48 protein-coding genes are annotated in these 57,671 nt (G+C 64.0%); 24 read left to right on the plus strand and 24 right to left on the minus strand.

All coding sequences use genetic code 11. The features are described from left to right. Nucleotides 1–159: 159 nt before the first annotated feature. The gene (locus EN804_RS04895) at nucleotides 160–867 is read left to right on the plus strand and encodes an LssY C-terminal domain-containing protein (protein WP_135918779.1); all 708 of its coding nucleotides are present in this window, start codon (nucleotides 160–162) and stop codon (nucleotides 865–867) included. A 7-nt stretch (nucleotides 868–874) separates the two neighbouring features. Here the strand turns inward: EN804_RS04895 and EN804_RS04900 are convergent, their stop codons facing one another. Then, nucleotides 875–1,897, minus strand: coding sequence for an NAD(P)-dependent alcohol dehydrogenase (locus EN804_RS04900; RefSeq protein ID WP_135918780.1), 1,023 nt, complete (start codon nucleotides 1,895–1,897; stop codon nucleotides 875–877). Nucleotides 1,898–2,021: 124 nt separating this feature from the next. Between EN804_RS04900 and EN804_RS04905 the strand changes: the two genes are divergently transcribed. Beyond that, on the plus strand, nucleotides 2,022–2,936 hold the full coding sequence (locus EN804_RS04905; RefSeq protein ID WP_135867450.1) for a LysR family transcriptional regulator: 915 nt from the start codon (nucleotides 2,022–2,024) through the stop codon (nucleotides 2,934–2,936). A 79-nt stretch (nucleotides 2,937–3,015) separates the two neighbouring features. Then, nucleotides 3,016–4,326 carry a hemolysin family protein gene (locus EN804_RS04910; RefSeq protein WP_135918781.1) on the plus strand — a complete coding sequence of 437 codons (1,311 nt, stop codon included), beginning with the start codon at nucleotides 3,016–3,018 and terminating at the stop codon, nucleotides 4,324–4,326. A 42-nt stretch (nucleotides 4,327–4,368) separates the two neighbouring features. On the opposite strand, the gene EN804_RS04915 is transcribed toward EN804_RS04910, so the two are convergent. The 4 genes from EN804_RS04915 to EN804_RS04930 form a co-directional block, all read right to left on the minus strand. Further along, entirely contained in the window at nucleotides 4,369–5,688 is a 1,320-nt protein-coding gene (locus EN804_RS04915; protein ID WP_135918782.1) for an HlyD family type I secretion periplasmic adaptor subunit, read from the minus strand. Nucleotide 5,689: 1 nt separating this feature from the next. Next, entirely contained in the window at nucleotides 5,690–7,426 is a 1,737-nt protein-coding gene (locus EN804_RS04920; RefSeq protein ID WP_135918783.1) for a type I secretion system permease/ATPase, read from the minus strand. Nucleotides 7,427–7,461: 35 nt separating this feature from the next. Next, complete coding sequence (locus tag EN804_RS04925) at nucleotides 7,462–8,943, minus strand: family 16 glycosylhydrolase (protein WP_135918784.1); 1,482 nt, start codon at nucleotides 8,941–8,943, stop codon at nucleotides 7,462–7,464. A 392-nt stretch (nucleotides 8,944–9,335) separates the two neighbouring features. After that, complete coding sequence (locus EN804_RS04930) at nucleotides 9,336–9,626, minus strand: hypothetical protein (protein WP_127279450.1); 291 nt, start codon at nucleotides 9,624–9,626, stop codon at nucleotides 9,336–9,338. A gap of 374 nt (nucleotides 9,627–10,000) precedes the next feature. Between EN804_RS04930 and EN804_RS04935 the strand changes: the two genes are divergently transcribed. Further along, nucleotides 10,001–14,314, plus strand: coding sequence for an autotransporter outer membrane beta-barrel domain-containing protein (locus EN804_RS04935; RefSeq protein WP_135918785.1), 4,314 nt, complete (start codon nucleotides 10,001–10,003; stop codon nucleotides 14,312–14,314). A gap of 66 nt (nucleotides 14,315–14,380) precedes the next feature. On the opposite strand, the gene EN804_RS04940 is transcribed toward EN804_RS04935, so the two are convergent. Beyond that, nucleotides 14,381–15,307, minus strand: a complete 927-nt coding sequence (locus EN804_RS04940) for a DMT family transporter (RefSeq protein WP_135918786.1) — start codon at nucleotides 15,305–15,307, stop codon at nucleotides 14,381–14,383. A 176-nt stretch (nucleotides 15,308–15,483) separates the two neighbouring features. Here EN804_RS04940 and EN804_RS04945 point away from each other — a divergent pair, with 176 nt between their 5' ends. Continuing rightward, entirely contained in the window at nucleotides 15,484–15,888 is a 405-nt protein-coding gene (locus tag EN804_RS04945) for a YciI family protein (protein ID WP_135884164.1), read from the plus strand. After that, a complete protein-coding gene (locus tag EN804_RS04950) occupies nucleotides 15,885–17,156 on the plus strand; it encodes an RNA polymerase sigma factor (protein ID WP_135918787.1) in 1,272 nt (423 codons plus the stop codon). The genes EN804_RS04945 and EN804_RS04950 overlap by 4 nt, the downstream gene beginning before the upstream one ends. Here EN804_RS04950 and EN804_RS04955 read toward each other — a convergent pair. From EN804_RS04955 to EN804_RS04970, 4 genes are all read right to left on the minus strand, one after another. Continuing rightward, a complete protein-coding gene (locus tag EN804_RS04955) occupies nucleotides 17,122–18,684 on the minus strand; it encodes a DHA2 family efflux MFS transporter permease subunit (protein WP_135918788.1) in 1,563 nt (520 codons plus the stop codon). The genes EN804_RS04950 and EN804_RS04955 overlap by 35 nt on opposite strands. 7 nt (nucleotides 18,685–18,691) lie before the next feature. Next, nucleotides 18,692–19,795, minus strand: a complete 1,104-nt coding sequence (locus EN804_RS04960) for an HlyD family secretion protein (RefSeq protein WP_127873487.1) — start codon at nucleotides 19,793–19,795, stop codon at nucleotides 18,692–18,694. Continuing rightward, complete coding sequence (locus tag EN804_RS04965; protein ID WP_127873488.1) at nucleotides 19,792–20,346, minus strand: helix-turn-helix domain-containing protein; 555 nt, start codon at nucleotides 20,344–20,346, stop codon at nucleotides 19,792–19,794. Before EN804_RS04965 ends, EN804_RS04960 begins: the two co-directional genes overlap by 4 nt. Before the next feature lie 198 nt (nucleotides 20,347–20,544). Next, complete coding sequence (locus EN804_RS04970; RefSeq protein WP_127873489.1) at nucleotides 20,545–21,150, minus strand: NADPH-dependent FMN reductase; 606 nt, start codon at nucleotides 21,148–21,150, stop codon at nucleotides 20,545–20,547. Between the two features lie 90 nt (nucleotides 21,151–21,240). On the opposite strand from EN804_RS04970, the gene EN804_RS04975 reads away from it, so the two are divergent. Further along, the gene (locus EN804_RS04975) at nucleotides 21,241–21,609 is read left to right on the plus strand and encodes a helix-turn-helix domain-containing protein (protein ID WP_127281183.1); all 369 of its coding nucleotides are present in this window, start codon (nucleotides 21,241–21,243) and stop codon (nucleotides 21,607–21,609) included. Between the two features lie 504 nt (nucleotides 21,610–22,113). On the opposite strand, the gene EN804_RS04985 is transcribed toward EN804_RS04975, so the two are convergent. Both EN804_RS04985 and EN804_RS04990 read right to left on the minus strand, forming a co-directional pair. Further along, nucleotides 22,114–22,509, minus strand: coding sequence for an acyl-CoA thioesterase (locus EN804_RS04985; RefSeq protein WP_127279779.1), 396 nt, complete (start codon nucleotides 22,507–22,509; stop codon nucleotides 22,114–22,116). Between the two features lie 371 nt (nucleotides 22,510–22,880). After that, entirely contained in the window at nucleotides 22,881–23,822 is a 942-nt protein-coding gene (locus EN804_RS04990; protein ID WP_127279780.1) for a phosphoribosylaminoimidazolesuccinocarboxamide synthase, read from the minus strand. Between the two features lie 205 nt (nucleotides 23,823–24,027). Here EN804_RS04990 and EN804_RS04995 point away from each other — a divergent pair, with 205 nt between their 5' ends. From EN804_RS04995 to EN804_RS05005, 3 genes are read left to right on the plus strand one after another with little or no spacing between them, the layout of a single operon-like run. Next, nucleotides 24,028–25,644 (plus strand): GMC family oxidoreductase N-terminal domain-containing protein, encoded by a 1,617-nt coding sequence (locus tag EN804_RS04995; protein ID WP_135918789.1) that lies wholly within the window; start codon nucleotides 24,028–24,030, stop codon nucleotides 25,642–25,644. Continuing rightward, complete coding sequence (locus EN804_RS05000) at nucleotides 25,641–26,855, plus strand: mandelate racemase/muconate lactonizing enzyme family protein (RefSeq protein WP_127279782.1); 1,215 nt, start codon at nucleotides 25,641–25,643, stop codon at nucleotides 26,853–26,855. The genes EN804_RS04995 and EN804_RS05000 overlap by 4 nt, the downstream gene beginning before the upstream one ends. Continuing rightward, a complete protein-coding gene (locus tag EN804_RS05005; RefSeq protein WP_135918790.1) occupies nucleotides 26,852–27,769 on the plus strand; it encodes an NAD(P)-dependent oxidoreductase in 918 nt (305 codons plus the stop codon). The genes EN804_RS05000 and EN804_RS05005 overlap by 4 nt, the downstream gene beginning before the upstream one ends. Before the next feature lie 277 nt (nucleotides 27,770–28,046). Here the strand turns inward: EN804_RS05005 and EN804_RS05010 are convergent, their stop codons facing one another. After that, nucleotides 28,047–28,985 carry a diacylglycerol kinase family protein gene (locus EN804_RS05010; RefSeq protein ID WP_127873617.1) on the minus strand — a complete coding sequence of 313 codons (939 nt, stop codon included), beginning with the start codon at nucleotides 28,983–28,985 and terminating at the stop codon, nucleotides 28,047–28,049. 751 nt (nucleotides 28,986–29,736) lie between these two features. Between EN804_RS05010 and EN804_RS05015 the strand changes: the two genes are divergently transcribed. The 4 genes from EN804_RS05015 to EN804_RS05030 all read left to right on the plus strand — a co-directional run bounded on the left by EN804_RS05015 (nucleotide 29,737) and on the right by EN804_RS05030 (nucleotide 32,980). Next, nucleotides 29,737–30,171, plus strand: a complete 435-nt coding sequence (locus EN804_RS05015; RefSeq protein WP_127278524.1) for a DUF4383 domain-containing protein — start codon at nucleotides 29,737–29,739, stop codon at nucleotides 30,169–30,171. Between the two features lie 6 nt (nucleotides 30,172–30,177). Next, the gene (locus EN804_RS05020; protein WP_135918791.1) at nucleotides 30,178–31,308 is read left to right on the plus strand and encodes a hypothetical protein; all 1,131 of its coding nucleotides are present in this window, start codon (nucleotides 30,178–30,180) and stop codon (nucleotides 31,306–31,308) included. Between the two features lie 15 nt (nucleotides 31,309–31,323). Beyond that, nucleotides 31,324–32,322 carry an alpha/beta hydrolase gene (locus EN804_RS05025; RefSeq protein ID WP_135918792.1) on the plus strand — a complete coding sequence of 333 codons (999 nt, stop codon included), beginning with the start codon at nucleotides 31,324–31,326 and terminating at the stop codon, nucleotides 32,320–32,322. 136 nt (nucleotides 32,323–32,458) lie between these two features. After that, on the plus strand, nucleotides 32,459–32,980 hold the full coding sequence (locus EN804_RS05030) for a hypothetical protein (protein WP_127873621.1): 522 nt from the start codon (nucleotides 32,459–32,461) through the stop codon (nucleotides 32,978–32,980). A 7-nt stretch (nucleotides 32,981–32,987) separates the two neighbouring features. On the opposite strand, the gene EN804_RS05035 is transcribed toward EN804_RS05030, so the two are convergent. The 3 genes from EN804_RS05035 to EN804_RS05045 all read right to left on the minus strand — a co-directional run bounded on the left by EN804_RS05035 (nucleotide 32,988) and on the right by EN804_RS05045 (nucleotide 35,730). Beyond that, a complete protein-coding gene (locus EN804_RS05035; RefSeq protein ID WP_127873622.1) occupies nucleotides 32,988–33,611 on the minus strand; it encodes a hypothetical protein in 624 nt (207 codons plus the stop codon). Nucleotides 33,612–33,684: 73 nt separating this feature from the next. Further along, nucleotides 33,685–35,307: an FAD-binding oxidoreductase gene (locus EN804_RS05040; protein WP_135918793.1), complete on the minus strand. Its 1,623-nt coding sequence runs from the start codon at nucleotides 35,305–35,307 to the stop codon at nucleotides 33,685–33,687. Nucleotides 35,308–35,487: 180 nt separating this feature from the next. Next, a complete protein-coding gene (locus EN804_RS05045) occupies nucleotides 35,488–35,730 on the minus strand; it encodes a DUF1344 domain-containing protein (protein ID WP_015316128.1) in 243 nt (80 codons plus the stop codon). Between the two features lie 438 nt (nucleotides 35,731–36,168). Here EN804_RS05045 and EN804_RS05050 point away from each other — a divergent pair, with 438 nt between their 5' ends. After that, nucleotides 36,169–36,663 (plus strand): DUF2314 domain-containing protein, encoded by a 495-nt coding sequence (locus tag EN804_RS05050; RefSeq protein ID WP_135918794.1) that lies wholly within the window; start codon nucleotides 36,169–36,171, stop codon nucleotides 36,661–36,663. 15 nt (nucleotides 36,664–36,678) lie between these two features. Here the strand turns inward: EN804_RS05050 and EN804_RS05055 are convergent, their stop codons facing one another. Together EN804_RS05055 and EN804_RS05060 are read right to left on the minus strand one after the other, a co-directional pair. Then, nucleotides 36,679–37,677, minus strand: coding sequence for a hypothetical protein (locus EN804_RS05055; protein WP_246693368.1), 999 nt, complete (start codon nucleotides 37,675–37,677; stop codon nucleotides 36,679–36,681). Nucleotides 37,678–37,822: 145 nt separating this feature from the next. Continuing rightward, entirely contained in the window at nucleotides 37,823–38,899 is a 1,077-nt protein-coding gene (locus EN804_RS05060) for a CapA family protein (RefSeq protein ID WP_135918795.1), read from the minus strand. A gap of 144 nt (nucleotides 38,900–39,043) precedes the next feature. On the opposite strand from EN804_RS05060, the gene EN804_RS05065 reads away from it, so the two are divergent. Continuing rightward, on the plus strand, nucleotides 39,044–40,300 hold the full coding sequence (locus EN804_RS05065) for a hypothetical protein (protein ID WP_135918796.1): 1,257 nt from the start codon (nucleotides 39,044–39,046) through the stop codon (nucleotides 40,298–40,300). Nucleotides 40,301–40,329: 29 nt separating this feature from the next. Here the strand turns inward: EN804_RS05065 and EN804_RS05070 are convergent, their stop codons facing one another. From EN804_RS05070 to EN804_RS05085, 4 genes are all read right to left on the minus strand, one after another. Further along, nucleotides 40,330–40,608, minus strand: a complete 279-nt coding sequence (locus tag EN804_RS05070; RefSeq protein ID WP_135881188.1) for a hypothetical protein — start codon at nucleotides 40,606–40,608, stop codon at nucleotides 40,330–40,332. Nucleotides 40,609–40,703: 95 nt separating this feature from the next. Next, nucleotides 40,704–41,636, minus strand: coding sequence for a hypothetical protein (locus tag EN804_RS05075; RefSeq protein WP_135918797.1), 933 nt, complete (start codon nucleotides 41,634–41,636; stop codon nucleotides 40,704–40,706). Then, complete coding sequence (locus tag EN804_RS05080; protein WP_135918798.1) at nucleotides 41,636–44,314, minus strand: hypothetical protein; 2,679 nt, start codon at nucleotides 44,312–44,314, stop codon at nucleotides 41,636–41,638. The genes EN804_RS05075 and EN804_RS05080 overlap by 1 nt, the downstream gene beginning before the upstream one ends. A 50-nt stretch (nucleotides 44,315–44,364) precedes the next feature. Beyond that, entirely contained in the window at nucleotides 44,365–45,225 is an 861-nt protein-coding gene (locus EN804_RS05085) for a protein-L-isoaspartate O-methyltransferase (RefSeq protein WP_135918799.1), read from the minus strand. A gap of 527 nt (nucleotides 45,226–45,752) precedes the next feature. Here EN804_RS05085 and EN804_RS05090 point away from each other — a divergent pair. The 8 genes from EN804_RS05090 (at nucleotide 45,753) to EN804_RS05125 (ending at nucleotide 55,105) form a co-directional block, all read left to right on the plus strand. Continuing rightward, on the plus strand, nucleotides 45,753–47,348 hold the full coding sequence (locus EN804_RS05090; protein WP_135918800.1) for a DUF2778 domain-containing protein: 1,596 nt from the start codon (nucleotides 45,753–45,755) through the stop codon (nucleotides 47,346–47,348). 117 nt (nucleotides 47,349–47,465) lie between these two features. After that, entirely contained in the window at nucleotides 47,466–50,543 is a 3,078-nt protein-coding gene (gene uvrB, locus EN804_RS05095) for an excinuclease ABC subunit UvrB (RefSeq protein WP_135919163.1), read from the plus strand. 276 nt (nucleotides 50,544–50,819) lie between these two features. Next, a complete protein-coding gene (locus EN804_RS05100; RefSeq protein WP_135918801.1) occupies nucleotides 50,820–51,725 on the plus strand; it encodes a DMT family transporter in 906 nt (301 codons plus the stop codon). A gap of 251 nt (nucleotides 51,726–51,976) precedes the next feature. Then, complete coding sequence (locus EN804_RS05105; RefSeq protein ID WP_135918802.1) at nucleotides 51,977–53,503, plus strand: ABC-F family ATP-binding cassette domain-containing protein; 1,527 nt, start codon at nucleotides 51,977–51,979, stop codon at nucleotides 53,501–53,503. A 134-nt stretch (nucleotides 53,504–53,637) separates the two neighbouring features. Next, the gene (locus EN804_RS05110) at nucleotides 53,638–53,919 is read left to right on the plus strand and encodes a type II toxin-antitoxin system RelE/ParE family toxin (protein ID WP_135856120.1); all 282 of its coding nucleotides are present in this window, start codon (nucleotides 53,638–53,640) and stop codon (nucleotides 53,917–53,919) included. Nucleotides 53,920–53,932: 13 nt separating this feature from the next. Continuing rightward, a complete protein-coding gene (locus tag EN804_RS05115) occupies nucleotides 53,933–54,232 on the plus strand; it encodes a HigA family addiction module antitoxin (protein ID WP_127278412.1) in 300 nt (99 codons plus the stop codon). Nucleotides 54,233–54,352: 120 nt separating this feature from the next. After that, nucleotides 54,353–54,535 carry a hypothetical protein gene (locus EN804_RS05120; RefSeq protein WP_023770253.1) on the plus strand — a complete coding sequence of 61 codons (183 nt, stop codon included), beginning with the start codon at nucleotides 54,353–54,355 and terminating at the stop codon, nucleotides 54,533–54,535. 153 nt (nucleotides 54,536–54,688) lie between these two features. Then, the gene (locus tag EN804_RS05125; protein WP_127278410.1) at nucleotides 54,689–55,105 is read left to right on the plus strand and encodes a glyoxalase/bleomycin resistance/extradiol dioxygenase family protein; all 417 of its coding nucleotides are present in this window, start codon (nucleotides 54,689–54,691) and stop codon (nucleotides 55,103–55,105) included. Nucleotides 55,106–55,356: 251 nt separating this feature from the next. Here EN804_RS05125 and EN804_RS05130 read toward each other — a convergent pair whose 3' ends face one another. Together EN804_RS05130 and EN804_RS05135 are read right to left on the minus strand one after the other, a co-directional pair. Further along, a complete protein-coding gene (locus tag EN804_RS05130) occupies nucleotides 55,357–56,991 on the minus strand; it encodes a sulfotransferase (RefSeq protein ID WP_135918803.1) in 1,635 nt (544 codons plus the stop codon). Between the two features lie 201 nt (nucleotides 56,992–57,192). Next, nucleotides 57,193–57,411, minus strand: a complete 219-nt coding sequence (locus EN804_RS05135) for a hypothetical protein (RefSeq protein WP_127869747.1) — start codon at nucleotides 57,409–57,411, stop codon at nucleotides 57,193–57,195. Nucleotides 57,412–57,671: the final 260 nt, after the last annotated feature.

Genomic DNA, 57,671 nt, shown 5'->3' on the forward strand with positions numbered 1-57,671 from the left:
CGTAACCCCTGAGGGCCAGCGGTCATCGAAATCGATCGCATTAAAGGCCGAATACATGACCGCTCCAGACTTGCGCCGGCGCCGCTATTTTGCCTCTTGCCCAAGAGGGGCCGTCCATACATGACGAAGGCATGGTGGCAGCAACGAGACAGTGAGTAGATGATCCACGGAAGCCTTCGACGACGCGTAACGATCTGGCTGGTGGCAGGTCTGGCCGCCTATGTGGCGCTCGCCTATGTCGCCGCGCCGGAATTCTGGACATTCCGCGATCGCGGCTTTCGCAACCAGCGCTTCGAAATGGTCACCCACACGCCGCAAGGCATTCACGGCGACCCGATCAATGTCGGCCTGGTCGGTACGGAGAAGGAGTTGGTGCACGCTTTCGCCGTCGCCGGCTGGGACACCGCCGACGCCGTCACCTTGAGGACTGCCATCGATATCGGCGAGAGTGTCCTGTTTTCCCGCCCCTATCCCGACGCACCGGTGAGCCGGCTGCTGTTCGAGGGCCGCGCCCAGGAACTCGCTTTCGAAAAGCCGGTCGGCGACAGTGCCGACCGGCGCCACCACATCCGTTTTTGGCGGACGGATACGGTCGGCGACGATGGCAGGCCGCTCTGGCTGGGCGCCGCCAGCTTCGATCGCGGTGTCGGCTTGAGCCACGACACGGGCGCCATCACCCATCATATCGGTCCCGACATCGATGCCGAACGCGACTTTGTGATCGGCGATCTCAATGCCGCCGGCCTGTTGTCCTCGACCAGCGACCTGGCGGGCATCGGCGCCACCAAAACCGGCCGCAACGGTGGCGGCGACCCCTATTTCACCGATGGCAGGGCGATCGTCGGCGTGCTGAAGCAGTTGCGGTGATCACAGGTCAGGCCGTGGCGATGACGATCTTGCCGAACGGCCCCTTCTCCAGATGCTCGAAGGCCCGCGGCACCTCGTCGAAACCAAAGACCTTGTCGATGACCGGCTTGATCGCCAGCGCCTCGATCGCCTCGTTCATGCGTTCGAAGGCGCGGCGATGGCCGATCGAAATGCCTTGCACGACAATACGGTTGCGCAGGAAGGGCACGATCGGGAAGCTGAGCTCCATGCTGCCCAGCAGGCCGATGAACGACAGCCGGCCGTCGGCGGCCAGTGCGTTGAGCGATCGCCGCGCATTGTCGCCGCCGACCATTTCGAGGATATGGTTGACGCCGGCTCCACCCGTCAACTCACGCGCGGCCTCGTCCCATGCCGGTTTGGCGCGATAGTTGATCACCTGCCAGGCGCCGAGCGTCTTTGCCCGCTCGAGCTTGCCGTCGCTGCTTGACGTGACGATGGCGCGCAGGCCGAAGGCGTGGGCGAATTGCAGCGCAAACAGGGAGACACCGCCGGTGCCCTGGATCAGGACGGTCTGGCCGGGCACCGGTCGTGTCGCCTCGGCCATGGCGAACCAGGCTGTCAGCGCCGCGATCGGCAGCGTCGAGGCCTCCGCGTCGCTGAGCGACGGCGGCGCCAGCACGGCGGCGTCCTCATGCAGGATCAGATAGTCGCTTAACGTGCCGGGCAGCGACGATCCCAGCGTGTGCTGGTGCAGCACCGGGGGTGCATCGCCATCCGGCCAGTCGGCGATCACCTGCCCCAGCACGCGCTGGCCGGTCCGGAAACGGGTGACACCGCCGCCGACCGCCACCACTTCGCCAACGGCATCGGAGGTCGGCACGAATGGAAAGGCAAGGTCGGGGATCAGCACGCCATCGACGATCATCCTGTCCTTGTAGTTCAGCGATATGGCCTTGATCCGCACCAGCAGTTCATGCGGCCCGGGCTCGGGAATCCTCCCTTCGGCCAATTCCAGCCTGGGCAGGCCGAAGCCGGTCATCCGCCAGGATCTGTTGATGTCGCTCTTCATTGCGTCTGCTCCCGATTGCATGGCTGGCGGGATATTTACGCCGTTTCACTGTGGAAAAAAGCGCTTCCATGATCCATAATCGGAAACGAGTTGGTGATCAGATTTCTACAATGGGAATAGATCGATGGAATCCGCGGATCTGCAAGGCATCGTCGCCTTTGTTCAAACGATCGAGGCCGGAAGCTTCACCGGCGCAGGCGAGCGGCTGCGCGTGACGAAATCGGCGGTCGGCAAATCGGTCGCGCAACTGGAACAGCGGCTTGGCATCCGCTTGCTCAACCGCACCACGCGCAGCCTCAGCCCGACCAGCGAAGGCCTGTGCTATTATGAAGCCTGCGTCAGGGCGCTGTCCGAGATCGAAGCCGCCCAGGCGCTGCTGGCCTCGCGCCGGCAGGTGCCCTCGGGCCGCCTTCGGGTCGACCTGCCCTCGGCCTTCGGCCACCGCTGCGTGGCGCCTGTGCTGTTCGACATTTCCAGGCGATTTCCCGATCTGGCCATGGAGATTTCCTTCAACGACCGCCGCGTCGACCTCATCGAGGAAGGCATCGACCTTGCGGTCCGCATGGGCGACCTCGACGACAGCCTGTCGCTCGCCGCACGCCGGCTCTATACCCAGCGCTCGGCCATATGCGCCGCCCCCGCCTATCTCGACAGAAACGGCAGGCCACGGACGATCGAGGACCTCGCCGGCCATGACCTGATCGGCTACACCCGCAACGGCGTCGCCCACGCCTGGAGCATCAGGCAAGCCGATGGCCATGTCGCGAAATTCACGCCGCGGGCAAGGCTGGTGCTCGACAATGGCGAGCCGATGCTGGGCGCTGTCCTTGCCGGCTGCGGCATCACCTTCCTGCCGACCTGGCTGGTGGCGGACAGCCTCAGGAGCGGCGCGCTGGAAATGGTGCTGGTGGACACGCTGGTCGAAAACATTTCCGTCCATGCCATCTGGCCGGCGACACGAGCCTTGACGCCCAAGGTGCGGGTCGTCGTCGACGCGCTGGTCGCGCACTTCTCGTCGCCACCCTGGGATGCCGCCTGATCGGCCCGTATCGCCGTCATCTTTTTAAAATGGTCGCCGACTATTTTCGAAAGCCGTGCGGCAATGCTATTGACCCCTCATGTTATACGTTGAAATCGCCACCGTGGTCGTCCTCATCTGCGTGAACGGCCTTCTGTCGATGTCCGAACTCGCCATCGTCTCCTCGCGGCCGGCTCGCCTGAAGGCGATGATCGACCGCAACGTCAAGGGTGCCGGCCGCGCTCTGGCGCTTGGCTCCAATCCGGGCAAATTCCTGTCCTCCGTGCAGATCGGCATCACGCTGGTCGGCGTGCTCTCGGGCGCCTTTTCCGGTGCCACGCTCGGCCAGAGGCTGGCGCAATATCTGGCCTCGACAGGCATCCGCGAGACCATCGCCGACCCGCTCGGCGTCGGCATCGTCGTGGCCATCATCACCTACGCCTCGCTGATCATCGGCGAACTCGTGCCCAAGCAGATCGCGCTGCGCGATCCCGAGCGCGTTGCCGTGAGAGCCGCGCCGGCGATGACCATCCTCGCCACCATCTCGGCGCCTCTGGTCTTCCTGCTCGACATTTCGGGCCGTACCGTGCTCTGGCTGCTCGGCCAGCGTGGCGAGAGCGAGGAAAAGGTCACCGACGAGGAGATCAAGATGCTGGTCGCCGAGGCCGAGCATCACGGCACCATCGAATCCGACGAGCGGCGCATGATCGCCGGTGTCATGCGGCTTGGCGACCGCGCCGTGCGCGCCGTCATGTCGCCGCGCACCGATGTCGACTGGATCAACCTGCAGTCCGATGAAACCACGATCCGCAAGCTGCTGATGGACACTCAGCATTCGCGCCTGCCCGCCGGCGACGGCGGGGTGGACGCCATGATCGGCGTCATCCAGACGCGCGACGTGCTGGCAGCACTGCTCGGCGGCCGCGCCCTCGACCCGCGCAAATATGTGCGTGCGGCACCCATCGTGCACGACCAGGCCGACGCCCTTGACGTGCTGCAGAAGCTGAAGGAGAGCGACGTGCCGATGGCGCTTGTGCATGACGAATACGGCCACTTCGAAGGCATCGTCACGCCCGCCGACATTCTGGAAGCCATCACCGGCGTCTTCCGCTCGGACCTCGAGGCCGGCGAGGAAGAAAGCGCCGTCCAGCGCGACGACGGCTCATGGCTGCTCGCCGGTTATATGCAGGCCGACGAGATGGCCGAGGTGCTGGGCATCGACCTGCCGGAGAACCGCGATTACGAGACCGTCGCCGGCTATGTGCTGTCGCACATGCACCATCTGCCGGCGACCGGCGAGTGCGTCGATGCGCAAGGCTGGCGCTTCGAGGTGGTCGATCTCGACGGCCGCCGCATCGACAAGCTGATCGCCACCCGCCTGGCCAGCGGCCACCGCGAAGTGGCGCGCTGACCGTTCAAATGTCCAAGCGCCGGTTGACTGCCGGTCCTCGATCTACTGCTCCGCGAAAGCGCGCGAAAATGAATCGAGCATCGGCCGCGAGAGATACTCCAGGAAAGTGCGATCGCCCGTGCTGATGAACGCCTCGACAGGCGTCCCGGGATAAAGCTGGTCGCGCCTCACGCCGGGCGGCAGGTCGGCGGCAATCGTCAGCTTGGCGCGGAAATAGGGTTCGCGCGTGGCCGGATCGATGAGCCGATCCGCCGAAATCTGTGTCACGGTGGCTGAAACCTCTGGCGTGAGCCGCGCGTTCAAGGCGGACAATCGTAGTTTCGCCGGCTGACCGACACGGACCTGATCGATGTCCTTCGGCCGCAGCTTCGCATCGACGACCTGGCCAGACGCGGTGGGCAGGATTTCCATGATCTTTTCGCCCGGGGCAATCACGCTGCCCTTGGAATTGTAGGTCGATGACACCACGATGCCTGCCGCCGGCGCTTTGATCGTCGTTCGCCGCAGCACCGCCTCCGCCGCCCTGATCTGTTCCTCGACATCGGCCAGATTGGAGCGGACGTCGTCGAGTTTCGTCAGCGCCTCCTCGACGCGTTGCGTGGTCAGGCGCTCGGTCTGCTCCTGGGCCTCGACGATCTGGGTATTGGCCGTCGCCAGATTGGCCTCCAGCATCCCCGCTTGCCCGACGAGATCGGCCTCGCTGCGCAACAGCTGGGAGTATTCGGTACGGTTGGTGAGGCCCCTGTCCAGCAGGCTGGTCTTGATGCCGAGTTCTTTCTTGACGACTTCGGCTTGTTGCTGAATGGCCTGTTTCTGGGCCTGCAATCCCACCACCGACTGCCTGTGCATGGCGACCCGTTGTGCCAGGATCGATTGCTCCGACCGGAACCGGGCGAGCCTGGCGTCGAATTCCTTTTGCTGTTCTCGAATCAGCATCTCGAAATCCGGCTGGAAAGGTGCCGGCGCCGCTTCGGCGATTGGCGCCAGCCTGTCCAATCCGTCGCGTTCCGCCTCCAGCCGAGCCGCACTCGCCCTGAGCGCGATCGACTGTCTCGTCAGCCGGTTGAGCTCGGCCTGCGCGGCCGTTGGGTCCAGCACGACCAGATCCTGGGCCAGTTGCACGCGATCGCCTTCATGGACCAGCAGCGCCTGGACGATGCCGCCCTCGCGATGCTGGATCTGGATGTTTCCTCCCGTCGCCGAGATCGTGCCTTGGGTGATCACCGCGCCCGACAAGGGGGCGCTGACGGCCCAGTAGCCGAAGCCGCCCGCCAGCAGCGCCATGGCTGCATAGCCGGTGAGGGCCACGCGTCTTATGTCGGTGCGTGGCTGGCTGTCCCAGGCGATGCTCTGTGTCGTCATCTCAGGATCCGAAACTGCCACCCGCGCGGATCGTCGGGACGAACGACCCGGTCACCACCGTGCTCTGCTGGACGCCCTTGCCGACGACCGAGCGCCGCAGCATTTCGCTGCTTGGCCCGAAGGCTTCGATCATGCCGCCGCGCAAAAGCATCACGCGATCGCAAGCAGCGGCGATCGAAGGCTGATGGGTGATCACGATGACCGTGACGCCCGCCGTCCGCGCGGCCGAAAGCGCCGCCTCGAGCGCGGCCTCGCCGCTACCGTCGAGATGGGAACTGGGCTCGTCGAGCACCAGGAACCGCGGATTGCCGTAGAAGGCGCGCGCCAGCCCGATCCGCTGGCGCTCGCCGCCCGACAGCGCCCTGTCCGACGGGCCGATCATGGTCTGGTAGCCGTCGCGCTGCGCCAGGATCAGCTCATGCACCTGGGCGCGCCGTGCCGCGTCCACGATCGCGGCATCGTCCGCCTCCGGGTCGAAGCGGGCGACGTTTTGCGCGATCGATCCCGGAAAGAGCTCGACCTCCTGCGCGACGTAGCCGACATGTTTTCCGAGCTGACTTTCGTCCCAGGTCCCGAGATCGGCGCCGTCGACCCTGATTGAGCCGCCGGTCGGCCAGGCGGCACCCACGAGCAGCCGCGCCAGCGTCGATTTGCCGGCGCCGCTCGGGCCGACGATAGCCAACGCCTCGCCCGCGCCAATCGCAAAGGTAAGCCGCTTGAGGATGGGCTCGGTGCCGGGCCGGGCATTCGGCGCCATGAAGAAAACATCCTGCGCGGAAATCGCGCCTGCCGGATCGGGCAGGATCAGTTTTCGCGGCTCGGCCGGACGCGCCGCAAGCGCCTTTTCCAGCCGCGTCCACGCGCGCCGGGCGTCGGCGATCTGCCGCCAGGCTCCGATCAGCTGGTCGAGCGGCTGCAGCGCGCGCGACGAGACCAGCGACGAGGCGAAGATCATGCCGGCCGTCATCTGCCCTTGAAGCACCAGCGATGCGCCGGCGCCCAGGATCGCCAGTTGCAGCATCATGCGCAACGCCCGCGAGGCGCCGCTGAAGATCGCATTGGCGCTCGAGGAGCGGTCATGGAAGGCGAGCGCCGCCGCTACGTGCCGTCCCCAGACCCGCGAGGCATTTTCCACCATGCCCATGGCGCGCAGCGTCTCGGCATTGCGGGCAAAGGCCTGTTCCGCCTGGCTGGCCAGAGCCGAACGCTCCGTGGACAAGGCGTCGTTCCGGCCGATGGCGAGCTGGTTGGCCACGACCAGGACAATCAGAATCACCGCGCCGGCGACCGTCACCCAGAACAGCACAGGATGGATGAGATAGAGCAAGGCAAGGAAGACAGGGGCAAAGGGCAGGTCGAACAGCACCGCTACGCCGCGCGACCTGATGAAGGCGCAGACCGAGGCGAGGTCGCGCAGCGGCGACAGGCCGCCGGCATATTTTGCGCCGAGCGAAACGGCGAAGGTGCTGGCACCCAGTTTCCGATCGACGGTCGCCGCGACGCGCTGCGTGTAAACCGCCCGGATCGCGTCCAGCAGCCCGAGGAAGGCGAGCGCGAGGACCGCGATGCCCGAAAGATAGACAAGCGTCTCGACGCTGGAGGACGGCAGCACGCGGTCATAGACCTGCAGCAGGTAGAGCGGAATCACCAAAAGCAGGATGTTGATCAGCAGCGAGAAGACGCCGACATCGGCGATGGCGCGCATGAAGACTGGACGCAGGCCGGACGGTCCGGTCATTTGCGCATTTCCCGCCGCTGCATGATCCCGGGACCTTATACGTGACCCCCGAATTCGGAACCGCCGTGCAGCGTGCTGTTGGCAATGCTGTGTGTGGCGGTGTTGCTGGTTAGGTGCAGAGCGCTCGCCGGCGCATTGTCCAGAGTATAGGCGCGGATGTAGTCGATCTTCATCTCGGCAGGCGTCGCCAGATGATCGGGAGGCGCGCCGGCAAAGCCGCCGACCGCGAGATCGGCCAGCATGTACATGGGTTTGTTCATGTCGGATGGCGTCGCCGCTTCCGCGACCTGCACACCGTCATAGGTCCAGACGAGCTTGTCCGGTGTCCAGAGCAGGCCGTAGGTGTGGAAGCCGGCGGTATCCATGGTATTCACCGTCGACGAGACCTTGGTGTGCGTTCCCGTTTCATTCGAGTGCGCCGTCATGATCAACGAGTTCGGGTCCTGCCCGCGCGTTTCCACGACATCCAGCTCCGGCGGCCACGAACCGTCTTCCGGCAGCAGCCAGAAGGCCGGCCAGGCGCCGGCGTTCTCGGGCAGGTCGGCCCGCATTTCGAAATAGCCATAGGTCTGCGAGAAGGTGTCATGCGTGGTGATGATGCCTGACGTGTATTCGTAGTTGTTGATCAGCGGCTTGATGTCGGCCGGCGCCTGCGCGGCGGTGATGGTGAGAACGCCGTTGTTCACGCTGAACGGGTGGACGGAGCTCGTCGGCGCGTAATTGGCGTCGATGTACCATTGCAATTCGCCATTGTTGCTCAACGTGCTGCCGTTGGGCGCTCCCCACGAGAAATTGGTATCCCATGTGCCGCCCTGGTCGTTGTGAAGATTGAGCGAGTTGAACTCGTCGCTGAATGACAGCTTCATTGCCGACATGTCGATCGGCAGTTCGAACTGGCCGGGCTGCATCTTGTCGATGGTCGTGTCCTTGAACTCGAGAATCTCACCGGATCCCAAATTCAACAGCACGTTCGATCCCGCCTGGATCATGTTGGAATGGATGGCGTCGAACGACGTGAATCCATAGCCATTGAGGCGGACCGTGTCGGTGGCGGCAAAATTGGCGATCAGGTCGCTTCCATTGCCTTTCGATATGACGAACGTGTCGTAACCGCCGCCGCCGTCGATCAGCACATCGTTTCCCGCGCCGCCGTCCAGGGTCTGGTGCCCGACCGTGGCGGTGATGATGTTGTCCAACCCATTTCCGAAGGCATAGTTGTTGGCATGTGTGACGATGAGGTTCTCGACATTGTCGGGGAGCTTGTAGCTCATCCATGTGCTGATCGTGTCGATGCCTGCGCCAGCCGCCTCCGCCACCTTGTTGCCGGCCCCGTAGAGGTAATAGATGTCGTCGCCCGTGCCACCATGCATGGTGACGTTGACATTGCCTGCTCCATAGAAGGAGTCATTTCCCGTGCTGCCGTACAAGTCCGGCCCGGATCCCGCCGCCGAGTACCAATGGCTGGAAGCGCCGCTATAGGGAAGAGGAACGCCCACGGCGTTGACGAAGAAGCTCATCGGATAAACCCTTCTCGTGATGCCTGGCCAGTTCGCATCGTTCGATTCCCGCCGGCCGCATCCGGACCAACGTTGCCTTGCACGATATCGTTCCAGGAATTTGCCACATAGTCTGTCATAGCATCGACCATTCGGTGACATTTTCTGAGCGGACAGCACAACAGACCAACATAAAGTCTATGGACCGTAATCACGCGGGCGAAATATTTAATAAAAATTTCATGATGTGCAGAAGTCTACTTGCGGCCCGCCTGATTCAGGTCCGCGGATGAAGCTCTGCTTTTTGGCGAGCCCATACAATTGCCGCTCCGGGAACGAGGTCGAGCAAGGCTGGCGCTTCCACGTCGCCGATCTCGGCGACCGCCGCATCGATGGCGAACCACGCTTTTTGATTACCCGACTATCTCGGCATACTCGTCGATGACGAGAAACGCCTTGTGGACCCTCTCGGGATCCAGGCGCTCATCGACGACCAGATAATGGAAATCCCTGAAGATGCCGATGATGCTTTGCGCGCCGCGAATCTGGCGGCGTGCCTCGAAGGCCGCGCCGCCCGTGCTGGCATATCCCGCCGACCAGTCGACCTGGCCCTCGCCGACGATGAGGCCGACGGCGACGTGGCCACGCGTCGGGGACTGATCGTCCCATCCGCTCCAAGCTATCAACGCTTCATGCGCCTTCATGTCATCGCCTCGCGGCATAAGCATAGGACGCTGGCTTGATGGCTTCAAACGCAAATGAGGGATTTGGAAATTTCAGGCTGAACACTGCCGTGAGCGGTGCCCCCTTCCGGCCCTCGAAACGAGGCCGCACCCGTCGCGCCCCGGCAGTCTCGCCGCCATCCAGGCATGCAAGGAATTACTTATATATATTGATTATATTCAGAACATCTAATGTTGCGTTGAAGTAACGTCAGAAAAAAATCAGTAACGAACGCTTCAACTGCGAGACAGGAATCAAACCCGGAGTTAACCTATTGCCGGTTTGGTTCGGCGCGAGCCACCCGAACCGCGACATTGGGCATGGCAGGCAGCAGAGTTTCGAGCGGGGCAGACTGATGAAGGCGAACGGCGGCGCGCTTCGGCGCATTTGGGACGGCACGCTCCTTGCGGGTGTGAACGGCGCGGCGGTCGCCTGCCTGTTTCCAGGGATGGCATCGGCGGCGCAATACGACGTCGCCAGCCTGGGCGAACTCAACAATGCCCTGGCCACGATCACTTCGACGGGTGACCCAACGCCCGTTATCGTCCTGAGGTCCGACATCACGACCAGCATCAACGTCCTGACTTCGACCAGCCCGCTGACGATCGACACGAATGGATACACGCTGACGGCTCCTCAATTCAGCGGTGGACAAGCGGTGATCGTGACCGGAACCGGCAATGTTGTCGGACTGAGTAACGTGGCCGGGCTTGTGGTTAATAATGGGGCTAACGTCACCAATGAGGTATCGGTTGAAGGCGCCTCATTCAGCACTCCGGGCACCACCGGACAAATTGGCGCGAGCGTCATGAACAATTCGACGCTTGCCAACAGCGGCAGCATCGTAGGCGGCAACGGCACCACGGCTGGCGGTCCAGGTGTGCAAGTGAGCTCCGGTGGCCAGTTGATAAACAACGCGGGCGGCACCATTCAGGGAGGTAGCGGTAGCCAAGGACCGGGAGGCATCGGCGTTGCGATTGGGAGTCCCGCCGGCGCGCAGACAAAGCTCACCAACAACGGTACCATCCTGGGTGGCGAGGGTACGACCAGCGGTGGCATCGGCGTAGTGGTGCGCACCAGTAATGTCGGGACGATTATCAACACCGGCAAAATCCAGGGCGGCACCGGGGCGGCCGCAATCATGACCAACAGCGTCGCGGGGTCGCTCAGCATCGTCAACAGCGGCACCGTTAGCGGCGGCGCGGGCGCCAATGCCATTTCTCTTATCGCAGGCTCGACAGGGAGCCTTAAGCTTGAACTTCAGGCCGGTTCGGTGATCGTCGGCAATGTCGTGGGCGGAAGTGGAGCGAATGACGTTTTCACCGTCGGCGGCGACACCGCCGCGGTCCTCGACGGCATGATCGGCGCAGCCGGCCAGTACCGAAACTTCGACATCCTCCAGAAGACCGGAGCCAGCACCTGGGCGCTGACCGCGGACAACACCGCCACGCAAGCCTGGACGATCTCGCAGGGAACGCTTCAGATCGGCAATGGCGGTACGACCGGCGGCATTCTTGGCAATGTCACCAACAACGGCACGCTGGCCTTCGACCGCTCCGACACCTACACCTATGCCGGCGTCATCTCCGGCAGCGGCGCGGTGAGCCAGATCGGCACCGGCACGACGGTGCTCACCGGTGCCAACACCTATAGCGGTGGAACCACGATCTCCGCCGGCACGCTCTCGGTCTCCGCCGACAACAATCTCGGCGATGCTTCCGGCGGCCTGACCTTCAATGGCGGCGTGCTGCAGGTGACCGGAACCGCCTTCACCGGCACCGACCGCACCATCACGTTGGGGTTGCTGGGCGGCAGCTTCGACATCGCCGACGCCGGTAACGCTTTCACCGCCAGCCAGGCGATCACCGGCAGCGGCGCGCTGACCAAGCTTGGCGCCGGCACGCTGATCCTGACCGGCGACAGCAACTACGGCGGCGGCACGACGATCTCGGCCGGCACGCTGCAGCTCGGCAATGGCGGCACATCAGGTTCAATCACCGGCAACGTCGCCAACAATGGAACCTTGGCCTTCGACCGCTCGGACACCTATACCTTTGCCGGCACGATTTCAGGCAACGGCGCAGCGATCCAGCAGGGTTCGGGCACAACGATCCTGACGGCCGACAGCAACTACACCGGCGGCACAACGATCTCCGCCGGCACGCTGCAGCTCGGCAATGGCGGCCTGTCGGGTTCGATAACTGGCAACGCCACCAACAACGGCACCCTCGTCTTCGACCGCTCCAACGGCCTGGTTCTTGCTGGCGTCATCTCGGGCAGCGGCGGCGTGATCCAACAGGGTTCGAGCACCACCGCCCTGACCGGCGACAACACGTACAACGGCGGCACGACGATCTCGGCTGGCACCTTGCAACTCGGCAATCGCGGCACATCCGGTTCGATAACAGGCGACGTCACCAACAACGGCACGCTCGCCTTCTACCGCACGGATAGCTATACCTTTGCCGGCACCATTTCCGGCAGCGGAGCGGTGAACCAGTTGGGGTCCGGCACCACGATCCTGACCGCCGACAACACCTATGCCGGCGTCACGACGATCTCGGCCGGCACACTGCAGCTCGGCAATGGCGGCACGTCAGGCTCGATAGCAGGTAATGTCATCGACAACGGGACGCTTGCCTTCGATCGTTCCGATGCAGTGACCTTTGCCGGCGTCATCTCCGGCAGCGGCGCGGTGAGCCAGATCGGCACCGGCACCACGATCCTGACCGCCGACAACACCTATGCCGGCGTGACGACGATCGCGGCCGGCACGCTGCAGCTTGGCAATGGCGGCACGTCAGGCTCGATAGCAGGCAACGTGACCAACAACGGCACCCTCATCATCGACCGCTCCAACGGCGTGACCCTCGCCGGCGCGATATCCGGCAGCGGCTCAGTTGTGCAGCAGGGCGCCGGCAGCACGACGCTCGCCGGTACGAACAGCTACGGCGGCGGCACGACGATCTCCGCTGGCACGCTGATCGGCCAGGCAACGAGCTTCGGCACCGGCAACATCCTGAACGACGCCGCGCTCGTCTTCGACCAGCCGGCGAACGCCACCTTTGCCTCCATCATCGAAGGCAGCGGCACGCTCACCAAGCGGGGCGCCGGCAATCTCGATCTCACCGGCATCAATACGCTGAACGGCGCGACCACGGTCGAGGCCGGCAAGCTCTCGGTGAATGGCTCCCTTGCCAACTCGGCCGTCACCATTCTCGGTGGCGGAGCGCTTGGCGGTAACGGCACCGTGGGATCGACGACACTCCAGGCCGGCGGCGTCATCGCGCCCGGCAATTCCATCGGCCTGCTGACCATCCAGGGCAATTTCGTCGGCGCGGGCGGCACGGTCGAGATCGAGGCTATTCTCGATGGCGACGCCTCTTCCACCGACAAGCTCGTCATCACCGGCAACACCTCGGGCACCGCCAACGTCAAGGTGATCGGCCTCGGCGGTGGTGGCGCGCAGACCGTCGACGGCATCAAGATCATCGATGTCGGCGACACGTCGGCCGGTACCTTCAACCTTTTGGGCGATTACGTCTTCCAGGGCGACCAGGCCGTGGTGGCCGGCGCCTATGCCTACCGCATGTATCAGAACGGCATTTCCACGCCGGCCGACGGCGACTGGTACCTGCGCTCCGCGCTGATCAATCCCGTCGATCCCGGCGGCCCGACGTCGCCGCTCTACGCTCCCAGCGTGCCGGTCTACGAGGCCTATGCCGGCGTGCTGCAGAGTTTCAACCAGCTCGGAACGCTGCAGCAGCGCGCAGGCAACCGCTCATGGACCGGAGCGGCGCAACCCGATGCGGACGACCGCGTCGAGGGTGGCAGTCCGATCTGGGGCCGCATCGAAGCCGCCCACAAAAAGTTCGACCCCGGCACGTCCACGACCGGCACCGACTACGACGCGGATCTGTGGAGAGTGCAGGCGGGCCTCGACGGCCAGCTCGCGCAAATGGCCTCCGGCGTCCTGATCGGTGGCGTGACCGTTCATTACGGTACGGTGAAGTCGGATATCTCCTCGGCTTTCGGCCTCGGCTCGATCGACACGACAGGCTACGGCTTCGGCGGCACGCTGACTTGGTACGGCAACAGCGGCTTCTATGTCGACGCGCAGGCCGAACTGACCTGGTTCGACAGCGACCTGTCCTCCGCCACGCTCGGCAAAAGGCTAGTCAAGGGCAATAACGGCTTCGGCTATGGCCTCGGTATCGAAGCCGGGCAGAAGATCGGTCTCCAGGGCAACTGGTCGCTGACGCCGCAGGCGCAGCTCAGCTATTCCTCGGTCGATTTCGACAGCTTTACCGACCCCTACGGCGCCGTCGTCGCCAATGGCGGCAGCGACAGCCTGATCGGCAGGCTCGGCCTGTCGGCGGACTATGAAAGCCGGTGGAAGGACAAGACGGGCCGGACGAGCCGCTCGCATGTCTACGGCATCGGCAATCTTTATTACGACTTCCTCGACGGCTCCGATGTCGATGTCTCGGGCACCGTGTTCAGCAGCAAGTCGCGGCAGCTGTCGGGCGGGCTCGGTCTCGGCGGCTCGCTGAGCTGGGCCGATGACCGTTATTCCGTCAATGGCGAGGTCTTGGCACGCACCAGCCTGGAAGACTTCGGCGACAGCCGCTCCATCGGCGGCACGGTCGGCTTCAAGGTCAAGTGGTAAGTCGAGCCAGGCGCGCTTTCCGGGAACGGGGAGCGCGCCTGGTGAAAACCGGCGGCAAACCTGCCCTCAGACCGCGGCTTCGATCGGCTCGGCAAGCCTTGGATTGGAACGCGCCGCGATCAGGCAACTGGCCACGATGAGGCCCGCTCCCGCCAGCGTGGTCCAGGTCACCGCCTCATCGAAGAAGAACCAGCCAAGCGCGATCGCCCAGATGAAGGCCGAGTACTCAGTCGGGATCAGATATTGCGCTTCGGCACGCGCGTAGGCCCAGCTCATCAGGAACTGGCCGGCGAGCGACAGCGCCGTCACCCCGGCCAGCGGAAGCCAGAGCTCGCCCGGCAAGGCGATGGCGAACCAGGGTGCCGCGAGACCGAGCATGACCGCCACGCACAGGTTCTGGAACAGCATGATCTCGATCGGCTTGGCCACCAGTGCCTGCTGCCGTGCAAGGATCAGGTTGTAGGCATAGAATACCGTCGATACCAGCACCGCCGCCGTGCCGAGCAAGGCATCCCTGGCATAGTTCGCCTGTCCGAACTGGCCGCCCACGATGATTGCGACGCCGGCTATGCCGGCCAATGAGGCCCAGATCGCCTGCCGCTGTATGCGTTCGCCGAGCAGCAGCGCCGCCAGCAGCAAGGCAAACAGCGGCGCGACGAAACTGAGCCCGATCGCCTCCGCCAGCGGCAGCCGGGCAAGCCCCCAGAAGAAGGACAGCAAGACAAAGCCGACGACCGCGGCACGCAGCGCATGCAGCCTGAGCACGGAAGGCGCGGGCAGCCTGCGTGGCCCCATCGACCAGCCTGTGCCCGCGACCACGGTCGCCAGTATGCTGCGCCACAGCACCGTGTTGTAGACGCCGACCGCGATGACCAGGACCTTCATGGCCGCGTCCATCCCCGACAGCAGGAAGATGCCAAGCGCGCAGAAGAGCACCGGGATCATGGGAGAAACGGCGCCTGCCAGGCTGGATGACTTCACGAGGCCCCTCATGTGATGGATCGCAGCCGGATATATCAGGGCGGACCGGCGGGGCCAGATGGCAGCCTCGCCGATATGGCGGTCCAACACGCGTTCGAGATCCGGGACTCGAAGTTTCTCCCGCGCGTGTCGATTTCACCATTGCCCGTTCGTCATATGATTGAACCAACCCAACCAAGGAGAAGACCATGCGGTTCATGATGCTGATGATCCCCGGCGGCTACGCGCAGGCGGCGCCCGATGTCATGCCCAGCGCCGAGGCGGTGGAAGGGATGATGAAGTACAATCACGAGCTGAAGAAAGCCGGCGTGCTTCTGACGCTCGACGGCCTGCATCCGCCGTCCGCCGGGGCGCGGGTCAGCTACAAGGGTGGCAAGCCTCTGGTCGTCGACGGCCCCTTCGCCGAGGTCAAGGAAGTGCTGGGCGGCTATTGGGTGATCGACGTGCGCTCACGCGACGAGGCCATCGAATGGGCCCGCCGCTGCCCCGCTGGAGAAAATGACGTGATCGAAATCCGCCAGGTCTTTGAAATGAGCGAATTTCCCGAGGACGTCCAGAAGGTGGCGGATCGTCTCGGCAGGATCAAGGATTGATCGCCAACAGAACCATCGAGGCCGTCTGGCGGATCGAGCAGCCGAAGCTCACCGCCAGATTGGCACGCACCCTCAGGGATGTCGGGCTGGCCGAGGAAATCGCGCAGGACGCCTTCGTGCTGGCGCTGGAGCGCTGGCCTCGCGACGGCATCCCGCGCAATCCGGCCGCCTGGTTGACGCAGGTCGCCAGGAACCGGGCGCTCGACCGGCTGCGCCGCACCACCATGATCGACGGCAAGCATCGCACGCTCGCCATCGACCTCGCCGAGCTGGAGCGCGAGATGCCCGACATCGAGACGGCGCTCGACGAGGATATCGACGACGACCTCTTGCGGCTGATCTTCACCGCTTGCCATCCCGTCCTGCCCGCCGAGCAGCGCGCCGCACTGGCGCTGCGACTCCTGGGCGGCCTGTCGACGCCGGAGATCGCCCGCGCCTTCCTGGTGCCCGAAGCCACCGCCGCCCAGCGCATCGTGCGCGCCAAGCGAACCCTTCGCGATGCCGCCATCCCGTTCGAGACGCCGCGCGCGGAAGAGCGCCGCGAGCGCCTCGCCGCAGTGCTGGAGGTGGTCTATCTCATCTTCAACGAGGGCTATGTGGCGACCGCCGGACCGGACTGGCTGCGCGCCGATCTCTGCGCCGAGGCGCTGCGCCTTGGCCGCTCGCTGGCGGCGCTGATGCCCGACGAGCCCGAGGTGCGGGGCCTGGTGTCGCTGATGGAATTCAACGCCTCGCGCTTCGCGGCCCGTACCGGCAAAGCGGGCGATCCGATCCTGCTGCTCGACCAGGACCGTGGCCGCTGGGATTGGTCGCTCATCCGGAGCGGCCTCGACGGCCTGAATCGCGCCATGGTCCTGACCTCGGCGCCCGGCCCCTATCTGCTGCAGGCGATGATCGCGGCCTGCCACGCCCGCGCGGTGACATCAGCCGACACCGACTGGATCGCGATATCGGCCTATTACCAGGCGCTTGCCTTGGCGGCCCCCTCGCCCATCGTCGAGATCAACCGGGCCGTGGCCGTCGGCATGGCGTTCGGTCCGGCGCAAGGCCTCGCCATCGTCGAGGCGCTGAAGGACGAGCCGCGCCTGAAGGACTCCTATCTCCTGCCCACGGTGCGCGGCGATCTTCTGGAGAAACTGGGGCGGCCAGCGGAAGCCCGCGCCGAATTCCGCCGGGCCGCCCAATTGACCGGCAATGACAGGGAGCGCGCGCTGTTGCTGGCCCGTGCCACCCTCAATGAGCGTCCGGCGGCGGCGCCTTCGGCGTGACATTGCGCAGGAACGGAACCAGCGCCGTCGCGATGACGAAGGCGGCCATGATCGCCAGGAAGGCGTCGGCGTAGGCCATGGTGGATGCCTCGCGATAGGCGAGCGCCCATAGCTGCTTCAGCGAAGCGGTGTGACCGTCGGCGACGGCACCGGGCAACTGCCCGTAACGCAGCGCGACGTTGTCGACCAGACGCATCGCGGCTTCGTTCCGCGGCGTCAGATGCGAAGCGATCGTCAGGAAATGGAAATTGGTGCGGTCGTTGAGGATCGCGCCGCAAATGGCGATGCCGACCGCGCCGCCGAGATTGCGCATCGTGTTGAACAGGCCGCTGGCATATTTCAGCCGTTCGGGCGGCAGGCTGCCAAGGCCGAGATTGACGCTCGGCGCGACGGCGAACACCTGCGGGAAACCGCGAAACAGTTGCGGAATGAGCAGCTCGGCCGCACCCCACTGGCTGGTGATGGCGCTGAAACTCCACATCGAGGCGCCGAAGGAGGCCAGCCCGAACATCATCAGCCAGCGCGTGTCGAAGCGCTTGGCGAGGAAGATGTAGACGGGAACGCCGACCATCGAGGCGACGCCGGTGGAGAACACAGCGAGCCCGGTCTGCAAGGCGTCGTAGCCCCTGACATAGCCGAGGAACAGCGGCGTCAGATAGATCGTGGCGAAGATGCCGATACCGGTGACGAAGGAGAGAAAACAGCCGATGGCGAAATTGCGGTTGCCGAAGGCACGGAAATCGACCACCGGCTGCGCAAAGGTCAGGCTGCGGATGACGAACAGAACCATGGTGATCCCGGCGACGATGGCGCCATTGCGGATCGTGGCATCGTCGAACCAGTTCCAGCGCGAGCCTTCCTCAAGGACGTATTCCGCCGTGCCCAGGCTGACCGCCATCAGCACCATCCCGATATAGTCGGCCCCCCTGAGCAGCGACGGATCGGCCTTGTCGATCTTGACCAGCAGCGCAACGAGGATGGTGATGATGGTGCCCGGAATGACGTTGACATAGAACAGCCAGTGCCAGTTCAGCGTGTCGGTGATCCAGCCGCCGATGACAGGCCCGAGCGTCGGCGCAATCGAGGCGATGCTGCCGACCACCGCCGCGGCATAGACCCGCCTTGGCCCCTGGAAATAATGGAACGACGAGGTGAACACCGTCGGGATCATCGACGCGCCGAGCAGCCCCTGCAGCGCGCGGAACACGATCATGCTTTCGATGCTCCAGGCGAAGCCGCACAGCATGCTGGCGAGCGTGAAACCGGCCGCCGAAATGGTGAACAGCCAGCGTGTCGAGAACACCCGCGTGAGCCAGCCCGACAGCGGGATGACGATAATTTCCGCCACCAGATAGGATGTCTGCACCCAACCGATCTGGTCCTGCGCGGCCGACAGGCCGCCGCCGATGTCCTGCAGCGACGACGCCACGATCTGGATGTCGAGAAGCGCGATGAACATCCCGACGCACATCACCATGAATGGCAGAATGCTGGCGATGAAGGATTGCGGGACGGCGCGCTCAGACATGGCGTCCTCAGTGCGCGCCAGTATCGACCATGACCGTGGTCGACAAGCCTGGCCGCAACGCGACCTTTTGCGCCTGGTCCTGGTCGATGGCGATGCGAACGGGCACGCGCTGGACGATCTTGGTGAAATTGCCGGTCGCGTTCTGTGGCGGGATCACGCTGAAGATCGCTCCCGTCGCCGGCCCAAGGCTGGTGACATGACCCTTGAGCGGCGCGTCCGGCGCGATGTCGGTATAGACCGTCGCCGCCTGCCCGTCGGTCATGTCGCGCAACTGGTCTTCCTTGAAATTGGCATCGACCCACAGGCCTGAAGCCGGAACGATGGTCAGGAGATAACTGCCCGGCGACACATAGGTGCCGACCTGCGCCAGCCTGTTGCCGACGATACCGTCGATGGGCGAGCGGACCTCGGTAAAGCCGAGATCGAGCTGCGCTGTATCGACATCGGCCCTGGCGGCCGCGAGCGCGGCGGTCGCTTCCGAGATCTGGGTGTTGAGCACATCGAGCCGTTGCGTGGCGGCCGCGAGCCCGGCGCGGGAGGCGGTCACCGACGCCCTGGCCTGGCCATCGGCGGCAAGGCTTCTCTGCGCGTCCTGCTGCGTGCCGGCTTTGGTGCTGGCCAGCGCCTCATAGCGTTTGGCGTCCTGGGCGGTGAAGACGGCCGCCACGTTCTTGGCCTCGAGATCGGCTTGCGCCTGCTCGATCAGCGAATTCTGCAGCGAGACCTGGGCGCGAAGATTATCGAGGGCCGATTGCTGCTGCTGGACGGCGGCCCGCGCACGGTCCAACGCCGCCATGAACGGCCGGTCGTCGATGCGGATGACGAGCTGGCCCGCCGTGACATGCTGGTTGTCCTCGACGAGGATCTCGTCGATGTGCCCGGCAACGCGTGGCGCCAGCGGCGTGACGTTGCCGCCGACATAGGCATCGTCGGTCGAGACGAGGAAACGGCCTGCCTGCCACCATTGGAGGCCATACCATCCGGCGACGCTGACAGCGACCAGGGCGCCCAATACCAGCAACGGCTTGCGGCGCTTCCTTGCCGGCGCGGGAATTTCAACGGTCGAGGGCTGCACTGGCTGCAACTCGGCAGCGGAGAGAACCTTGTTCATTTGCTCCGCGCCTCTTCACGGCTTTGATCAACCAGCGCGTTGTCGACAAGCGGCAGGCCGGAGCCGTTGCTGGTGAAGCGATATCGCTGGCGCATGCGGTCGGTGGCCATCGGCCCCGTGGCCATGGTGAAATCATCGCTGTCGAGCTGCCTGCCGCTCTGGCGATCCACCAGAACCGGCTCGGCCCAGCGACCATCAGTCTTGTCCACGACCACCAGGCTCGGGCCCTCGGGCGCCAGATGCTTGTTTCCCCAGGCGAGCAAGGAAAGCAGGACCGGGCGGAAATCGCGCGCCTTGGCGGTCAGCACATATTCGTGACGAAGCGGCCGTTCGCAATAGACGCGCTTTTCGAACAGCCCGCGCTCGACCAGGCTGTTCAGCCGCCGCGTCAGGATGTTGGGCGCGATCGCCAGGCTCTTTTGAAACTGGTCGAAGCGCGTCAGCCCCTGGAATGCGTCCCGCAGAAGCAGGATGCTCCACCACTCGCCGACATCGTCGAGGCTGCGCGCGATCGGGCACGGGCGTGTTTCGAAGCTTGTTTTCGCAACCATGATCGACAGTCTCTTTCAAGATGAAAGTGACTTGTAGCCAAGTTAGTTGCATTATGCAAGTCACTCGGTCGTGATCATGCGAGTGGGCGCGAGAGACGCAATTGACTGCGGGCGCAGCCGCAACTTCTTTGCAAGAACCCCAATGAAAAAGGGCGGCGCAAGCGCCGCCCTTCGGGAGGATGATGATCTGCTACGAGATCAGGCCGCCTGGGCTTCCCCAACGACGGCATCGGCGGCACGAGCGGCTTTCAGTACCTTGGCCCACCAGGCGACGTCGTTGACCAGCGCGGTGGCGGCCTGGTTCAGGTGCTCGAGATCTTCGAGCTTCTTCTCGCCCTGGCGCACGGCAAGGAAATCGCCCCAGGCGATATGGACGGCGGACTTGACCGGCGCCATCTGCAATTCGACGGCGTGCAGACGAAGCTGCTCGACGGCGCGCGAGCCGCCGACACTGCCATAGCCGACAAAGCCTGCCGGCTTCTTGTTCCACTCGTTGGCGGCGTAGTCGATGGCGTTCTTCAGCACGGCCGTCGGGCCGTGATTATATTCGGCGGCGGTGAAGATGAAGCCGTCGAATCCGGCGACCTTCTTCTGCCAGCGCTGTGCGACTTCGTTCTGCGACGGCGCCCAGGCCGAAGACGCTACCTCATCGAAGAAGGGCAGCGGAAAGTCGCGCAGATCGACAATTTCGACATCGATATCGGCATGTGCCTTGGCGATCTTGGCGATCCACTGCGTCGGCACGTCGGCGAAGCGGGCGGCGCGCGTCGAACCGATGACAATGGCGATTTTGGGCTTGGACATAAGGGGCTCTCCTTGCGGGAATTTTTGGTATCGTTTGGATACCGGCGCTATATGTGATACTGACAAACAGGCGCGCAAGGAGGCACGTTTTTGTTACTGAGGCACCCGCATAACACCGAGGACTGCCGGGCCGTGTCGGAGATCCTGCAGCGCGTCGGCGACAAATGGACCGTGCTCGTGGTCGGCAAACTGGGCGGCGGACCGCTGCGTTTCAACGAGCTGCGCGCGGCCGTCGGCGGCATCTCGCAGAAGATGCTGACGACCACCTTGCGCGGCCTGGAGCGCGACGGCTTCGTCACGCGCAAGGTGTTTCCGACCATTCCGCCGCGCGTCGATTACGAGCTGACCGAACTCGGCCATGAGTTGCTGGTACCGGTCGGCGCGCTTGGCGAATGGGCGCGCAAGAACACCCAGCGCGTTCAGTCGGCGCGCGCCAGATTCGACGAGATGCAAGCCTGAAACCCTTGCACGGCAAGGGCTCCGGAATTCGCACCGAGCGACGCTGCGTGTTTGCAGGGAAGTCATGGTTCCCTGAAATAGACGCCTTGGTCCGCTGAAAAAGACCTGGGAGTTTGTCTGTGGCGCTCGAGGCTCGGCCTCACGCATGCTCGCGCCCCGCGACGGTGACCGCATTCCAAAGGCAGCCAATCAGGCTCTTGGCGCCATGGCCCCGCAAGGCATCGGGCTGCAGATCGCGCACGTCGCTCTCCGCTCCTTCACACCAGTCGTGTCATGCAAACAGGCGGTGCGCCCGAGGTCCTGTTTGACTTCGGCATAAGCAGTTATGCCGAGCAGGCAGGCCAGGGCGGCGAGAGCCGCCGCAAGCCAGCCGTTCAATAGGTGTTGACGCATTGTCTTCCTCCGACGCCAGCAGAATTGGCCGTGGAGGCAACGGCAGGATGTCGCTGAGCGCATCGCTCCGCTCGGGCGATGTTACAAATGTCGCGCGGTGGCGGTATCGAATCAATTCTCGGCTGGAACGGCTTTCGGCTTGCCCTCGCCGTCGAGCGCCACCATGACGAAATCGGCGTGGGTGACCTTTTCCATCAGGTCGGAGAGATAGCGCTGCGCCCAGGCCTCGACCTTGAGCGTCATCGAGGTGCGGCCGACGCGTTCGACATGAGTGTAGATGCACAGCGTGTCGCCGATCTTCATCGGCTTGGCGAAGGACATCTCCTTGACCGCCGCCGTCACCACGCGGCCCCTGGCGCGCTCGGCGGCGCGAATGCCGCAGGCAAGGTCCATCTGCGCCATCACCCAGCCGCCAAAAATGTCGCCGGCCGCATTGGCGTCCGAAGGCATGGCCAGCGTGCGCAGCGTCAGGTCTCCGATCGGCCGTCCATCCGCGTACTGCACCATGCGAGAAATCCCTCGATATAATGATCATCGGTATCGCCACGGCAGGAATAGGTCAACGCAAGGCAGCCCCCGCTTCCTCGCCTCCATGGGATCACAGGCTCGCCGGTGGTGCCCCATTTTCGGTGATAGTGGGTTTTGGAGAGGGCTTCCCCCACTCCGTCGCTGCTTCGCAGCGCCACCTCTCCCCCCTCCGGAGGGAGAGGAAGGGAGCCCGGCCAGGCAAGCTCGCGCCTTTCCTCTCCCCGTCGATCGGGGGGTCCGAAGGACGGGCGAGACCCGCGGCTCGCCCCGGCAAGGTGTCGAGCGAAGCTCGACGGAGTGGGGGTCGACTGCGCGGCGTAAGACCAGGCGCTAGCTGAGAGACGCACCTCTCAAAAATAATCTGCAAGGTTAGCTCGGATACGATCGAGAACCGTATCCCCGGAAAGGTCGGGAACGAATGCCTTGCCCGTAATCGCCTCGAAGGCCTGGGCATAGACACGCGAAGCCTGTTCGACGACCTCGTCCGGGATCCTCGGGATCGGATCCTTGTAAGGATCGCAGCGCGCCGCCACCCACGAGCGGATGAAATCCTTGTCGAAGCTCTCCGGCCGCGTGCCATCAGCCAGCGCCTGTTCGTAGCTCGCCGCGATCCAGTAGCGGCTGCTGTCGGGCGTGTGGATTTCGTCGGCGAGAATGATCGTCCCGTCCTTGTCGGTGCCGAATTCGTATTTTGTGTCGGCCAGGATCAGGCCGCGCTCGGCGGCGCGCGCCTGGCCGCGGGCGAACAGCTGCAAGGCGTAGCTCGAAACGGTCTCCCACTGCGCCGGCATGAGCAGGCCCTGCCCCAGGATCTCGGCCCTGGACAGCGGCTCGTCATGGCCGCCATCGGCGGCCTTGCTCGTCGGCGTGATGACCGGTTCGGCCAGCTTCTCATAGTCGCGCAGGCCGTCCGGCAGGCGCATTCCGTACATCTCCCGTTCGCCGCGCTTGTACCGGGTCAGGATGGAGGTGCTGGTGGTCCCGGCCAGATAGCCGCGCACGACGATCTCGACCGGCAGGATCTCGAGCCTTGTGCCGACGACGACGTTGGGGTCGGGATATTCCAGCACATGGTTCGGACAGATGTCGGCGGTTTCCTCGAACCAGTAGCGCGCCGTCTGCGTCAGGATCTCTCCCTTGAACGGGATCGAGGTCAGGATGATGTCGAAGGCGCTGAGACGGTCGGTGGCGATGATGATGCGCCTGCCGTCGGTCAGGTCGTAATTTTCGCGGACCTTGCCCCGGTAATAGCCCGGCAGTTCGGGAATGAAAGCATCCGACAGGACACGCATGGGTTCTCCTGCCTTGTGCAGAGTGGCCGATGTCCCCGCATAGTCCGTCGACCCCATGCATATCAAGCGCGATTGTCGGTATTCCCCACAACCCGGCCGGATAGACCAGTCGCTTTTTTCACAACCGATGCCGGAAGGCGCGGCGACGCGGCGAACTCGTGGCGTCTAGGCTGCGCCCTGTTTTCAGGAGCCGCCCATTTCCATCATGCAGACCTATGATTTCATCATCGTCGGCTCCGGCTCGGCCGGCTCGGTGCTCGCCGACAAGCTCTCGGCCTCGGGCCGTTTCTCCGTGCTGGTGCTGGAGGCCGGCGGCAGCGACCGTCGCTTCTACGTGCAGATGCCGCTCGGCTACGGCAAGACCTTCTTCGATCCCACGGTGAACTGGAACTACAAGACCGAGCCGGATCCCGGCCTTGGCGGCAATGTCGACCACTGGCCGCGCGGCAAGCTGCTCGGCGGGTCGAGTTCGATCAACGCCATGGTCTGGATCCGCGGCGCGCGCGAGGATTTCGACGACTGGCGCGCCGCCGGCAATCCCGGCTGGGGCTATGACGATCTGTTGCCGGCCTTCAAGGCGCTCGAGGACAATGAGGCCGGCGCCGACCAATGGCGCGGCACCGGCGGCCCGCTTCACATCAGCGACACCACGAACGCCGTCCACCCACTGACGAAGCGTTATCTCGCCGCCGGCCAGCAGGCCGGCCTGCCGCTCAACCCCGATTTCAATGGTGCTGCCCAGGAAGGCGTCGGCATCTACCAGATCTCGACCAAGAACGGCCGCCGCATGTCGGCCGCCCGCGCCTTCCTGCGCCCGGCGATGAAGCGCGCCAATGTCCGCGTCGAGACCAACGCACTGGCGAGCCGCATCCTGTTCGAAGGCAAGCGCGCCGTCGGCGTCGAATATCTGCGCAACGGTGAGACCAGGACGGCACGAGCCGGCCGCGAAGTGATCCTCTCCGCCGGCTCGATCAACTCGCCGCAGCTCATGCAACTCTCCGGCATCGGCCCCGCGGCATTGCTCAAAGGCTTGGGCATCCCGGTCGTGCAAGCCAACGAGAATGTCGGCGCCAATCTGCAGGACCATGTCGGCATCAACTACACCTTCAAGGGCAAGCTGCCGACGCTCAACCAGATCCTGCGGCCCTGGTGGGGCAAGCTTCTGGTCGGCATGCAGTACATCCTGACGCGCTCCGGCCCGCTGTCTTTGTCGATGAACCACGGCGGCGGCTTCTTCCGCACCGATCCGGCCTTCTCGCGGCCCAACATGCAGCTTTATTTCCAGGCCTTCTCGACCCTCATCCCGAAGAACGGCGAGCGTCCGATCCTGACGCCTGACCCATGGCCGGGCTTCTCCATCGGCCTGTCCAATTGCCGCCCGTCGAGCCGGGGCGAGATCATGATCCGCTCCAGGAACCCGCTCGATTATCCCAAGATCGTCGCCAACGCCTATTCCACCAATGCCGATGTCGACGAGATGCTGGCGGCGGTGAAATTCGTGCGCAAGATCGCCTCGATGCCGGCCATGGCCGAGATCATCGCCGAGGAGGTGTTGCCCGGCCCGTCGATCCAGTCCGACGCCGACCTGATCTCCGATTTCAGGAAGCGCTCCGGCACCGTCTATCACCCGGTTTCGACCTGCCGCATGGGACCCGACCCCTCGCGCTCCGTCGTCGATCCGCGCCTGAAAGTGCATGGCCTTGAAGGCCTGCGCGTCATCGACGCTTCGATCTTTCCCGACAACATCACCGGCAACACCAACGCCGCCTCGGTCATGACCGGGTGGAAGGGCGCCGAACTGGTTCTGGAGGAACACACATGAAGATCACCGACGTCAAGACCTGGGTTGTCGGCAACCCGCCGCCCGGCATCGGCGGCAAATATTTCATCTTCGTCAAGCTCACGACCGACGGCGGCGTGGTCGGCTATGGCGAAGCCTACAATGCCACCTTCTCCGCCCATGTCACGGCCAGGATGATCGAGGACATGGCCGAGCGCTATCTGATCGGCCGCGATCCGCACGACATCGAAAACTTCTTCCGCCGTGCCTATTCCTCGGGCTTCACCCAGCGTCCCGACGTCTCCGGCATGGGCTGCTTCTCGGCACTCGAAATGGCCTGCTGGGACATCGTCGGCAAGGAAGCGAACAAGCCGGTCTACAAGCTGCTCGGCGGCCAGGTGCACGAGACGCTGCGCTCCTACACCTATCTCTACCCGCACACGGGCAGCGTCCATTCCGAGGACGCGCCCGATGGCAGGAACGTCTACAACGACCCTGAGATGGCCGCAGCCTGCGCGCTCGAATATGTCGAGCAGGGATTTAATGCCGTCAAGCTCGACCCGGCCGGCCCCTACACCGCCTTCGACGGTCATCAGCCGCGTCTCGTCGACATCGATGTCTCCACCCGCATGATCAAGGCGATCCGCGAGGCGGTCGGCACCCGCGCCGACATATTGTTCGGCACGCACGGCCAGTTCACCGCATCGGGCGCGCTGCGCATGGCGCGCGCCATCGAACCCTACGACCCCCTGTGGTTCGAGGAGCCGGTGCCCCCGGACATGCCCGAAGTGATGGCGCAGGTGGCGCGTGCGACTTCGATCCCGATCGCCACCGGCGAGCGGCTGACGACCAAGTCCGAATTCGCCCGCGTCATCGAGAACCGCGCCGCGACCATCCTGCAGCCGGACCTCGGCCGCTCCGGCGGCATTCTCGAAACCAAGAAGATCGCCGCCATGGCCGAGGCCTACCACATCCAGGTCGCGCCGCATTGCTATTGCGGGCCGATCGTCGGTGCCGCCAACATCCAGCTCGCGGTGACACTGCCGAACTTCCTGATCCTGGAATCGCTGAAGCAGTGGGACGGCTTCCACGCGACGCTGCTGAAGAAGAAGATCGAATGGCAGGACGGCAACGTCATCCCCTCGAAGGAGCCTGGCCTCGGCGTCGAGCTCAACGAGGCGGTCTGCGACGCGCATCCTTACACCGGCAAGGACCTGCATCTGCAGATGATGCAGATGCCGCTGATGCCGTGAGCGAAAGCTACGCCTTCATCGGCCTTGGCCATCTCGGCGGAAACCTTGCCGCCAGCCTGATCCGCAACGGCTTTGCCGTTACCGTTGTCGACCGCGACCCCACCGCCGTCGAGCGCCTTGTCGCGCTCGGCGCCACGGCTGCCGGCAGTCCCGCCGAGGCCGCCGCCCGCGCCGGCAATGCCATAAGCTGCCTGCCTTCACCAAAAGTCAGCGAGGCAGTGCTGGCCGGCCCGGGCGGATTGCTGGAAGGCCTGCCCAAGGGCGGCACCTGGATCGAGATGTCGACCAACGGCCGCGACGAGATTTTGCGGCTTGCCGCCCTCGCCTCGGCCAAGAGCGTCGAGACATTGGAATGCCCGGTCACCGGCGGCGTGCATCTGGCGGCGGTGGGCAAGATCACCGCGCTGGTCGGCGGCAATGCGGCCCTCTACAAGCGCCACCGCCCCGCCATCGAAGCGATGTGCGCCAAATCGTTCCTGATGGGGCCGATCGGCTCGGCGGCGGTGATCAAGGTGATCACCAACATGCTGGCCTTCATCCATCTGGTCGCCGCCGGCGAGGCGCTGATGCTGGCCAAGCGGGGCGGGCTAGACCTCGCGCAGAGCTACCACGCCATCGTTGCCTCCTCCGGCAACAGCTTCGTCCACGAAACCGAAAGCCAGCTGGTGCTGAACGGCTCCTACGACATCGGCTTCACCATGGACCTGGCGCTGAAAGACCTCGGCTTCGCGCTCGCCATGGGCGAACAATCGGGCGTGCCGCTTGAGCTTGCATCGCGGGTCAACGCGATTTTTCAGCAGGGCAAGGCAGCCTACGGCGGCGGAGCGTGGTCGACGCAGATCGTCAAATTGCTGGAAGATGCTGTCGGTACCGACCTGCGCGCGCCTGGTTTTCCGGCCAGATTGGAGATGTGATCCCGGCAGACCAGCCAATGAAATCAAGGCGTTGGGCAAGCATCTGGAATCACGGCCTCAACAACTTGAATCAGAGCTGGAACATCCCGACTGGTTATCGGGAGAGAGTTTCGATCACGCTGCACGTCTCGGCGATCGGCAGAAGCACCCCTTCCCTTCGTCATCCTCGGGCTTGACCCGAGGATCCATGCCGTGACCTTGGCCAAAGAATGCGACGGAGCAGAATCAGCACCGTTGCAGCGCTATGGGAACGCTCCACCCCGCTCAACGCCTTCATTCAATATCTCAGCGTCAGGGCCCCCGGCAAAATCTCGAAGGTCGCGGGTATCCGCCCGGGCGACTCGCCGTCTATATCGACCAGCGCGCCATTCTTTTCGGCGTCGCCGAGCGGTTCGACCACCACTTTCCGGCCGCGCAGGATAGTGATGGCGGGGTGGTTGCGGTGCCTGCCGCCATAGAGCAGCCTGATATCCCAGATCAGCTTCAGCTTGCCCGCCGCGCGCAGGATGACGATGTCGAACTGTCCGTCGGCCAGCTCCGCATCCGGCGCGATCATCATGCCGCCGCCGAAGAATTTGCCGTTGGCCACCGCCACCAGCGCCATGCGCGCCTCGACCGGGTCGCCGTCATCGACGGTGATCCTTACGTCCTGAAAGCGGTAACGGACGAACTCGACCACGGTGCGCCACAGGAACAGCGCTTTGGCCGACATCCTGCCCTTGCGCTTGTCGGCATTGACGGCGCGGTCGGTGGCGCCCGACAGGCCAAGGCTGGCGATGTTGATGAAGTGGCGGCTGGCCAACGCGCCATGCTCGTCGATGTAGCAGATACGGCCGGCATCGACCGCCCTTGCCTTGGCTTCGGCAATCCGCTTCAGCGTCGCGTCGATCTCCGTCGGCAGGCCGAGGCCGCGCGCGAAATCGATGCCTGTGCCGCACGGCAGGAGGCCGAGTTCGGTTGTCCTGCCGCCCTCCTCGCGGGCCTGCAGCAACCCGTCGGCCACTTCGCTCGCGGTGCCGTCGCCACCGGCCGCGATCACCAGGTCGAAGCCGTTTGCGGCGAGATCGAGCGCAAGCCGCTCGGCATCGCCCTCGGCCTGGGTCTCGCGCAATTCGAAATCGCCGAAGTGCTTTTTCAGCGCGGCGGCGACATCGGGCCAATGCCGTTTCAGCCGGCCGCCGCCGGCAATCGGATTGAGCACCACCCCGACCTTCAATGCTTTTCCTCCCCCGGAAGGCGCCGGCCCGATCCTGCCGGCCCCGATCCTTTGCCAGCATTGAAACCCGCGCCTGTCGGCAGGGCAAGGGGCACCATCGGTTCGTTCGCCGAAAAAGCGGGGCAGGCTGTCTAAGGTGTTCGCGCTTGAATTTCCCTGACTTCTGGCATCGGTCCCCGATAATCCCGCTATCCACAGGGGCAAGCCCATTCCCCACAACCCTTACCCGGCGTAAGTTCAACCCATCTCAGGCGGCTACCGATCGCCAAGCCGAAAGGCGAAGTGAAAGGCGGATTTCCTGAGGCCCGTACGGCCCGGATCGAGACCAGGCTTGCCTGTTCGAGGGATGGTAGCCGAGACCTACGGGGCCGCGGAAAGCGTGCCAACGCCGACGGCGGACCGATGCTGCCATGAAGGACGGCAAAAACCTTCGATGGCACGCAGGGCAAAGCCCGCAAGGGCCAAGACCAGCGTGGTCTGGAACGGATGCTGCCTTCGGGTGGCTTCTGGCAGGACCGTCAAAATCAAGGCCGGCATGGCGCGACGACTTTACGGAAGTTGCTGCCGCGACCGTGTCCTGATCTGACAGGGAGGCGCTGGGAGAAATCCCGGCGCCGACTGTCTTTCTTAACCCTCGCAAAGTCCTTTCCCGGCGAAGTTGCGGGCGCCGCTTCACCGCGCGTCAAAATCGGTTAGTATCGCTGCGTCGTCAGAGTCCGTCTGCAACGGGCTTTTCGGAGGGGGATACTTCATGACGCTGATCCAGAAGCTTGCCATCGCCTACGCGTTCCTGTTCTTCGCGGTCGTGGCCATCGGCTACATTCCGGCCTTCAACGATGCCGACGGCAATCTGTTCGGCCTGTTCTCCCTGCAATGGTATGACGACCTGCTGCATGCCTTTTCAGGCGTCTGGGCGCTGGCCGCCGCCTTCATCTCGCACCGCCAGGCGGTGTTCTATTTCAAGCTGTTCGGCTCGGTCTATCTGTTCGACGGCGTGCTCGGACTGGTCACCGGCTCCGGCTGCCTCGATGCCGGCATCTTTATCAACGGCTTCCGCTCCCTCAACGACATCGAATTCCCCACCCGCTTCTTCGCCAACCTGCCGCACATCGTCATCGGCGGGATCGCCGTCTATATCGGCTTCTGGCTGTCGAAGCGCATCTACGACCACTTCGCCACGGCCTGATCGGCCATGTTCCTGTTCCGCTTGATAAAGCGCATCGTCAAGACGATCCTCTGGCTGATCGTCATCGTCATCCTGATCCCCATCGCCGGGCTTGCCTATGGCTTCCTGACCACGCCGTCACTCGACAGGACGCCGCTGCCCGGCATTGCCGACGGGGCGCCGCCCAAGGCGCTGGCCGACAAGGTGCGCGCCGAAATTCCCGGCTACCAGCGGCCGGAGGAATCGACCTTCCTCACTTATCCGGAATGGGCGATCGTCTACGCCGCGCGCGAATATGCCGGTTTCGTCGCCAAGGACCAGCCGAGCGGCTTTCCCTACTGGTCGTATGTCGGCCGCTTCTGGCAGGATTACGCGACGGTGATCCGCGCCAGTTCCCCCTACAAGTTCAACTACGCCAACCACCAGATGCTGGTCATCATCGGCACCAGCCATTCGATCGAGCATATCCTGCAATGGGCTTATGAGAACACGGTCGGCCGTATCACCGAGGCGGCATCGACCAAGCGTACCGCCGCCGACATCTACCAGGCCAAGGTGGCGGCGGATTATGCAGCTTTTCTCGACCAGGTGCCGTGGTACCAGTTCCCCTACGCGCAAAAGCGCGCCGGGCTGTTTGCCGTGCAGCCGGCGCCTGGTGACAGTTCCATCCGCACCAGCGAACGCAAGCTCGCCTTCGGTCTCGCCGACACCATCAAGCAAGGCTATGCCGATCTGATCAAGCAGGCGCTGGCGGCGACCTCCCACCCGGCCTTCCTCGATGTCCATGTCTGGGCCAAGGGGCCGGTCGGCGAGGCCACCCGCAACGAGCCCGACACCTTGCTGGAACGGGACATGGGCCAGGACGGCACCGTCTTCGTCACCAAGCGCTATCAGGTCTTCACCGACATGATCCCGCGGCTGATCGACAAGGGTGTCTCCTTCGTCGAGATCGGCGGCAATGACGAGATCATGGTCACGGTGCTGTCGACCGACGCGATCGCCATTCCCGAAGGCATGCGCATCCTGTTCAGCTATCCGCTCCCGGCGGATCCCTCGACGCGCCGCACCGGCATGGTCGTGGCCGTACGCAAGCTGCATCTGGTGCTGCCGTCGCTGATCAAGGCCGGCGCCAGGCTCGAACACGTCTACGACTACTGAGGTGACAGCCCTGCCATGCGTCGACTGATCCGGATTGTCGGCTGGCTCGCGTTCACGCTGCTTGTGCTGATCATGGTGGTGCTCGTCGGCTTTCGCGGCGCGGCGGCCTGGCGCGAGACGCTGTCGCCGCAGGAGGCTGCGCCGGCGGGAGCCCTGTTCGTGACGGTCGGCGGGCTGAAGATGCACTACCAGGTCTGGGGGCCGCCGGACGGGCCGCCGCTGCTTTTGTTCCACGGTACGGCGTCGTGGGCCGAAACCTACCGCGATATCGCAGCACCGCTGGGTGAACAGGGCTTTCGCGTGATCGCCGTCGACATGCCGCCCTTCGGTTATTCGGAAAGACCGGCCGACCAGGATTATTCGCGCGCCGCTCACGCCAGGCGTGTCCTTGGCTTTGCCGACGCGCTCGGCCTTCGCCATTTCAGCATCGGCGTCCACTCTTATGGTGGCGGAGGCGTGATCGAAGCCGCCTTCTCGGCCCCGGATCGCATCGATGCGCTGATCCTGCTCGACGTGGCGATTGGCCTCGGCCAGACCGAGGCGCCCGCCCCACCGTTCGCATCTCTCCTGAAAAGGGACTGGCCACGCCAGCTCCTGACCGCCTCGACCTTCACCAATCCGCTCATGACCGGGTTCGGTTTGCGCCAGTTCATCGAGAACGATGATCTGGTCACGGCGGAGCGCATCGCCATCTACACGCGCCCGCTGAACGTCACGGGCACCACCAATGCCGTTGGTCACTGGCTGTTCAGCGGCCTCTACAATGACGAGCGGAAATCGCTTGCCGCCAACAAGGCGAATTATCGCGCCTTCACACCGCCGGTCCTCGTCATCTGGGGACGAGAGGATTCGACCACGCCGCTGGCCCAGGGCGAAGAGATCGCCTCGCTGTTTCCACACGCCGAACTGGCCGTCCTCGATGGCGTCAACCACATCCCGCAGGTCGAGCGCCCGCACGACGTGGTGCGGCTGATCGCCAATTTCCTCAGACGGATCTTCCCGGGCAGCGGGTAGGCACGCGCCGCCACGCACATTCGACGGTTGAAGCCAAAATCCCGCCTTGTTCGCGCGCAATGGAGAATTGCATGTCGCCTGGAACGCGGCACGCACCTGACTGGGCTGCCGGGGGGCATCTCGAAGGGACGAGACCGTGATCAAGACCGCCCTTGTCGCCATGACCATCGTCGGCTGCGACTGCGACGCCAAGCTGTGCGAATATATCGGCGAGACGCCGGCCAAGTGGTCGACCATCGCCGATTGCGAAGCCGCGATGAAGAGCCAGATCCTGCACGAGCGCAATTTCAATTATCCGCTGGTGTCCGGCATCTGCCGCACCAAGGGGTCGGCGTCCTCATCGCACCTGGCCGCGATCGCGTCAGGCCCGGAACTGAAGCCCGCCAGCCGAACCGTCAGAACGGAGAGCCCGCTGCCGCCGGAGCTCAGCCATCGGCCGAGCGTGCCCGTCGGATCGCCGACGACGGCCCTGGACGCGGCCGCTGCCCGGCCCGTCGCTTATGAACAGGTAGTCGATGGCGGAACCGGCGTGCTCTATCGCACGAAGAACGGCTACGCCGTGGTCAAGACCGATCTCGGCCGCGCCGCCTCGGCAACCGCCGACGCGGCAAAGCGCTCGGTGAACTGGCTGGCCGGCCTGGTGCCGAGCAAGCTCTAGGCACAGCCTACATCTTCAGCTTCAGGCTCTGCCAGAACTTGTCGATCAGCGGCTTCTCGGTCGCCGCATCCTCGCCGGCGACGCGCGTGATGAACAAAAGCCCCTGGTCGGCGCGACCGTAGCCGACGATTTCGAAATAAGCGGTGTCGGTGCGGGTCTTCACCTCGGCGGTGATGCCGGTCAATTCCTTGCCGTCGGCAAGCTTGCGCGTCGTCGGCTGCTGCGTCAGCGCGGCACCTGCCTGCACCGATTCCTTGGTCATCTCCTGCAGCATCAGCTGGTTGAGCGACACCGGGTTCATCTCGCCGTATTCCTGCACCACGACGATCGTGCCCAGCGCCGAGGCCATCAGATATTGCGTGATGTTCTCGCCGAGATCGCTCTTGGTCACCGAAATGCCGCTCGGATGGTTGAAGGAGAAACTGCCGCCGGAAAAGGTGGCGAAATCGTTCTTGTCGAGCTTCACTTCGACCTGTCTGCCGTCCGGCAGCGTCACATGGGTGCTCTCGCCGGCGTCGATATCAACCGCCTTGCCGTCGATCGTCACCTTGAAGGCCTTGAGGTCCTCGGCTCCGGCGGATCCAGCGCACAGCGCGATAAGAGTGAGGGCTGCCGCCGATACCATGCGCATTGATTGTTCTCCTGCTCTATTCCTGAGCAGTTCCGGACGGAAAACCGCTTCACACTTTTCCTGGAACTGCTTCTTATACCACCCCGCTCAGCGCCTTGATGGCACGGTAGAAGGTCGAGGAAAACATTTCCGTCGGGTCATAGCGCCGCTTTGCCGCCAGGAAGGCGGGCAGTTCGGGATAGGACGCCAGCAGCTCCTTGCCCGTATAGTGCAGCTGGTAGGGCAGGAAGAACCGACCGCCATGCTTGATCGTCACGTCGATCAGCGCCCGCGTCAGCGCCCGCATCCTGGCATTGCCATCGGCATCGGCCGGCTGGTTGATATAGAGCACCAGCGAATAGGCCGGCTCCGGCGCGTAGGTCAGCGCCACATCCTCCTTGTGGACGGCGCGCACCGAGGCGTTGAGGACAGGCAGATCCTGGTTGCGCAGGATTTCGCGCGCTTCCGCGATGAACTCGACATAGGCTGCGCGAGGAATAAAATATTCGTGCAGTATGTCGGTCTCGTTCATGAGGTCGTTGAACAGATACGGCACCGAATCGTGCATCGGGTTGTTGCGGGTGACGAGACAGGCCTCGCCCTGGGCAAGCGCCGAGCTGCGCGGCACCGTGCAGCTCTCGAATTTCGGCTCCAGCGTCTTTTCGGTGAACCATTTCAGTTCCTGGAACGCGCTGCCCCACTTGGCCATGTTCATGATCACCCGCTTCAGGCCGACGCCATCGGGTTCACCGAGCGCCGGCTGGTCCGCCGGCGGCTGCTCCGCTACCTTGTCGTAGCGGTAGACGATCATGTCCTCGAGGAAATTGCCCGGCGCCGTCGACAGATGGCCGTAGAACAGGCCGATGTTCTTGTTCGGCTCCAGCACCTCGGCGAAGAATTTCGGAAAGTCGTCGGATTTGATGATCTCGCGCGAGGTGCGGTAGACGGCATTGTCGACGATATCGAGCGTCGCCTCCACCACCACGCCGAACAGGCCGTAGCCGCCGACGACATGGCGGAACAGCTCGCTGTTGTCGGCTGGCGAGCAGGTGGTCACCGACCCGTCGGCCAGCATCACCCGCATCGAGCGGATCGAGCCGGCCACCGAGCCCGCCTGATGGTCCATGCCGTGCGCGTTCACCGACAGCGAACCGCCGACCGAAAAAATATCGGTCGACTGCATCGCCTTCACCGCGAAGCGCGGATGCAGCATGGTCTGGATGTCGTGCCAGCGCGCGCCCGGCTGCAAGGTCATTGTCCTGGCCGCGGCGTCCACCGTGACCTTGTTGAACGGTCTGAGGTCGAGAACCAGCGCATTGTCGTCGAAGGCATGCCCGCCCATCGAATGGCGGATGGCCGCCAGCGACACTTTCAGCCCGTTGGCGCGCGCGAAGGCCAGCGCCTTGGCGATATGCTCTTCCTCGCTGACCTCGACCACGCCATAGACCGGCGTCCTCGACAGGCCGCTGGCATCGTTTATGTCGCCGCCTTTTGCCAGCCAGGGCAGCGACGGATCGAAGGCCGGCGCGTTGTCGATCGGCTTCAGCGGCAGCGCGATGCCGTCGATATCGGCGATGCGTCCGGTGTTCTTCGGCCCTGACGGGCCTCGCGCCAGCCGCGCCACGGTGGTGCCGCCCCACAGGACGGCGCCGCCAAGGACAGCCGCGCCCAGAAGCAGCCGCCGCGACAGGCGAAATCCCTTTTGTTCCTCGGCCATGCAGATCCCCCGCAGCCAAGGAATAGCGCGGCCTCTGGGCAAAAACCATAGCAGCGCTGCCGGAACGGCGTTTCGCCACCGTCGACGCCCGGCGGTGCGTGTCCAAGGTCATGAAAATGGCCGATCCCCGAAGGAACCGGCCAGATTGGAGCAGGGTCTCAAAAGTCCGATCAGGAGTCTCTATGAAGCCTTCTTGATCGACGTCACCATGCCGGTCTTGTCGTCGACGGTCACCGCCACCTTGGCGCCGACCTTCAATTTCCCGACCGACGCATCGGGCGACAGCTGGTAGATCTTGCCGTCGTCGAGGGTGACCGACTTGGTTGTCGGATCGACCGCCTGGATAGTGCCCTGAACGGTCGCGGCATAGGCCGTGCCGAGAAAGGCGAGCAGAGCGGCGGTGGTTGCGAGGGTCTTCTTCATGGATAGCACTCCGTGCTGTTTCGGTTTTCCGGCACCGCTTGGGAGAGGCAGCACCGAACGGCCCGAGACTGGAGCGGAAAGCGCGCCATCGGCAAATCACGTTGAATGAATTTTCGCAAAGGAAATCATTGGCTTAATTCCGACACAATAGCCTCCAAGCCCTCCGATGCCGACAGCTTTCCCGCCCAGATGGAAGCCTCTTCTCCGCACGAAAAGAGTCGTTTGACGGATTGTGGCTCGCGCCGCCGGCGATCACGCGGCCGCCGCAATCCCTTCCCGGCCGCATCACGAAACAGGACTTCGATTTTTCATCGGTACACATTTTATGTCGCGGGGCCGGCTCGAGCCTCCCATTCGGCGGAGAGCAATTTCGCGCTCAGGTTGCAAACTCGAAGCGAATGCGGGATGGTGTCGCGCTTGTGATAAGGGGGGACTTCCATGAAAATCGCCGTCCGGACCACGCTATCCCTGATGCTGGCGATTTTGCCGGGCCTGGCTGGCGCGCAACGCGCCGATCCGGGTGACGACAGCACGATCATCTTTGCTCCTGATGATCCCGACATGGCGTCGGCGACCGCGCGAGCCCTCGCCGGCCTGGATGAATTCCTGGCCTTGTCCGAAACACCTCCGTCCGGCACCGACAGGTTCAAACTGAAGGTCAAGGTGCGTGACGGCAACGTCACCGAACACTTCTGGGTCGTACCGTTTCGCCGCACGGAAACCGGATTTGCCGGCATATTGGCGAACGAACCGGAAGAAGTGCATAACGTCGTGCTCGGTCAGAATATCGAATTCACGCGCAACGACATTTCCGACTGGGGATACACTAGGGACGGCCATCAGGTCGGCAGCTTCACCGTCTGTGTGATGTTCAAGAGAATGTCCAAGGAAGAGGCGGACTATATGCGCGGCAAATACGGCTTCGACTGCTGAGCCTGCTTCGGCCTATCAGATCGCCCCGTCCCTCACGCCGATCTTCCTCACCAAGGCCGCCGTCGCCAGCATGGCGCCCATGTCCGAGATCATGGGCGCGACATGGGTCTGATAATCCAGCGGCACCGAAATGGCGGGCAGTTCGAAGAAGTTCTTCGCTTGCGGCAACAACAGAAAACCGTCGCCGCCATTGAGCGCGACACGCGCCGGCTCGTCCGGCCAGGTTTCGCCGAGCCATTTGAGCGCCTGCGCCAGCCGCCCGGTCACCAGCGGCCGCGCCGCCTCGACATTGTCGGTGCGGAATTCATAGGCGGCGTCGAGAAAAGGCTCGCCCGACGACAGGTCCTGCAGCTTGGACCCAAACACCCCACGGAAAAAGCCGACGACCGCATTGGTTCGCCGCGTCGCCACCAGGATTCCCGGGAACGGCTCGACGGCCTCGAAGGCGACGATGACACCCTTGAATGCAGTCGACGAACCCTTGCCGTTCCCTTCTCGCAATTCCGTCTCGTAAAGCTCGAACGGAAACTCTTCGTAGCGTCCGGAAACGACATCGTCGAAGGACTGCCGGTTGAAAGGCCCGACCGTCTCGCGCGGCAGCCGGTCGAAGGAGTTCGGCCTTCCGCCATGCTGGTAGTGCACATCGCGGATGAAACCGAAGATGATGGGCAGCAGCGTGTCGCGGAACGATTGCTGCAGCCGCGTCGCCGGTTTCATGGCCTGGAAATAGAGCAGGACCGAAGCGGCGAAGCCGATGACATAGAGAAATACATGCGGCGTCGAGAACCATTGCTCGTGGGGATCGGCGACCTTGTTGAACAGCCAGGCAATGAGCGCGACGAAAACGACCGCCAGGCCAACGAACAATGGGACGCGCCACTTGACCCTGCGGGCGACCGAGGCCCTTGTCGCTTCGTATGTCTCGATGTCCTTCTTGATGGCCGCGATAGCTGCCGCGCCCGGCATGAAATCCGCTGTTTCCACCGCCACCCCCGCAAGCCTCGACGAATTCATGATAGCTGGTTTTTCAGGAGACGCGCCAGACGGATGGCACTTCTTCCTTCTCCCCTTGTGGGAGAAGGTGGATCGGCGCGTCAGCGCCGAGACGGATGAGGGGTGTTCCAGCGGAGTGAGGCGTTGGTATTCCCTGGAGCACCCCTCATCCGGCCGCTTCGCGGCCACCTTCTCCCACAGGGGGAGAAGGGAAGATCGCCCTCAGCCGACCCTCGACCTTTTGCCGCATTCCACCTTCCAATCCGTCCACCGACACCAGCCGCTCATGGTCGCCCACGCGTAGCCGCATGAATGGAAGCAGCCGATAGGCGGCGACCCTGCCGCGCGTCTGCGCTTCAGCACTGACGTCGACGATGAAAATCCCGCCGATACGCCCTGGCCATGGCTGGCGGGCAAAAGCGGTGCCGAGGAAGTCGCCGAGCCCATAGGCGACGATCGCCTCGCCGATCCGCTGCACCGGCTGCACGACATGGGCATGATGGCCGGCGATCAGCCCGACGCCGTGCCCGGCCAGCCGCCGCGCCAGCGCCCGCGTTCCGGCACGCGGAAAATGCCGGAATTCCCAGTCCCAGTGCGGCACCGCACAGAGGAGATCGATCCCCGCGCTCGCCTCGCGCGGCCAGCGCGCCGGATCGCCTTCCATCAAGACGCGGCCGGCAAACAGGCTTTCGTCGGCGTTGCGCCAGAGCGTGAAAGCGGCGAAGCCGAGAGCGATCGGCCCGACCGCGAAGCGTTCGACCGGGCCAGTGGCGGCCAGGCCGATGGTGCGGATATCGAGCAGCCTCAACGTGGCCGCCGTCGCGTCGAAACCGGCGACACCCTGGTCGAACACATGATTGTTGGCCAGCGACAGCACGAGTTTTTCGCGCTCGATCCCGACCGCCGCCAATGCTTCCACCAGAAAGCGTTCGCTCATCGCATGATGCGTGCCGAGCTTGGTCCCCAGCACGGCACTTGGCTTGTCCACGATCGGGCTTTCGCAATTGCCGATCACCAGGTCGGCAGTGCCGAGCAGCGCCTTGATCGCCGGATCGCACGCCGGCGTGCTGCGGTTGGCCACGGCCGAGATGTCGCCGACGAAGGCAAGCCGCACCATCTGCTTTGGCGACGGGTCCATCAGCGTCCCCGCCGCCGGGGCAAACCCGTTGGCGTCGCCGCCAAGCGACGGCTTCAGGAATCGTGGCAGCCAGGACAGTTTGTAGGAAAGCGGATAGTTCGACACGCGACGCCCAATTTGCTTGCCCTGTGTAGACCGTCCGTCCGGCGAGTTGAAGCCATCCGGCGACAATCATGCGCCGAGACCGGCAGACGGCGGACGGCAAATTCGTGTATGGTCGCCGGCGCGAAACGCACCTGGAGGGGGAACATGAAACGAGTTGCGAGCCTGCTGGCCTCAGCCTCTATTCTGCTTGTACCGTTGTGTTCGGCTAACGCCGCCATGCCCGAAGCGGCAACCGCATTGTTCGAAGCCAAGACCGTGGCCGCGCGCGACGGCGCCCTGTCGACACTGGAAGCGGCTGCGCCGAAAGATCCGGCTTCGGCCTATGCCGCCGGCGCCGGCGAGTTCTTCACCGCACTGGAATTGCTGGCGAGCGGCCTGCACCGCCATGGCTTCGAGAGCCCGCAATCCTTCATGCTGCCGCTGATGCAGCTGCCGGTGCCGACAAACCCCAACCCCGAGCCGCTGACCTACGAAGAGTTCCGCTCCATCCTGGTCGCCTTCCGCGACCGGCTGGCAAAGTCCGCGGCGACGCTGGGTTCGGTGCCGGCCGACGCCGATATCGGCATGGTCATCGACCTCACCCATGTCGGCATCGACCTCAACGAGGACGGCACGATCGCACCGGATGAAAGCATGGCGGCGATCATGGCGGCGCTGTCGCACAGCGGCATGGCGCCAGACGGCGCCGCGCCTGCGCTCACCTTCCGCTTCGACCGCGCCGACGGTTACTGGCTGCAGGGCTACGCCGAGTTCCTGATGGCGCAGGCCGATTTCTGGCTTGCGCATGATTTCAGGGGCACGTTCGACGGCTCGTTCCACATGCTGTTCCCGCGCGCCAAGCTGCCATTGCAGGACATCCTGGTGCCGCCGCCCAGCGAGATGGGCGGCAACATGTTCTCCTCGGAATGGCGCATCGCCGATTTCATCTCGATGGTGCACATGATCAACTGGCCGGTGATCGAGCCGGAGCGCCGCAAGGCGGCGCGCCAGGAGCTGCTCGAAATGATCCGGCTGTCGCGCGAGGACTGGAAAGCGATCCGCGCCGAGACGGACAATGACCGCGAATGGCTGCCCGGCCCGCAGCAGAAGGGCGAAAACCGGCTCACCGGCCTCGAAGTCGGCGAGGAGCAGGTCCAGGCCTGGCTCGCCACCTTGACCATGGCCGAGGACTTGCTTGAAGGCCGGGCGCTGCTGCCGCATTTCCGCATCACCGGCAAGGGCATCAACATGAAGCGCTTCTTCGACGAGCCGAAGCCCTTCGACCTGGTGCTGTCGATCACCGGCCCCGGCATCGCACCCTATCTGGAGACCGGCAAGATCCTGACCAGCGACGATTTCAACCTGATCCAGCGCGAATTCGGCGGCGGCGGGTTTCTGACGTTCGCGCTGTGGTTCAATTGAGGACTAAGCGCCTCTAACCGCACTGACGATCAGAAGAAACGGCGTTGGAGACGCAGGAGCCCGGCCACGACCGCCGCTATCAGCGCGTTCGATATCACGCCGACCGCGCCGCTCATCCAGGCGATATCGCCGGACTGACCAAGAATTACGAAGGGATAGAAGATGGCGATGATGACAATTGCCGCCACCAGCCCAAGCCAGCCCACGCTTGGCTGCTTGACCCTGAGGCTGAGGAAATAGGCGATCGCGATCAGCACGATCCTGAGCGGATCCAGTATCTGGGCAATGACGATAGCGGTCAGAAGCATGGCCGGGCACTAAGCTTCAAAAACCAAACCTTTCAAGTGCCAGGTTTCAAGTGGCAAGGGCTGATGGAATTCAGCCGGCCTGATGTAGACAGATCCTATCGCGCGAACCCGTGCAGCCGGGCCAGCAGCCATTGCAGCGGATTGTTGACGAATGCCTTGGTGACGAAGCTGTCATGGGCGGCTTCCGAGGCGAGCAGAGCGATGGTGCCGGCTTCCAGCCGCCGCGGCGGATCGGCGCTTGCATTGATGCCCTTGCCTGCCAGCGCCTGCCTGATCTCGGCATTGCCCGAGGCCGAGGATTTGCCGTAGGCGCTGACGAAGAAACTCTTCCTGTGATGCGCGATCCAGTCGGCGAAGACGTCGGCTTCGTCGAACACGGCGTCGAGCAGGATGACGCCGAGCAGGCGGCCGCCAATGTCACCATTCCCAAGCACGGATGCGGCCGGATTGTAGCCGCCGCTATAGGCGACCAGCACCACCGGCATGGCCTCGAATTTTGCCGCCTTGGCGCCGGTCAGCCTGGCCAGGCCTTGCGCCGCCTCGGCCATGAACCCGGAAAAATAGCCCGGCGTCCAGAAATTGCCGGCGCTGGAATCCTGCGCGTCGCGGGCAAATTGCGGCGCCACCAGCACGGCGTTGAGGCCCGAAGCCTCGACCTGCGCGACCACGCGCTGGCGCCCGACCACGTCTCGCCGCAAGGTCGCGCCGTTGCCGTGGAAGAACACGACGATGACAGCGGGCTTGGCGGCATCGAAACCTTTGGGAATCGCGAGCAGCGTCGAGCGGTCCGAATAGGTCTTGTCTTCCCAGTAGATTCCCCCACGCGGCGAGGTGTGGCCGTGGCGGCCGTTCGCATCGACGTCGAGAAACGCCGCGGAGCCGTCGGGCAGCTTGCCCCGGTACGGAAACGGCGACGCCTTGAACGGCACGATGGTTGAGATCGCCTTGTGCGAGCGCGCGCCCTGGCTTGCGGCCGGGAATACCGCCGTGGCCAGCAGTCCGGCGACGATGGCGCGCCGGTCCGGCATCAAGCGGGCACCACCCGGAGAGCCGGCGCCCTTGATGGCAACAGCACCGCGAAGAAGGCCGGAATGGCGACGAGATAGGCGATCCCAGCCCATTGCAGCACGGCGCTGAGGCCGAAGCTGGTGGCGACGATCGGCACCGCGGCCGAGCCGATCACCGAGAAGCAGCCATTGATGCCCCAGGCCCAGACGAACAGATGCTCCTTGCCGAGCCGCGCCAGCCAGGTCATGGCGGTGGCCATCGGCATGCCCATCAGGAAGGCCGGCGGCGACACCAGCAGGAAGCAGGAGAGCAGCCGCACCGCATAGGGATAGGCGCCGATCCGATCGAGCACCGGCGACAGATAGAAGCCGTAAACCAGCAGCAGCGCGCAGATGGCCAGCAGGACCGTCGGCAGCAGCGTCCTGGCGCGCTCGAAGATGCGTTCGGCGAACAGGCTGCCGAGGCCGGAAAACACCAGCATCGAGGAGATCAGCACCGAGGCCGAAACGGTCGGATTGGCCAGCGCCACGGTGAAGCGGCTGATCAGCCCGACCTCGACCATGATATAGCCGAGGCCGAGGCACGCGAAATACAGGATGGTGCCGAGCTTGCCGCGCGAGCGCGAGAACACGATGCGCCAGCCGAAGAGCACCGGCAACAACACCAGCGACGCCGCCGTGATGCAGGCAATGCCGAGCGTCGCCCAGATCAGCAGATAGCCCCAATCGTCCTGGAACAGGTCGAGCCGGTCGAGCGTGCGCGGCAGGTCGGCGACCTTCACATAGGCCGCGAAATAAGGTTGATCGTTGCTCAGCGCACGCGCGTCGAAGACATAGTCGCTCGCGAGCTTTTCCCAGCCGCCGGTCAGAAGTGCGCGCCAGCTCATGCGCTGCAGTTCCGTCGCCGGCAACACCTGCGGACCGGCATCGGCATCCGCGCAGGCATCGAGCGTCGGATCGGCGGGTGCGGTCGGATCGCAGTCAGGATTTGCAGGCGTGGTCGGGTCGGCGGGTTGGGTGAGCGTCGCGTCCTGTCCGCTGCCGAAGATCGACGCGCGGTAATCATCGAGTACCTTCTGCGCCCCCGAGCCGTCATAAACCATTCCTGGATAATAGACTTCCTCCCAGGACATCGATTTGGTGTAGTCGCGCAGCGTCTTGATTTCGGTTTCCGTGAAGCCGCCACGCTTGAACAGCACCGTCGTGGTGGAGAGATAGCTCGACACGGCGAAGACATCGTTGGCGGCACCTTGGCGGTCGAAAATCTCCGCCGCTTCGGCGACGGTAGAATAAAGCTTGAGCACCGATTTTGGCGGCTCTTCCTTGTTCCACAAGGTGATCGACAGCACGCCGCCATCGGCAAGCGCGTGCATGTAGCTCAGCATCGCCTCACGCGTGTAGGCGTATTTCTCCGAAATGGCGAAGCCGCCGGGATTGGACAGGCCGACGCTGTCGGCCAGGCTGAGGTCGATGACGTCGTAGCGCTCGGCCGTATTGGCGAGGAACAGGCGCCCGTCATAGTCGATCACCTTGAGCCGCGGTTCCGCCAGTATATTGCCGGTGACATCCCTGAGGATCGGATCGCGGAAGGCCCGCAACGTCATCGGGTTGCTCTCGGCGACGGTCACCGAGGTCGAACCGGCATTGAGCGCGGCCTGTGTGGAAATGCCGCCGCCGAACTGCACAACGAATGTCTTGGGTTTCTCCTTGATGACATAGGGATAGTGCATCGGCAGATAGCGGAAATAGACCTGCTCGGCCGGCGCCAGGTTGCGCATGATGCCTTCCGGCCCGTCGCCGTCGCGATACATGCCGACATAAGTGTTGGCCGGAACCTCGGGCATGCCGAAGGCGGCGTTGTCGCTCAGGCCCGGCGCGAAATGCATGTAGGAGCTGGCATAGACCTGCAAATCGCCGAACGGCGAGACGCTGCGGTAGATGCGCTTGCCGTCCGGAAAATTGCGGGCATAGGCGACACCCTTGTATTGCGAGACGGTGATGTCGGGTATGCCTGTGAGCCCGGGCAGCAAGAGGTAGCCTGATATCGACAGCGCCGCGACCACCAGGCCCGCGACAACGCTCTTCCAGGCGCCGAACGCGGCGAACCACAGCAGCGAACCGGCGGCCCACAAAAGCAGCGGCACGACGATGATGGTTTCAGGCGCGAACAGATACAGCGACACCAGCACGACGAGGCCGGCAAGCCCCGAGCCGGTCAGGTCGGCGAAATAGACGCGGCCGAAGGCGGTGCGGCTTTTCAGGAAGACGATGCCGAGGAAGAAGGCGCCGGCCAGGAACGGCAGGAGGTAGAGCAGGAAATTGGCGAGCAGCCGCCATTTCTGCTGGGGATCCGACACCAGGAAGATGGCATTGAACGGCACCGTCTGGGCGATGAGGTTGGAGCCGACGGCGAGCGGGCCGATCAGCAACAGGGCCACCGTTGCGGCGCCTTGCCAGTGGCGATCGAACCAACCCTTGCCGGCGAAGATGACGACACTGGACAAGGAGAAACCAAGCATGGCGAGGCTGACCACCAGCGAGCCGAAATGCGACCAGCTGCCCACGGCAAACACCCGCATGACGGCGATCTGCAGGGCGATGATGGCGCCGGCGATCAGCCCGACCGCGAGGTAATGCGCAAGCCGTGGCGCCTCCAGCGAGGCGATGCCTGGTCGAGAGATCGATGCGACGGCTGCCATTCAGGCCCCTCGATGCGAATTCAGCAAGGCCGGTGCCGCCGCGCGGCGACTCAGCCGTTATGCGTGCCGACGATCTGGTCGCCTTCCAGCTTGGTGAAGGGCACGAAAGGCACCACCTTGCCGTTGTAGATGTCCGAGCGGACGATGTTGAACGTGCCGTCGGCAAGCTGCTGCTTGATCACCTTGAGCACATGCTGGGCGCCCGGCGGACCGACCGGGATGACCATCACGCCATTGGGCTTGAGCTGCTGCAGCAGCGATGGCGGAATGTGGTCGATGCCGCAAGTGACGATGATCTTGTCGAACGGACCGACGCTCTCCCAGCCATAATAGCCATCCGCATTGCGGCTGGTGACCGCGCCGAACTCGCTGTAGCCGCGCTCGATCAGCCCGTCACGGGTGCGCTGCGCCAGCGGATTGATGATCTCGATCGTGTGCACCTTGTCGGTGAGGTTGGCCAGATAGGCCGACTGGTAGCCCGAGCCGGTGCCGATCTCGAGCACGGCTTCGCCGAACTGCACGTCGATGGACGTCGTCATGCGCCCGACCAGGTGCGGGCCTGAAATCGTCACGCCATAGCCGATATCGAGGAAGGCATGATCATAGGCGCGGCCGAGGTTCTGCGGCAGCACGAACTCCTCGCGCGGCGTCAGCAGGAAGGCGCGCTTGTTGCGATCGTCCAGCACGTCCTTGTTGTAGACCATGATCTGGAAGCGATCGAATCGCTCAGCCAGCAACTTCGGATCCTCGCCGCGATTGGCCACCATCCAGTCGATGAAGGACTTCTTATCCTTGAACGGCACCTCCGCATTGCGGTCATAGGGAACCGGGACGGCAGCCTTGACGGCGGCCGGAAGAATGGAAAACGCCGCGGCTCCCGCCGACAGCGCCAAGAAGTCCCGACGCTTCATGGAAAAGCCTCCAAAGGTGACCTTTGCCACCTTGAAACCAAGCACTTGACCGGATTGCACCGCCTCCCAAAACGAGTCAATCGGCCGCCGGAAGTCGATCCGCCAGGCCGAAAAATTGTGGCAGGACGGCAACAGTAGTCGCGGGCACCCGGTGGCGTTCGCGGCGGCGCGGCCGATGCCTGTCGGCGCGCCTCATTGCCGCGGGAAGCGCTCGATCGTGTTTTTGCAAGGATTAGCAAGGGCTGTTTTGCTTGACTCGACAGGCAAAAACAGGCAGCAAAACAGCCTTGGAAGGGCTGCAATACCGCGTGCATGGTCGTGGACGAGCCTTTTTCGGCACAAAGTCCACGTCTCTCGATTGGTTTTGAGAGGGATTGGTTAACCAACTTTGTCCATATTTTGAAGCAATCGGCAACTAACGACAGGCGCGGCAAACGCGTCGGGGACCACCTGGGATCACTCACAGAATGGTCGTCGCGGCTATCACAGCCGCGGACGTGGGAGCCGATTGGAGCAAGATTGGTTGCATGGCGTTCTTGAGTCGTAAAATTGTCGGGGACAGGCGTTGGGGCGGCGAGACCGCTGTCGAAGCGTCACGTGCCTCATCCTTCACCCCTGAACGGGTTGTCCCCTGGGTCGCTGTGCCAGGCGTCGGCGTTGCCGTCGGCCTATGGCTGATCGGCACCATGGCCGGCCTCAGCTCCGTCGGCACCTCGCTCTCGGCGACGTCGGCAGGCCTGCCGCAGACGCTGTCCATGCCGGGCGTTCTCGCTCTCGCCGATCCGCTGAAACAGCATTTCCTCAGCTCTTCGGCGCCGTTCGTGATGGCCAATGCCCATGGCGGCGCGCAGGCGCTGCACGACCATGCCGTACAGTGCGGCGCCAGCTGCTTCAAGCTGGCCGCGGTAACCTCCAAGGCGGAGAAATCCGCGCGTCTGGTGGCACAGGTCAAACCAACGCCGGCGAAGTCGAAATCGCAGCAACGCTTCGAGCTGATGGAAGCGTCGCTGTCGCCGACAAAGCTTGCCGCCGCCTTCGCCGGTGCGGGAAAGCCGGCGGCCCCAGCCAGCACCCATCCCCTTATTTCCACCGCCGCCCAGCAAGTCACCGAGGCGTCTCTCGTGCCGTCCGTCCAGGTCATGGCCAGCCTGTCCAACGACATGCCGGCTCCGGCGGCGGAACGCTTCGCCCGCGCCGATCCGGGTTCCGTCGTGCAGACCGCGCCGGCGCCGACGGGCTTTGCCCAGTCGGAAACGCCCGACAACGCGCAGCTGGCGCTTGCCCTCGTCGAGTCGATGCCGGTCGAGGACGAAGCCTTCGCCTCGCCGCTGCCGATGACAGAATCCTCACCCGATGTCGCGGTTGCGCCGGTGGAGACCCAGCAGGAACAGCCCGGCGACGCCGCCTCGCTGCCGGATGCGCTTACCGACGGCGTCCCGCTGCCGACCCGCCGCCCGCAATATGAGGCTCCGCAGCCCAAGGTCGTGGAGCAGGACAAGCCGGCTCCGCAGCCCAAGGCACTGCCACAGAAGCCTGCACCTCAGGCAAAGCCGGTCGAGGTGGCCAGGCAGCCTGCCCGCCAGGGCCGCTCCGGCGAAAACGGCGACGTGCTGGCCTATGCCAAGCCGGATACCCCTGCGGGCGGCCTCGGCCAGGCGTTCAGGAACCTGTTCAACGGCCCCAGTGCCGGAAGCGGCGCCGGCCATGGCGTGGCCGTCTACGACATCAGCGCCAAGACCGTCTACATGCCGGACGGCCAGCGGCTCGAAGCGCATTCCGGCCTCGGCGCCATGGTTGACCAGCCGCGCTATGTCCACGTGAAGGACCGTGGTCCGACGCCGCCCGACACCTACAATCTGTCGCTGCGCGAATCCCGCTTCCACGGCGTCGAGGCGATCCGCCTGACACCGACGAGCGGCGGCAACAAATACAACCGCAACGGCCTCCTCGCGCATACCTACATGCTGCGCGGTGGCCGCGCCGAATCCAATGGCTGCGTCGTCTTCCGGGACTATGCCCGCTTCCTCGCCGCCTTCAAGAAGGGCAGGGTTACACGTCTCGTCGTGGTGGATCGCCTGAAGGGATCGGCGACCCGGGTCGCGTCGAACGGAAGCGGCGCTTGAGATAAGGCGGAACCCACCGCCACCTCCTGACAGCCTTCTGTCAGGAGCATGACGCGCCCGCCGGCCAGCCTTCATCGCGCTCTTTCCATTTTCGCCAAGACCTCCCATATTCGGGACATGGCCAAATCCCCCGATAAAAGAACGCCGCCGACGGCGGATGACGACCGCGCCGCGCCGAAGCGGCGCAGCCCGCTGACCGATTTCCTCGACGCGTCCGAGCCGCTGCACAAGGGCGGCTTCGCCGAGATGCCGCAGGCTGAGCTGACGGGCACGCCGCTGACCGGTTCGATCGCGGATTGGGCCGAGCAGATCGAACAGGAGGCTGAACGGGAAGGCCGCGCCGCGGGCAAAGGCGGCGGCGCCAAGTCGCCGAAGAAGATTCCAGAGCGCTCCGCGGCGCCGGGCCGCACCGCGCGCGGCACCTCGATGGGCGGCGCCGCGTCGGCCCGCGAACGCACGGCGGCCGGCCTCAATCCGGTCGCCGGGCTCGACATCTCGCTGGAAGAAGCCGAGACGATGTCGTCCAGTGGCGTCACCGCCACCGTGGCCGCGCTCTCGGCTCTGATCGAATCCGGCAATCCGCTGCACAAGGACGGCGTGCTGTGGACGCCGCACCGCCCTGCCCGGCCGGAGAAATCCGAAGGCGGCATCGCCATCAAGATGGTGTCGGACTTCGAACCGGCGGGCGACCAGCCGACCGCCATCAAGGATCTTGTCGAGGGCGTCGACAACAGCGACCGCACGCAGGTGCTGCTCGGCGTCACCGGCTCCGGCAAAACCTTCACCATGGCCAAGGTGATCGAGGAGACGCAGCGGCCTGCCTTGATCCTGGCGCCCAACAAGACGCTGGCCGCGCAGCTCTATTCCGAGTTCAAGAAATTCTTCCCCGACAATGCGGTGGAGTATTTCGTCTCCTACTACGACTATTACCAGCCGGAAGCCTACGTTCCGCGCACCGACACCTTCATCGAGAAGGAATCCTCGATCAACGAGCAGATCGACCGCATGCGCCATTCGGCGACCCGTTCGCTGCTCGAGCGCGACGACGTCATCATCGTCGCCTCGGTGTCCTGCATCTACGGTATCGGCTCGGTCGAGACCTATACGGCGATGACCTTCCAGATGCAGATCGGCGACAGGCTCGACCAGCGCGCCCTGCTCGCCGACCTCGTTGCGCAGCAATACAAGCGCCAGGACATCAATTTCGTGCGCGGCTCGTTCCGCGTGCGCGGCGACACGATCGAAATCTTCCCGGCCCACCTGGAAGACCGCGCCTGGCGCATCTCGATGTTCGGCGACGAGATCGAGGCAATCACCGAATTCGACCCGCTGACCGGCCAGAAGACCGGCGAGCTGAAGAGCGTCAAGATCTACGCCAATTCGCACTATGTGACGCCGCGCCCAACGCTGAACCAGGCGATCAAGTCGATCAAGGAAGAGCTCAAGCACCGTTTGGTGGAACTGGAGCGCGCCGGCCGGCTGCTTGAAGCGCAGCGACTGGAACAGCGCTGCCGGTTCGACCTCGAAATGCTGGAAGCCACCGGCTCCTGCGCCGGCATCGAGAACTATTCGCGCTATCTCACCGGCCGCCAGCCCGGCGATCCGCCGCCGACTTTGTTCGAATACATTCCCGACAACGCGCTGGTCTTCATCGACGAAAGCCACGTGACCGTGCCGCAGATCGGCGGCATGTATCGCGGCGACTTCAGGCGCAAGGCGACACTGGCCGAATACGGCTTCCGCCTGCCCTCCTGCATGGACAACCGGCCGCTGCGCTTCGAGGAATGGGACGCCATGCGGCCCCTCTCGGTTGCCGTGTCGGCGACGCCGGGCGCCTGGGAAATGGAGCAGGCCGGCGGCGTCTTCGCCGAGCAGGTCATCCGCCCGACCGGCCTGATCGACCCGCCCGTCGAAGTGCGCCCGGCCAAGAGCCAGGTCGATGACGTCGTCGGCGAAATCCGCGAGACGACGGCCGCCGGCTATCGAACGCTGGTCACCGTGCTGACGAAGCGCATGGCCGAGGATTTGACCGAATACCTGCACGAGCAGGGCGTGCGCGTTCGTTACATGCATTCCGACATCGACACGCTGGAGCGCATCGAGATCCTGCGCGATCTGCGGCTTGGCGCCTTCGACGTGCTGGTCGGCATCAACCTTTTGCGCGAAGGTCTCGACATTCCAGAATGCGGCTTCGTCGCCATCCTCGACGCCGACAAGGAAGGTTTTCTGCGTTCGGAGACATCGCTGATCCAGACCATCGGGCGCGCTGCCCGCAATGTCGACGGCAAGGTCATCCTCTACGCCGACCAGGTCACCGGCTCGATGGAGCGGGCGATGGCCGAGACAAACCGTCGCCGCGAAAAGCAGATGGAGTGGAACGCCGCCAACGGCATCACGCCGGAATCGGTCAAGTCGCGCATCTCCGACATTCTCGACTCGGTCTACGAGAAGGACCATGTCCGCGCCGACATCTCGCAGTTCACCGACGGCGCCGGCGCCATGATGGGCAACAATTTCAAAGCCCATCTCGACGCGCTGGACAAGCAGATGCGCGACGCCGCCGCCAATCTCGACTTCGAGAAGGCGGCCCGCATCCGCGACGAGATCAAGCGGCTGCGCGAGATGGAACTGTCGATCTCTGACGATCCGCTGGCGCGCGAGGTGGAAGGCCAAAGTCCGGCCTCGGGCCGCGAAAAAGGCAAGCACAACAAGGGCGTGGCCAAGCATCGTACGGCTGAGGAACAGGAGCGGTTCCGCAAGCTCGACGCCGCCCGTGCCGCCGAAGAGGCGGCCAAGGCCGCCCGGCCCAACCTCTTCCGCAAGCCCGATCTCGACGAGATGGGCGCCGACGGCGCCGTGCCAGTGAAGAAGCTGCTGTTCGCCAAGCCGTCGCTGGACGATATGGGGCCTGGTACCGACATGCCGACCCCGTCAGGCGCGGTGTCGCGCTCGCTGTTCAAGAAGCAGAGCGCGCAGGAAGCGCATGGTTCAGACTTCGGTATTCCCGGCGAGCCGATCAAACCGCTGTTCAAGAAGAACTCGCTGGACGAGATGACCGTGCGGCGCACCGAGACGCCGATCGAAGGCGACAAGCCGGTCAAGCGCGAGCGAGCCGGCATCGGCTCCTACGAGGACCCGGGCGACGCCCGCCGCGAAAAGCGCCGGCCCGGCAAGACAGGCAGACCGGGAAAGTAGCGATCCTTCGCGCCCCCTCTGTCCTGCCGGACATCTCCCCCACGAGGAGATCGGATATCATCTTTGCTTTCGCCAATCTCCAACGTCGCGGAATGAGCGAGGCGCACAAGCTGCCAATCTCCCTCCTTGTGGGGGAGATGTCCGGCAGGAGGGGGGCGCTGTCCCTCCAACATAGATCAGCTCTTCTTGGCACCTTGCCAGTCATGGGACGAACCTATACGGGCCTTTGCATTGGCTCCTCCGCTCGGAAACCAAACTCCCGCACGGCCCACCCCCATGAAACCCAGAGACATCGCCGCCTACATCTTCCTGGCCGTCACGTGGGGCCTGTCCTTTCTGGTCCTGCTCAAGGTGGTGCACGCATTCGGCTGGGTCGGCGCGGTCACCTTGCGCGCGCTGATTGCCGGCAGCACGCTCTTTCTGCTTGCCGCCGCGACGCGGCGACGGCTGGATTTCAGCGCCGGCTGGCGGCATTTCGCGGTGGTCGGCGCGACGACCGTCGCCGCTCAGCTGATCGGCCTGTCTTATGCCACGCCGCGCATCGGAACGGCCATGGCGGCCATTCTGGTTGCCGCGATCCCGCTGTTCTCGATGATCATCGGCCAGCTCTGGGGGCTTGAGCGCATCACTGTTCGTGGCCTGGGCGGGCTGCTGCTCGGCGCTGCCGGCATTGTCGTCCTGGTCGGCTTCCCCGCCGTTCCGGTCACCGCATCCTTTGCGACCGGCTGCGCCGCCTCGCTGTTCAGTTCGTTCTCGGCCGCCTTCGGCAGCAATTACGCCAATCGCCATCTGCGCTCGGCCGGCTCGCTGGAACTCACCAGCGCCGCCTTCCTGTTCGGTGGGCTGATGACGCTGCCGCTGCTGCTCGTCGTGCCGGTGCCGGCCATTCCGCGCCCCGTCGACTTCCTTTACCTGGCGATCCTGGCCTGCGTCATGAGCGCATTGACCTATGTCGTCTATTTCCGGCTGGTGGCCTCAATCGGTGCAACCAGGACGATCAGCGTCGAATTCGCCGTGACCACGATCGCCGTGCTGACCGGAACGATCCTGCTCGGCGAGTCGCTGACCGTCATCCAAGGCTTCGGCGCGGTGGCGATCATCTGCGGCTGCATCCTGATGCTGGACCCCTTCCCGCGCCGCGCGAAAGCGGTGGCCTTGCCATCAGCCCCGCCTTTGGTGTAGCCAGTCGTCACACTCGAACGTCTCGAAAGGAGGGCTCACGTGTTTACGTTTTTTCGTCACCATCGTCAGCGTGGCCCGATTTCTGCCCTGCGAGCTAGCTTGCAGGGCTGACCAGGGACGGTCCGGGTTTTTTTCCCGCTTCGATTTTTTGGTCTGCCCTTCGTGGTGTGCAACGCCTGGCCTGATAGCCGGCACGCGCACCGTCAAAGTGCATTGACCCGGACTTTCCGGACAGACCAGAGAAATCGAAAATGGCCCTGATCAGCCTCAAATCCCTCGGCGTCACCATGAGTGCGCCGCTCTTCTCCAATCTCGACCTCAGCATCGGCACTGGCGACCGGCTCGGCATCGTTGCCGCCAACGGCCGCGGCAAGTCGACCTTGTTGAAATGCCTGACCGGCGAGCTGGAGCCGACAACGGGCGACATCACCCGCACGCGCGGCCTGCGCGTCGGCCATGTCGAACAGTCCGTTGCCCCTGCCCTGCTCGGCAGTACTTTTTACCAGGTGGTGGCGGATGCCTTGCCACCGGAGCAGACCGACAGCGAGATGTGTCGCGTCGACGTGGTCCTCGATTCGCTCGACGTGCCCGAGCCAATGCGCGAGCGGGAGATGCGGGCGCTGAGCGGCGGCTGGCAGCGGCTGGCGCTGATCGCCCGCGTTTGGGTCACCGATCCCGACGTGCTGCTGCTCGACGAGCCGACCAACCATCTCGACCTCGCCCGCATCAGCCAGTTGGAAACCTGGCTCAACGCGCTGCCGCGCGACGTGCCCGTCATCATCGCCAGCCATGACCGCGCCTTCCTCGACGCCACCACCAACCGCACGCTGTTCCTGCGTCCGGAACAGTCGCCGGTGTTTTCGCTACCCTACTCACGGGCCCGGGAAGCGCTGGACGAGGTCGACGCCTCGACCGAGCGAAAAGTCCAGCGCGACATGAAAGTGGCGCAGCAATTGCGCCGGCAGGCGGCCAAGCTCAACAATATCGGCATCAATTCGGGCAGCGACCTGCTGACGGTCAAGACCAAGCAGCTCAACCAGCGCGCGGAAAAGCTCGAAGAGGCAGCCAATCCGGCGCATCGCGAAAAATCGGCGGGCGCGATCAAACTCGCCAATCGCGGCACGCACGCGAAGGTGCTGATCACGCTCGACGACGCGGCGGTGGAAACGCCCGACGGCACGCTGCTGTTCAGGACCGGCAAGCGCCACATCTGCCAGGGCGACCGCATCGTGCTGCTCGGCCGCAACGGCGTCGGCAAATCGCGCTTCGTCACCTTGATCCGCAGCGCCATCCTCGAACAGGATGCGGTGCGCAATGTGAAGGTGACGCCGTCGACCGTGCTCGGCTACAGCGACCAGGCGCTATCCGGCATCAGCGGCGACGACACGCCGCTGGCCATGGTCTCGCGCCGCTACGATGTCGGCGAACAGCGCGCCCGCTCGCTGCTCGCCGGCGCCGGCGTGGTCATCGAGATGCAGGAGAAAAGGATCGGTGTGCTGTCGGGCGGCCAGAAGGCGCGGCTGATGATGCTGGCGCTCAGGCTCGCCAATCCCAACTTCTACCTGCTCGACGAGCCGACCAACCATCTCGACATAGACGGCCAGGAAGCGCTGGAGGAGGAGTTGCTGAAGCACCAGGCAAGCTGCCTGCTCGCCTCGCACGACCGCTCCTTCATCCGTGCCGTCGGCAACCGCTTCTGGCTGGTCGAGAAGCGGAAGCTGACCGAGGTCGAAGACCCGGAGCGTTTCTTCCGCGAAGTGGCTGAAGGAACCGGCTGAGCGGCGACGAAGATGCATTGCCGATGAAGTTTCGGCCTGTCACTGACAGGGCGCACCTTTGGTATCATTTCATGAGACGTACTCTTGATTCCTGAAACGTATCATGTCATGGTACGTCCGTCGGAACCCCACGGATGATACGCTCGTTCAAGGACAAGACCAGCCAAGCCGTTTCGAACGGCAAGGCTCCAAAGGGCTTCCCTTCGGATCTTGTCCGACCGGCCCAACGGAAGCTGTACATGATCGACAACGCCGCCGAACTGTCAGATCTCAAGACGCCTCCCGGCAACAGGCTTGAGCCGTTGAAAGGCAACCGTGCCGGTCAGCATTCGATCCGCATCAACGATCAGTTTCGCATCTGCTTTCGCTGGGTGGATGGGCAAGCAGAAGATGTTGAAATAACCGACTACCATTGAAGGCAGGTCCCAAATGCTTGATATCAACCCGCCCATCCATCCCGGAGAAATTCTCCGCGAAGAGTATCTCATACCGCTTGGTCTGAAGCCTTACACGCTGGCCAAAAAGCTGCATGTGCCGCGCACGCGCATCGAGCGCCTAGCCAGCGAGACGACACCGGTAACGCCCGATACCGCACTGCGCCTTGCGAAGTTTTTTGGGACCACGCCGCAGTTTTGGATGAACATGCAGGCAAGCTATGACCTCGCCGTCGAGGGGAAGGCCAAGAGAGCCGACCTTGAAACGATCGAACGATTGGAGACTGCTGCCTGACGTAAGGGCGCCGCGCCGGTAACAGAGAAAAAATTCGACAATCTGTCGGATCGCCCGTTGCTGCCTCGTCCTTGGGATGCCGACACGATGATGCCGGCGCCAACCCAGGGAGAAGTCATCATGTCCGTCCTGTCATCCATCGGCCGCATCGCAACCCGGTATGCCGCGGCGCGCGCCCGTCACCGCAGCGAACGCATCCTTTTGTCGCTGCCGGCCGAACTGCGCAAGGATATCGGCTTTCCGGAAATCTTCGATGCCCGCGACAGCCGTCGCGCGGCCACGTCCTCGGCCAAGGTCATATGACCATGGCCAGCCGCAGCATGCACCGGCCTCAAAAGCCGGCCGGTGCCCGATGATCCGGCCGCGGCGAAAAATTTTCGGGCCCTGTAGGATTGGCGTCACCTCATCCGTCCTATGATCCGCAAGGCCAGGCCAAACGTGAAGAGGAACACGAGAATGACCGACCAGACCCCGCCCCGCGCCAAAGTACTTGGCGGATTGACCCCCTATCTGCAGGTCAACGGCGCCATCAAGGCCGCCGAATTCTACAAGAAGGCTTTCGGGGCCGAGGAAGTCTTTGCCTATCCGGCGGATGAAAAAGGCCGCACCATGCATATCCATCTCTACATCAACGGCTCGACGCTGATGCTCGGCGACGCCTATCCGGAACACGGCCATCCGCACCAGGCGGCGCAGGGCTATACGCTGCAGCTTCATCTCGGCAAGGATGACATCGACGCCTGGTGGAAACGCGCCGTCGACGCCGGCTGCGAGATCGTCACGCCGCTGCAGGTGATGTTCTGGGGCGACCGCTGGGGCCAGGTGAAGGATCCCTTCGGCGTCGCCTGGGCAATGAACGCACCGACTGAATAAGCTTAGCGTGCGCGCCCTTGCCGAGGGGGATGCGCCCAAACAATCCTATGGCGGAGCAAGGAGCGAAGCGACGCGGCGTAGACCATAGGATCCATGCCGTAACGTCAAAATATCGGAAACGGCGAAGACTTCTGCCCCGCGGCATTCTTCGATCGAGGTCGCGGCATGGATCCTAGGGTCTTCGCGACGGAGCTTCGCTCCTGCTTCGCCCTAGGATGACGAAGCTGATGGGCATCTCCGCGACCCGCTCGCTAATCCAGCTTGTCGAGCAGCGGCTTCAGCCGGTCGCCGTAGCGCTTCCACAAATCGACCGAGCCCTGGTACATCGGCTGGCGCACCTGCGCGGCGGATGCCGTGCGCACCGGCCGATCGGTCGCGTGGAACGACAGCACGGCATCGTCCCATGGCAGGCCGAGATAGTGGATCAGCGCCCGGCTCTGGCCTTCCTGGTCGGCGACGAAGTCCTCGTAGCGCACATCGTGCACGACGCCGGGCAGCACCTTGTGCCAATGCGCCATGATGTCGGTATAGAGATTGTGGAAATCGGCGAGTTCGCCGAGGTCATAGCCATAGCGGTGGCTGTCGCCGCGGAAATGCACCTTGTAGATCGACAGGCATGTCGCCGCCGCATCGCGGGCGCAGTGGATGATCCTGGCCTTCGGCAGCATCATGCGGATGAAGCCGACGAGCAGGAAGTTGCCCGGCATCTTGTCGGTGACGTGGCGCATATGCGGATAGCGGGCATGCAGCATGTCGAGATAGGCCTGCCCCGCCTCGGCGAAATCGGTATCGTCGGTGTCGGCCACGCCCCAGGGGAAGCCGCCCGGCATGTCCGACGGAAACTGCCTGCCGACCGCCGTCTTCAGGATGCTGAGCTCGCCCGCGCCATAAACCTGGGGGTGGCTGGCGATGATCTGTTCGACCAGCGTCGTGCCCGAACGCGGCATGCCGACGATGAAGATCGGCGCATCGTCGGTGATCGGGCTCGGCCTGTGCTTCTCGAAGAAGCCGGCATCGAACACGGTCTTCATCGCCTCGAATTCGGCACGCGTCTTCACCGGATCATAGTCGATGCCCTTGCGGCGGATGGCATTGCCCTCGGCGAAGTAGTCGAAGGCCTTGCCGTAATCCTTGAGATCGTCATTGGCCTTGCCGAGGCCAAACGACAGCTGCATGCGTGCCAGGCTGTCCTGGGGCGCCTTGGCGTGCTGCGCCTCCATGCCGGCCAATTCGGCATCGCGCTCCTTCTGGCGCTTGACCTGCGTCAGCATCAGCCATGCGCGGGCCATGCCGGGCTGGATCGCCACCGCTTGCCGGAACAGGTCTGTCGCCTCGCCGAGCTTGCCCTTCTCCATCAGCCCGACGCCCAGCCCGTGCAACAGGTCGGCATCCTTGGGGCGAATGGTCAGGGCCTCCTGGAAGACAGCCAGTGCCTCGTCGAGGCGTCCGGCTTCCTGCAGGGTTTCGGCAAGCCCGATGCGCGCGCGCACGTGGAATGGATTGCGCTGCACTGTGCCGCGATAGATGTCCTCGGCCTCCTCGAACCGGCCGATCTGCTTCAGCGACGAACCGAGATTGTCGCGCGCCGCGAGCTGCTCCGGCCGCAGGTCCACCGCGCCGCGGAAGAAATCGATCGCCGCCCTGACGCGGCCGAGATCGCGCATCACCGTGCCGAGATTGTTGAGGAAGTCGGGGTTCGTCGGCTGCAGCTGAACCGACTGCTCCAGGAAATCCATGCCTTCTTCGCTGCGCCCGGTCTGGTGCAGCAGCAAGCCGAGGAAATGCGCCGCGGCCGCGTGTTTGGGCTGACGCGCCAGCACCTGCCGGTAGATCGCCTCGGCCTCCTGCCGGCGCCCGGCCTGATGCAGTTGCAGCGCCTGCTGCACATACTGGTCGAGGCCCAGCGGCGGCCGTCCTCCGGCGCCAGACTTGGCCGCGCCAGACGTAGCTCCCGCACCCGCCGCTCTTCTCTGATCTCTGTTGATGGGACACCTGCCGTGTTTTCGCGCCTGCCCGCGATCTAGGCCATCGGCGCGGCACGTTCAAGGCTTTGCTTGGTTCTGTGCCCTACATCGCCGCGAAAGCGGTCAGATCAGGCGGTTGGTCTCGGCAACCTGCCTGGCCCGCCTGACGGTGCCGTCGGTGTCGGAGATCGTACGCCTTGCCGCCTCGTCGCTTCTGATGGTCAGCCGCGCCGACTGGACGGCCATCGGCTTTCCAGCGGCGCCATTGGCGTATGTGGCGATTGGCTTGACGATCGGATTGATCGCCACCGTCTTCCCTTTCGAGGTTCTGACTGAAACCATGATTTTATCCTTTTCAGAAAAAATAAAAAGTACGGGCGTCAAGGAAAAACTCGGCATGTTTCCAAGAAACTTTTAGAAATATCTTGAACCATAACGGAATTGTTCGAAAGTTTATAGAGGCCTATTTTTCTATCCGAGGCGGGTAATTCAACAATTCTTCTTGAAGAGAGCGCAAAGTTGAGCTATATGGGAGATATCGTTTGGGCCAGAATTGGCATCTCGCGGCGTCGGAGGTTTTCGACCCGCCAATCTCATTCCAA

The sequence above is a fragment of the Mesorhizobium sp. M8A.F.Ca.ET.161.01.1.1 genome (genome assembly GCF_004792105.1).
GTDB lineage: Bacteria > Pseudomonadota > Alphaproteobacteria > Rhizobiales > Rhizobiaceae > Mesorhizobium.

Bases quoted from the DNA above. Each gene is read 5' to 3' on its own strand.
- EN804_RS04895 (WP_135918779.1), top strand. From the start codon at position 160: ATGATCCACGGAAGCCTTCGACGACGCGTAACGATCTGGCTGGTGGCA.
- EN804_RS04900 (WP_135918780.1), bottom strand. From the start codon at position 1,897: ATGAAGAGCGACATCAACAGATCCTGGCGGATGACCGGCTTCGGCCTG.
- EN804_RS04905 (WP_135867450.1), top strand. From the start codon at position 2,022: ATGGAATCCGCGGATCTGCAAGGCATCGTCGCCTTTGTTCAAACGATC.
- EN804_RS04910 (WP_135918781.1), top strand. From the start codon at position 3,016: ATGTTATACGTTGAAATCGCCACCGTGGTCGTCCTCATCTGCGTGAAC.
- EN804_RS04915 (WP_135918782.1), bottom strand. From the start codon at position 5,688: ATGACGACACAGAGCATCGCCTGGGACAGCCAGCCACGCACCGACATA.
- EN804_RS04920 (WP_135918783.1), bottom strand. From the start codon at position 7,426: ATGACCGGACCGTCCGGCCTGCGTCCAGTCTTCATGCGCGCCATCGCC.
- EN804_RS04925 (WP_135918784.1), bottom strand. From the start codon at position 8,943: ATGAGCTTCTTCGTCAACGCCGTGGGCGTTCCTCTTCCCTATAGCGGC.
- EN804_RS04930 (WP_127279450.1), bottom strand. From the start codon at position 9,626: ATGAAGGCGCATGAAGCGTTGATAGCTTGGAGCGGATGGGACGATCAG.
- EN804_RS04935 (WP_135918785.1), top strand. From the start codon at position 10,001: ATGAAGGCGAACGGCGGCGCGCTTCGGCGCATTTGGGACGGCACGCTC.
- EN804_RS04940 (WP_135918786.1), bottom strand. From the start codon at position 15,307: ATGAGGGGCCTCGTGAAGTCATCCAGCCTGGCAGGCGCCGTTTCTCCC.
- EN804_RS04945 (WP_135884164.1), top strand. From the start codon at position 15,484: ATGCGGTTCATGATGCTGATGATCCCCGGCGGCTACGCGCAGGCGGCG.
- EN804_RS04955 (WP_135918788.1), bottom strand. From the start codon at position 18,684: ATGTCTGAGCGCGCCGTCCCGCAATCCTTCATCGCCAGCATTCTGCCA.
- EN804_RS04960 (WP_127873487.1), bottom strand. From the start codon at position 19,795: ATGAACAAGGTTCTCTCCGCTGCCGAGTTGCAGCCAGTGCAGCCCTCG.
- EN804_RS04965 (WP_127873488.1), bottom strand. From the start codon at position 20,346: ATGGTTGCGAAAACAAGCTTCGAAACACGCCCGTGCCCGATCGCGCGC.
- EN804_RS04970 (WP_127873489.1), bottom strand. From the start codon at position 21,150: ATGTCCAAGCCCAAAATCGCCATTGTCATCGGTTCGACGCGCGCCGCC.
- EN804_RS04985 (WP_127279779.1), bottom strand. From the start codon at position 22,509: ATGGTGCAGTACGCGGATGGACGGCCGATCGGAGACCTGACGCTGCGC.
- EN804_RS04990 (WP_127279780.1), bottom strand. From the start codon at position 23,822: ATGCGTGTCCTGTCGGATGCTTTCATTCCCGAACTGCCGGGCTATTAC.
- EN804_RS04995 (WP_135918789.1), top strand. From the start codon at position 24,028: ATGCAGACCTATGATTTCATCATCGTCGGCTCCGGCTCGGCCGGCTCG.
- EN804_RS05000 (WP_127279782.1), top strand. From the start codon at position 25,641: ATGAAGATCACCGACGTCAAGACCTGGGTTGTCGGCAACCCGCCGCCC.
- EN804_RS05015 (WP_127278524.1), top strand. From the start codon at position 29,737: ATGACGCTGATCCAGAAGCTTGCCATCGCCTACGCGTTCCTGTTCTTC.
- EN804_RS05020 (WP_135918791.1), top strand. From the start codon at position 30,178: ATGTTCCTGTTCCGCTTGATAAAGCGCATCGTCAAGACGATCCTCTGG.
- EN804_RS05025 (WP_135918792.1), top strand. From the start codon at position 31,324: ATGCGTCGACTGATCCGGATTGTCGGCTGGCTCGCGTTCACGCTGCTT.
- EN804_RS05035 (WP_127873622.1), bottom strand. From the start codon at position 33,611: ATGCGCATGGTATCGGCGGCAGCCCTCACTCTTATCGCGCTGTGCGCT.
- EN804_RS05040 (WP_135918793.1), bottom strand. From the start codon at position 35,307: ATGGCCGAGGAACAAAAGGGATTTCGCCTGTCGCGGCGGCTGCTTCTG.
- EN804_RS05045 (WP_015316128.1), bottom strand. From the start codon at position 35,730: ATGAAGAAGACCCTCGCAACCACCGCCGCTCTGCTCGCCTTTCTCGGC.
- EN804_RS05050 (WP_135918794.1), top strand. From the start codon at position 36,169: ATGAAAATCGCCGTCCGGACCACGCTATCCCTGATGCTGGCGATTTTG.
- EN804_RS05055 (WP_246693368.1), bottom strand. From the start codon at position 37,677: ATGAATTCGTCGAGGCTTGCGGGGGTGGCGGTGGAAACAGCGGATTTC.
- EN804_RS05065 (WP_135918796.1), top strand. From the start codon at position 39,044: ATGAAACGAGTTGCGAGCCTGCTGGCCTCAGCCTCTATTCTGCTTGTA.
- EN804_RS05070 (WP_135881188.1), bottom strand. From the start codon at position 40,608: ATGCTTCTGACCGCTATCGTCATTGCCCAGATACTGGATCCGCTCAGG.
- EN804_RS05075 (WP_135918797.1), bottom strand. From the start codon at position 41,636: ATGCCGGACCGGCGCGCCATCGTCGCCGGACTGCTGGCCACGGCGGTA.
- EN804_RS05080 (WP_135918798.1), bottom strand. From the start codon at position 44,314: ATGGCAGCCGTCGCATCGATCTCTCGACCAGGCATCGCCTCGCTGGAG.
- EN804_RS05085 (WP_135918799.1), bottom strand. From the start codon at position 45,225: ATGAAGCGTCGGGACTTCTTGGCGCTGTCGGCGGGAGCCGCGGCGTTT.
- EN804_RS05090 (WP_135918800.1), top strand. From the start codon at position 45,753: ATGGCGTTCTTGAGTCGTAAAATTGTCGGGGACAGGCGTTGGGGCGGC.
- uvrB (WP_135919163.1), top strand. From the start codon at position 47,466: ATGGCCAAATCCCCCGATAAAAGAACGCCGCCGACGGCGGATGACGAC.
- EN804_RS05100 (WP_135918801.1), top strand. From the start codon at position 50,820: ATGAAACCCAGAGACATCGCCGCCTACATCTTCCTGGCCGTCACGTGG.
- EN804_RS05105 (WP_135918802.1), top strand. From the start codon at position 51,977: ATGGCCCTGATCAGCCTCAAATCCCTCGGCGTCACCATGAGTGCGCCG.
- EN804_RS05110 (WP_135856120.1), top strand. From the start codon at position 53,638: ATGATACGCTCGTTCAAGGACAAGACCAGCCAAGCCGTTTCGAACGGC.
- EN804_RS05115 (WP_127278412.1), top strand. From the start codon at position 53,933: ATGCTTGATATCAACCCGCCCATCCATCCCGGAGAAATTCTCCGCGAA.
- EN804_RS05120 (WP_023770253.1), top strand. From the start codon at position 54,353: ATGTCCGTCCTGTCATCCATCGGCCGCATCGCAACCCGGTATGCCGCG.
- EN804_RS05125 (WP_127278410.1), top strand. From the start codon at position 54,689: ATGACCGACCAGACCCCGCCCCGCGCCAAAGTACTTGGCGGATTGACC.
- EN804_RS05135 (WP_127869747.1), bottom strand. From the start codon at position 57,411: ATGGTTTCAGTCAGAACCTCGAAAGGGAAGACGGTGGCGATCAATCCG.